Below are 48,741 nucleotides of genomic sequence, written 5' to 3' on the forward strand. Positions count from 1 at the left end.
ATCGCGTGCGGGCGTGCCAGACTGGGCCGGTGAGCGAACGCAGCAAAAGCGACAAACCGGACGCACTCACACCTCGTGATCGCGGTGATGTCATCGGTGTAGGACTGCTGTGGCTGGCCAAGTGGGCGTTGTGCATCGTCGCGATCGCGGCGGGCGCGTGGGTGCTCGGCTTCCTGGTCGCCCGGCTGTGGGTGGTGATCCTGCCGGTGGCGCTGGCGATCGTGATCGCCACGGTGCTGTGGCCGCCGGTGCGCTGGCTCACCGCCCGCGGTCTGCCGCCGGCCGCGGCGGCCTCGATCGCGGTGCTCGGTTTCCTCGGTGTGCTGGCCGGCGTCATCGCGCTGATCGTGCCCTCGGTGGTGGACCAGGTGCCGGAACTGGCCGACAAGGCGAGCGCGGGCGTCAACCAGGTGCGCGACTGGTTGCAGGGGCCGCCGTTGCGCATTCGCGAAGAGCAGTTGAATTCGGCGGTCGACGCGATCGTGTCCCGGTTGCAGTCGAGTTCCGCGCAGATCGCCACCGGTGTGTTCAGCGGCGTGACCACCGCGACGTCGGCGCTGATCACCCTGTTCCTCGTGCTCGTGCTGAGCTTCTTCTTCGTCAAGGACGGGCCGCGTTTCCTGCCCTGGCTGCACAGCGTCTCCGGCAGCCGCGGCGGCAGGCACCTGGAGGAGGTGCTCAGCCGGATCTGGGTCGTGCTCGGCGGGTTCATCCGGACCCAGGCGCTGGTCAGCCTGGTCGACGCGGTGCTCATCGGCGCCGGTCTGGTCATCCTGGGAGTGCCGCTGGCGCTGGTTCTCGCGGTGATCACCTTCCTCGGCGGATTCGTCCCCATGGTCGGCGCGTTCGTCGCGGGCGCCCTCGCGGTTCTGGTCGCGCTGGTGGGCAACGGCTTCGTCACCGCGCTGATCGTGCTCGGCATCGTGGTCGCCGTGCAGCAACTGGAGGGCAATGTGCTGCAACCGGTGTTGCAGAGCCGCAGCATGCAGCTGCACGCGGTCATCGTGCTGCTGGCGGTCACCGCGGGCGGCTCGCTGTACGGGATCGTCGGCGCGTTCCTGGCCGTGCCCGTTGTCGCGATGGTCGCGGTCGTCCTGCGTTACGTCGGCGAGCAGATCGACGCGGCCACCGCGCCGCCCCAGCAACCGGAGAACGAGCCCACGGACTGACGCGGCACCGGCACGGCCGCGCGCCATCGTTGCGCTCAGGCCGAATGTAACTATCGCCGTCACCCGCCGCGGTTCCTAGCGTCAGTGGACATGACAACTGATGTGGGCACCCCGCTCAACGACATCGCCGACGCGACGGCCACGGCGGTCGCCGACGTCCCGGCGAACGCGCTGGTGGTGTTCCGTGCCTCCGGGATTCCGGAGGGGACGGTGGGCAGCGCGATCAGCCTCGGCCGACACACCGTGCGCGTGGACGAACCGCCCGCACTCGGCGGCGCGGACACCGCGCCCAATCCGGTCGAGGTGTACCTCGCGTCGCTCATCGCCTGTCAGGTGGTGACCTATCGGTTCTGGGCCCAGCGCCTCGGCATCACGATCGACGACCTGGCGGTGAGCGCCGAAGGCGATCTCGACGTGCGCGGGTTCTTCGGCTTGGATGAAAACGTTCGCCCCGGCTTCCAGGCGGTGCGGGTGACCGTTCGCATCAGCGGCCCCGAGACCGAGCAGCGCTATGCCAAACTCCAGCGGGCCGTCGACGCCCACTGCCCCGTGCTGGATCTCACGACCGGGCGTACCCCGGTCGGCACCACGCTGATCACCGATTAGCCGCCGTCCCAACCAGATCGATCACTCACCAGAGGAGGACCTCCCCGATGACCGAACCCGACCTGTCCCAGAACTGGAGCTTCGAGACGAAGCAGATCCACGTCGGACAGATTCCGGACGGCACGACCAACGCCCGCGCCCTGCCGATCTACCAGACCACCTCCTACACCTTCCGCGACACCGCGCACGCGGCGGCGCTGTTCGGCCTGGCCGAGCCCGGCAACATCTACACCCGGATCATGAACCCGACCCAGGACGCGGTGGAGCAGCGCATCGCCGCCCTGGAAGGCGGCGTCGCCGCCCTGCTGCTGGCCTCCGGGCAGGCCGCGGAGACCTTCGCGATCCTCAACATCGCCGGAGCCGGCGACCACATCGTCTCCAGCCCGCGCCTGTACGGCGGCACCTACAACCTCTTCCACTACTCGCTGCCCAAGCTCGGCATCGAGGTCTCCTTCGTCGAGGACCCCGACGATCTCGAGCAGTGGAAGGCCGCCATCCGCCCGAACACCAAGGCGCTGTACGGCGAGACCATCTCCAACCCGCAGAACCACATCCTCGACATCCCGGGGATCGCGGGCGTCGCGCACGACAACGGTGTGCCGCTGATCGTGGACAACACCGTCGCCACGCCCTACCTGATCCAGCCGCTGGCCCACGGCGCCGACATCGTCGTGCACTCGGCCACCAAGTACCTCGGCGGACACGGCGCGGCCATCGCGGGCGTGATCGTGGACGGCGGCAAGTTCGACTGGACCGGCGGCCGGTTCCCCGGCTTCACCGAACCCGACCCGAGTTACCACGGTGTCGTGTACGCCGAACTGGGCGCGCCCGCCTATGCGCTCAAGGCGCGCGTGCAACTGCTGCGCGACCTCGGCTCCGCGGTCTCGCCGTTCAACGCGTTCCTGATCAGCCAGGGCCTGGAGACGCTGAGCCTGCGGATCGAGCGGCACGTGCAGAACGCGCAGGCCGTGGCCGAATTCCTCACCACCCGTTCGGAAGTCACCTCGGTGTCCTACGCGGGCCTGCCGTCGTCGCCGTGGTACGAGCGGGGCCGCGCCCTCGCCCCGAAGGGCGCGGGCGCCGTGATCGGCTTCGAGCTGGCCGGCGGCGTGGACGCGGGCAAGCGGTTCGTCGAGGCGCTGCGGCTGCACAGTCACGTCGCCAACATCGGTGACGTGCGCTCGCTCGTGATCCACCCGGCCTCCACCACCCACTCGCAGCTCACCCCGGAAGAGCAGCTGGCCGCGGGCGTCACGCCCGGCCTGGTCCGCCTCGCGGTCGGCATCGAGGGAATCGACGACATCCTCGCCGATCTGCGTACCGGATTCGACGCGGCATCCTGACGCGTCGCCCCTGACGGGTCGGGTGGTCGGGTGGCTCCTGGTCAGGCCGCGAGCGGCCCGGCCGTGACCACCCGCCCGTCGCGGGTGGTCACGGTGACCCGAGGTGTTTCGCCGCCGTATGCGCGGACGACGGCGAACGCGAGACCGTCCGCGCCGATCGGCACGACGCACTTTTCGAGCGTGGAGGTAACCGACAGGATGACCGCGTCACGGGCGGCCCGGCCGATCACCGCGAACCAGCCAGGGCCGGACGGGTCGGCGGTCTCCGACCGGAACCGGGTGCCGCGTCGTTGCAGCGCCTCCCAGGCGGGGGTGTGTTCGTGCCGAGGCCCGACCGGTCGCGGTGCACCGATCACTGTTCCCCTGGTGGTCCACTGATCGCCGTCGGGATGGGCGAACAAGACGTAGCGGCCCTGGTCGCCATCGATCACGACCGCGACCAGGTCGTCACGCACGACAGCGCTGACCGGCGTGAGCTCCCGGTCAGCTGCCGCGAGGGCATCGAGCGCCGTGTCGACCGCTGGATGGCCTGGTGTGCCCATCGGCTGTGCCCTTCCCTGTCGTGTCAGTGGATCATCGCAGGCCGGACGCAGTGCCGGATAGCGCCTAGTACCGCCAGCGCCGACGGCCGGTACGAATCGCTCGGCCCCTGCGCCCACACCCGGAACCGATCGCCCACACCATCGGCGGGCGACGGCAACGCGATCTGCGCACCGATCGGCGCGAGAGTTGCGTTCAGCCGGAACAACTCCGAGAACAGCGGCATATCGGCCGGGAAGTCCGGCCGCACCAAAAACGTCCACCGCTTCGAACGCGGATGGGAGATGATCGGCCCGGCAGGGTCGCCGAGCCTCGCCATGCGGATCTTCACCGTCGCGCCGAGCTGCGCAGGCACCGTGATCGCACCAACGCTCCCCGCTGGCAGGAAGATACGGCCCGACTCCGGATCGATGCGTGCGGGCAGCCCGCACACGTTCCGATAGAACCGGCACCGGGCCACCGGAGTCTCCAGAATTGTCGTAGGGGCTTCGGCGAAAACCGGTGTCGGCCTATTCATGGCGGCCCCTGTCACACCACCGCCGCCGGTCTATCCCGGTGACCGGAGCGATGTGAATCAGGCAGTCGCGCGGAATATCGTGGCGGTCATCCACGATCACGGTCCCCACCCACCCGCACGGGCCGGGAATGTTGCGGACGTGCGGCCCGAGCCGCCCGTTCTCGAGCGGCGCTAGCTGTAGGCAGTGCTGGGTTCCTGGGCATCGCACCCGCGACAACGGCCCGTATGGTGTGCCATCGGTGGTCTCCCACTGTCCGACCCTCGACAGCCGGACCTCGTCACCCTCTCCCATCCCGCAGCGATCCCCTTCTCGTCGATTGGAAAGCACCCGGCGCCAGGGGCTTTCGCCACCCTCCGACGACGTCACGGACGCCGATGGTGTGCCCTGATCAGGTAAGGGCTTCACCCAGCGCCGGGGCCGTCTTTCAGGGTTCTCGATGCAAGGATTGGGGAACAGCGCAAAACTATAGGCAAATAGAGCTCGACTCTGGAGGGAGAGTTGAACGCGCCGTTCAAATCGTGCAGGTTGGCCTGCGGTTGGACACACGCCGAGTTAGCCGAGCGGGTGTGCGCCGAGGTCGAACAGGCGACCGGGCACCGGCCCGCGGTCGACGCGCAGGCGATCAGCCGGATCGAGCGCGGCGAGATCCGATGGCCTCGAGCTGCAACCCGGCGGGCGCTCGTGGCACTGTTGGGGGCGGGTTCGGAGACCGAGATCGGGCTGTACCCGAAACGAACTCACCGCGACGCCGAAAAGGATGAGGCCACGAACCGCAGGGATTTTCTAGCGCTGGCCGGAACGACGGTCCCGTTCGTCACAACTGCGCCTCACGCGCGGCAAGTGGGCGCGGTCGAGCTGGACGAGATGCGGGCCAAGTTCATCCGCCTCCAGGACCTGGACAACCTTGTCGGAGGCGGCGACACCTTTCACCTGTACATCTCCGAACTCGCCAGAACCCAACAGCTGTTGCGGCACGCCAGCTACAGCGCTGCGACGCGGGTTGGGTTGACCGAGCTGGCAGGGGAACAGGCGCAGCAGGCCGGGTGGGCAGCGTTCGACGCCGGGTTTCCCAACCAGGCTTTCAGCCTGTACGCCTATAGCCACCGCGCAGCGAAAGAGGCCGGGAACCTCGAGCTGGCCGCGAACGCGTTGATCCAGATCGCCTACGCCACCGGTGACCGGAACGCGGTGGCGACGGCGGACGCCGCTTGCGCAGCCGTCGGTCCGGACGCTCCCGCGCAAGCTCGGGCACTGCTCGCAGCACGCCGGGCGTGGTCGCTAGCCACGATCGGTGACCGCGACAACGCCGCGCGCGCCCTCGACGCCGCAGCGTCCGCGCTCGACAGCGACATGTCCCGTCCGGCGGCGAAGTGGTTCGCGTGGATGACGCACGCAGAGCTGGACATCATGATCGGCCGCGTCTGGTCGGTGCTGCACGATCCCGGCAAAGCCCTAGCTCCTCTACAACGGGCGCTCGACTCCTACCCGGACCCGTGGACCAGGGACAAAGCCCTGTACATGACGTGGCTCGCTGACAGTTATCTCGACGCGGGGAATGTCGAGGAGGCGATAAGGATTACGGAGAACGCGCTCACGCTGGCCGAAAAAGTGGCGTCGGTGCGGCCGCTGGCCCGTGTGCGTCAGGTCGCTCGCCGCGCCGCAGGTACACCGGGCGGCGACCAGCTGCGGGAACGGGCCATCGCCGCTCGGGTTCCTACTCCGGCGCGTTTGTAGAGCGGTCTACCCAAGCCGCGTACTCCTCAGGGCACCATTCGATGGGCTGGCCGGTCAACTCCGGGTTGTCCCACGGATGCAGCTCTTTGATCTTGGCGGCGAGTTTGTCTCGGGCGTCGGCGGAGGTTCGCAGTTCGACGCGCCACTCCTGACCTTCGCCCGATTCGCCGAGGTGCCAGAACACCGATTTGATCGGCCCGGTGATGAACGCACCCGCGGCGAGTCTCTCCGTTACCGCAGCGCGGGCGATGGATTGAGCAGCGTCTTCAGTGGGGGTAGTTGTCGTTACGGACCACACACTTGGAGTTGCCATTCCGACAGCCTAGGGGACGGCACCGGCCGTGGACCGGCGATCAGTATCGACCCTCGACGCCGGGCGACCTGCGGTGTCGACGGCATCGACCACAGCACGCAGCAAAGCCTGTTGTTGCTGGTCATGAGATGTTCGTCGGCCATTGCGGGCTGCGTCGACGGCCTGTCGTACAACTGTCCGGCGTTGTGGATCTTGTTGATGAGGAGACTCATCCGCTCGCAGTTGAGGTATCCGCCGCGGCGCGCTGTGCCGACCGGTTCGGCCGACACCTCGAACACCACCACACAACGGGGCCGGGTGGGCTCTTGGTCAGACCGCGATGTGGCTGGGAATCCGCACAGCGGGGCAATGCCCCGTTTCGAGGGCGGTTTACCTGATTTCCGTTGGAGAAAACCAGCAGCAGCGCAGCCACGATCGGTTGACCACGCCGACAGGGCTATTCGGCGCTGTCACACGGATTCGATTGGCCGGGGCGGGTTTCACCGCAATCGAAAATAATTCGAACTTCCGCGCATCCGTAAGGCTTTCTGAATCGAACTAGAAGGGTAGGTATATGTCCTCTTCAGAATGAGGTGGGTAAGTTCATGGGCATAGCAGTACCCGAAATCGACACTCCGGCACATCCCTTCCTTCGCCGCGCCGCCACTCTGGTGGTCGCGGGCGCCATCCCGTTGTCTTTGGTCGGCGCCGCCGCGACCGCCACCGCGACCCCGCTGCCGGAGATCTCCGTCCAGGTCCCGTTCGCCCCGGAGCCCGGCCTCGGCGTCATCCCGGTGGCCGATCCCGCGGACCCCCAAGCGCTTCCGCCCGCGCCCCCGGTTTCCGCGGGCCGCAACGACCTGAGCGTCAACCGGCCGATGCCGGATCCGAACCTGCTCGCGCCGATCGATCCGCAGCGGCTGCACCTGCCCAACCCCGCAGCTCCGGCTCCCGCGGTCGCGCCGATCGAGGCGCCGCCCGGCACACTGCGCGTGGGTTCGGTGGTGATCGGCCGACCGGACTTCATGACCCCCGAGCAGGGCAAGATGTTCAACGACGCGATCGCGGGCCCGGAAGCGAGCATCGCGCAGACCCTGGACTCGGTGGGCTTGGACCCGACGCGTTCCGACCGCATCGCCGCCGACCTGATCGGCTCCACCGCCATCGGCGCCTCGGTGGGCAGCATGGTGGCCGCGCCGGTCGCCTCGATCGGAGCGGTCATCGGCGCCATCTGCGGCGCCATCGCGGGCCTGCCGATGTTCCCGACCGGGACGGTGGCCGTCATGGCCTTCGGCGCCGCCATCGGTTATGGATTCGTCGCCTCTCCCGCCATCGCCGTCGGCGCGGCCGTCGGCGCGGGTGTCGGTGTGCTGCAAGGGCTTTTGACACCGCCCACGATTCCGGCCGCGTAATTCCCCGCGCCGTGAACCGCCCGCAGCACGCGGTTTCGGCGTCGATTCCGAATATGCACGACTTCCGCGAAGACCCGGTTTTCCGCCGGGTCTTCTGCTTTTACGCGGAATGGCCGATGTTTGGCCGCGCGATAACGGGCTACTGCGAGGAAGACCGGCTGAAGATGGCCGGCCGGTCGCTTCAAAAGGAGGTTGTGACATGAGCACAGTCGACAAGGCGAAGAACAAGACCGACAAAGTCGCTGGTCAGGCCAAAGAAAAGTTGGGCGAGGCCAAAGGTGACCGGGGGAAGCGCGACGAAGGCCGCACCGACCAGATCAAGTCCGACCTGAAAGACGCGGGCGAGAAGGTCAAGGACGCCTTCAAGCACTGACCGCCGCTTGTCGTGCGCTGCCGGACGCAGTCCGTCCCGGCCGCGCGGCCGGAGCGAACGCGGCAGAACTACCGCGCCCGGCCGAAGAGAAAGCGCAGGTAGATAGATCAGGCGGATGGCCGCATCGAGCGGTCGTCCGCCTTTCTTTCGGAGAAACCGGTCCGACCGATCGAGCGCGTCATAGCTCCGACGACCGCTGATCCGCGGCGCCGCGCCCGTCGCCCTCCTCCTCGACCAGCCGCAGTTCGCTCGGCCACCAGATCTTGCGTCCGATCAGGCTGAACAGCGCGGGGATCACCACCGTGCGCACGACGAACGTGTCGAGCAGGATGCCGAGGCCGACCACGATGCCGACCTGGGTCAGGGTGATCAGCGGGAGCACGCCGAGCACGCAGAACACCGCCGCGAGCACGATGCCCGCGCTGGTGATCACCGCGCCGGTCACCGACACCGCGCGCACCATGCCGTGCGTGGTGCCGTGCCCGGGAGTCTCCTCCCGCGCCCGGGTCACCAGGAAGATCGTGTAGTCGACGCCGAGCGCGACCAGGAACAGGAACGCGAACAGCGGCACGCTGATGTCCAGCGCCGGGAATCCGAACACGTGCTCGCTCATCCAGCTGCCGAGCCCGAGCGCGGCCAGCGCGCTCAGCACCGTCACCGCCACCAGCAGCACCGCGGCGGGCACCGCGCGCAGCAACGCCAGCAGCACCACCAGCACGACGACCAGGATGAGGGGAATGATCAGCTTGCGGTCGCGGCTCGCGGCGTTCTGGACGTCCAGCGCCTGCGCATCGGAGCCGCCGACGATCGCGTCGGCTCCTGGCACCTGCGCCACCGACGCGCGCAGCGCGTCGATCGTGTCGAAGGCGCGGGCGGAAGTCGGCGGCGCGTCGATCACCACGGCCCAGCGGGTCAACCCGGTCGGCGAGGTGCCGGTCTGCCAGGTCATCACCACGCCGTCCGTGCGGTGGAACGCCGCGTCGATCGCCACCACCGAATCGCTGCGCGCGAGGACGATGGCGGGATCGGAAGCGCCGGAGGGGAAATGCTCAGCGAGGGCGTCGAATCCATCGACCGACTCCGCGCGAACCCGGAACTGCTCGGTCTGCGACAGACCCACCTCGGTCGACAGCAACCCGGTCGCGCAGATGGCCAGCGCCACGAGCGCGCTTCCGGCGACCACCGCGGGCCTGCGCACCACGCGCGCGGCGATCGCATGCCAGATGCCCTCGTCGGCCGTATCGCGGTCGTCGACCTCCGGCACGAACGGCCAGAACACGTTGCGCCCGCACAGCGCGAGCGCGGCGGGCAGCGCGATCAGGACGAACACCACCGCCACCAGCAATCCGAGCGCGGCCATCACGCCGAGACTGCGCGTGCTGGGCACCGAGGCGAACAGCAGCGCCAGCAGCGCGACGACCACCGTCACGTTGCTGGCCAGGATCGCGGGCCCGGCGCGCCGCACCGCTTGGCGCAAGGCCGTGCGGTGGTCGGTTTCCCGGTGCAGTTCGTCGCGATAGCGCGAGACCAGCAACAGCGCGTAGTTGGTACCCGCACCGAACACCAGCACGCTGGTGACACCGGAAGTCGAGCCGTCGAAGGTGAGATCGGTCACGCGCGCCAGCGCGGTTCCGGCGCCGGTGGCCACCCGATCGGCCGCGCCGACCACCGCGAGCGGCACCAGCCACAGCACCGGGGAGCGGTACGTGGCGATCAGCAGCACGGCGACGACCACCGCGGTCACCGCCAGCAGGGTGACATTGGCGCCGGAGAACGAGTCGGCGATGTCGGCGCCGAAGGCGGGACCGCCGGTGACCTGCAGGACGAGACCGGCGGGCAAGCCGTCGCGTGCGACGGTACGGATGTTCCCGATGCGATCGGTCAGCGGGAATCCGCTCAGGTCGGCGTCCACGGGCACCTGCCCGATCGCCGCTTTCCGGTCCGGTGCGGCGAGCAGGTCGGCCGGGCCCGGCGTTCGTCCCGACGCGCGGGCCACTGCCGCCACGGTGGCATTGCGGTCGTCGTCGGTCAGCTCGCCGCCATCGGCGCGCGTGACCACGATGATCGCCGCGGCCGACCCCGCGTCGGGGAACTCCTCCAGCGCCCGTTCGACCCGCGCCGATTCCGCGGAGGACGGCAGCGCGGTGGGGGCCTGGCCGGCGGACTCGTTCTCGCCCACCGCCGCGATCAGGCCGATCGAAGCGACGGCGAGCGCCATGAGCAGCACCCACGATGTCCGGGCGGTCACCACCGACGCATAGCGATCCCAAGCGCTCACCACGCAACTCTCTCAGATTTCCTCGTCGGCGGTGACCTACCTGGTCGAGCGCATGATCGACTCCGGCCACCTGCGCCGCGCCGCCGATCCGGCCGACCGCAGGCGGGTCATCCTGCACTACGACGAGCACGGCATGGACGTGGCCCGCGGCTTCTTCACACCGCTGGGCAGCAGACCCGCGCCGCGATGGCCGAACTGCCCGACGCGGACCTGCGCGCCGCGCACCGCGTGCTGGTCGCCTCGTCCGCGCGATGCGCGAGCATCACGCCGAGCTGACCGGCGAGTGAACGCCGCCGGGACGCGCGTCAGTCCCGCAGCGCCTGCTCGCGCAGCGATTTCAAGGTCTTCGACAGGATCCGCGAGACCTGCATCTGCGAACACCCGATCCGCTGGGCGATCTGCTCCTGGGACATCGAGTCGAAGAAGCGCATCACCAGCACCTGCTTCTCGCGTTCGGGCAAAGCCGCCAGCAGCGGCTTCACCGCCAGGTAGTTCTCCACGGTGCTGAAGTCCGGGTCCTCGGCGCCGAGCGAGTCCAGCAGCGAGGGACCGCCGGACTCCGTATCGTCGGTGTCCGAGGCGGCGTCGATCGAGGAGGTCTGGTAGGCGTTGCGAGCGATGAGCGCCTGGGTCACCTCGTTCAGGTCCGCACCCAATTCCTCGGCGATCTCCCGCGCCCGCGGCATCCGGCCCAAACGCTGCGACAGGATCTCCACCGTCGGGCCGATGGTGGACTGGATCTCCTTGAGCCGGCGCGGCACTCGCACCGACCAGGCGTAGTCGCGGAAATGCCTGCGCACTTCGCCCATGATCGTCGGCACCGCGAACGACAGGAAGGTGGCGCCGTGCCCCGGATCGAAGCGATCGACGGCGGCGAGCATGCCCACCCGCGCGATCTGCAACAGGTCCTCGAAACTCTCGCCGCGGCCGCTGAACTTGCGGGCGATGTGCTCGGCCAGCGGCAGGCAGCGTTCGATCAGCTCGGTGCGCACGGCTTCCCGGCGCGGATCATCCGGGGCCAGCGCGGCCAGTTCGGCGAAGAGCGGCTCGATATTGTCGTAGCTGTCACCCCGCGACTTCCGCTTGGCGGCGGCCTGATTCGACTCGCTACTCATTATTCGAGCCGCCGCGCACCCACCGGAAGTCGACGACAGTCGGGTAGCCGCCCGCCGCGGAGTCGTGTGCGCCTCGGGTCGCCGAGACGGAGGCCGTCAACGTCGCCACGATGTGCCAGCCGAAGCCGGACTCGTCCGGGCTGCTGTCCGACGTCGTGACGGTGGAGACGCGCACGTCCACCGCGTCGTCCTCGAAGCCGAACGCGCACTCCAGCTCCGCCCCGTCCACCGCGTCCAGCACCAGCGCGCTGGCCACCTCGTCCAGTGCCAGCCGGATGTCGGTCACCTCATCGATGCCGAAATCTGCCATGAGCACGACGGTCTCGGCCAAGGCACGCAGCATCGCCAGCTGTTCGGACACCGCGGGCACCCGCACGCTGATCGTGCCGGTCCGCGTCGTAGCGGGAGGAGTCCCCTCACCCTTGCTCATGCACCGCTCCCAGAAAGTCGCGCCGTCCGTTCGGAGCGCCAAGCCTACGCCCTCTCGTCCACCCGGTTCGATCGGCCACGGCACGCCGCGCGCGTCTTGGCCCGAGGCGGCAAGTCGCGAGGCGGGCGCACGCACGTCCATCAACCGCTCCCGACGCCGATGAACAGTGCGTTCGCCGAGCTCTCCGGGAGTTCACCGAGCCCCCTGAACCGTCGGGGCTCCGGTCCGCACGGCAGGTAGGCGGCGACGGCCGTCCCCGATCGCGGACACCAGATCGGCGTAGGCGATCTCCAATTCGGCCAGCCTGGTCCATGCCGCGTGCATGCGCTCGCCACCTGGATCGTCGTGCATCAGCAGATGGAACGCCTCCTCCGCGACGGCGGCCATCCGATCGATCATCTCGCCCAGGCTCGTGTCGTGCACCCGCACCCCGGGGTCGGCGCACGGCAGATGCAGCGCCGCCCAGGTGTCGATCCGGTCGACCAACTCGGCGCGGCGGCGCCGCGCCTCGTCCGGCTCGCGCGCGTCCTCCCGGCACTGCCGGTGCAATTCGGTCAGCTCGCGCGCCCACCGGCTCACCGGGCCCTGCACGTGCTGGCCGCCCAGCGCGCACAGCAGTGCACTCGGACTCGGCAACGCCGAACCCTCGGACGACTTCCGCGGTCGCGCACGCTGGACCAGCATGGCCTACCTCCCCGGCACGACCGCACCGCTCGCACGGCCGGTCGGCCAAGCCTTCATCAGGACAGCGTTCATTCCGGAACCGGCATGCCCGCTGCGGGCGGACGCAAACTCACAGTGGCGCAGTGAGTTCGAGATGGATGCCGTCGGGATCGGTGAACGACAGGATCGCGATGCCGAAATCCGCCATCTCGGTGATCTCCCCGTGTTCGATGCCCGCCTCGGCCAGCCGAGCGGCCGCGGCGACCAGATCGTCCCGCGCCGGGACGGTGAAGCTCAGATGGTCCAAACCCACACGTTCGGAATCGAATCGGTCCGCCGGGTCGGCGACCGGGCGCAGGCCGAGCAACATGCCGTTGGCCTGGAACACCACCCCGCCGAACAGCCGCATCGGATCGACGCGCACTTCGGGATCGTCGGGGCTGCCCGGCGATTCGGCGGCGATGGGAAAACCGAGCACGTCTCGGTAGAAGGCACGCGACCGGGCGATGTCGGTCACGGTCAACCGGATGTGGTGCGTTCCGGTCGTTTCGATCATGGTCACGCTCCGAACGAGGTAGGCGGGCTCGATCGACTCCCCGGCACTCTCGGCGGGCGAGCCGTCTCGCGATGACGGTAGGACAGAATCCCGACGGAGCCGAGTGTCGGAAACGACATCTTTGGTACCGTTTCCGACATGGACGTCGTCGTCTTCGTGGTGGACGGCGTGGCCGATTTCGGATACGCCGCCCTGCTGGAAACGTTCAACACCGCCAACTCCGTGCGCGCCGAGCTGCCCGACCCGCCGCAGCCGTGGCGGGTGCGCAGCGCCTCCTTCGGCGCCACGGTGCGGTCGGGCAACGGCCACACCGTGCCGACCATCCCGCTCGACGAACTCGGCGACGGATTCGACCTGATGATCGTGCCCGCCGTGCACGTACTCGAGGCCGCGGCGCTGATCGACCTCGTTTCCGCACCCGCCAGCCGCCCGGTGCTCGACCGGTTGGTCGCGGCCCGCGAGCGGGGCGCTCACCTCGCCGGCGCCTGCACCGGAACGTTCTTCCTGGCCGAGGCGGGCGTGCTGGACGGTTCACCAGCGACCACGAGCTGGTGGCTCGGCCCCAGCTTCCGGCGCCGCTACCCGCGCGTCGAACTCGACGAGGGGCGCACGCTGTGCCGCGGACAACGCGTCACCACCGCGGGCGCCGCGCTGTCGCACATGGACCTCGCGCTGTCGCTGATCGCGGGCAAGAGCCCGGCGCTGGCCGAACGCGCCATGCGCTACCTGGCGGTGGGCGCGGGACGCCCGCAGCGCGAGTTCATCGTTCCCGAGATCATCGCCCGCGGCGATTCCGTCACCGCCGCCTTCGAGCGCTGGGTCCGCGCCCACCTCGGCGAGAATTTCCGGATATCCCAGGCCGCGCGCGCAATCGGTGTCACCGAACGCAGCCTGCAGCGGGCCACCCACGCCGAACTGGGCATGTCCCCCACCGAGTTCGTGCACGACATCCGCCTGGAACGCGCCGTGCAGCTGCTGCGCACCACCTCGCTCACGGTTGACGCGGTGGCCGCCAAGGTGGGCTATCTCAACGCCGGAACGCTGCGCGGATTGTTCCGCCGCCGCCGGGGCATGTCGATATCCGAGATTCGCATGACGCGCGTGTCGTATTGAGCCGACCGCCGTCGGCACGACGCCGGATACCACGCGACGGCCGCGCTCCGGGAACGGTATCGTCCGCACGGGCGGCCCGCGACGGCCCGCTCGAGGAGGCCCCGGTGACCGATCGGCAGCACACGACCACATCCGACGAAGAGCGAACCCCCGCGCCCGCCAAGACGAGCGCGCACGACGCCGTGCGGCTGAGCGTGGTGATCGCCGCGCTGGGCGTGGTGTTCGGCGACATCGGCACCAGCCCGATCTACACCATCCAGACGGTGTTCAACCCCGCCGATCCGCATCCGGTGCCGATCAGCACCGACAACGTGTACGGCGTGGTCTCGATGGTGTTCTGGTCGGTCACCATCGTCGTCACCGTCACCTACATCCTGCTGGCCCTGCGCGCCGACAACGACGGCGAGGGCGGCATCATGGCGCTGATCACGCTGCTGCGGCGGTGGGGCTCGCAACACGGACGGCGGCAGACCGCGGTGCTGGCGGCGCTGGGCATCTTCGGCGCTTCCCTGTTCTTCGGCGACAGCATGATCACTCCGGCGATCTCCGTGCTGTCGGCGGTCGAGGGAATCGAGGTCGTGCAGCCGTCGCTGGCGGAGTTCGTCGTGCCGATCACCGCGGTGATCATCGTGACGCTGTTCCTGGTGCAGCGGCGGGGCACCGCGGCCGTGGGCCGGGTGTTCGGGCCGGTGATGATCGTCTGGTTCGTGACCATCGGCGCGTGCGGGGTGGCGGGCATCGCCGATCATCCGCAGATCCTGCGGGCCCTGTCACCGACCTACGCGCTGGGCTTCCTGTTCGGCAATTTCGGCACCGCCTTCTTCGCCTTGGCCGCGGTCGTGCTCGCGGTGACCGGAGCCGAGGCGCTGTATGCCGACATGGGTCACTTCGGCCGCCGAGCGATCACCCGCGCCTGGCTGCTGCTCGTATTCCCGGCGTGCATCCTCAGCTATTTCGGCCAAGGCGCGCTGATCCTCGGCGACCCCGCCAACGTCAGCAGCCCGTTCTTCCTGCTCATGCCCGCCTGGGGCCGCCTACCGCTGGTGCTGCTTGCCACCGCGGCGACCGTGATCGCCTCACAGGCGGTGATCACCGGCGCGTATTCGGTGGCGTCCCAGGCCGCCCGGCTCGGCTATCTGCCCCGGCTGCGCATCGCGCATACTTCGGAGGCCACGGTCGGCCAGATCTACGTCCCGTGGATCAACTGGCTGCTGATGGTCTCGGTACTCACCCTGGTGTTCGCCTTCCGCAGTTCGGCGGCGCTGGCCTACGCGTTCGGCATGGCGGTGACCGGCACGATCACCATCACCACGCTGCTGTTCTTCTATGTCGCCCGCGCCCGCTGGCACATCCCGCTGTGGCTGCTGGCCGTTGGCGCCGTCCCCCTGCTGTCGGTGGACCTGCTGTTCGTCGCGGCGAACCTCACCAAGCTCGCGCACGGCGCGTGGCTGCCGCTGCTGATCGGTCTCACCGCGTTCACCATCATGACCACCTGGCAACGCGGACGCGAGATCGTCACCGCCGAACGCGAACGGCGGGAAGGCTCGCTGCGCGAATTCATCGATCACCTGCACGCGGGCGACCCGTCGATACTCGAGGTTCCCGGCACGGCCGTGTTCCTCAACCGAGGCAAGCGGACCGCGCCACTGGCCTTGCGCGCCAACGCCGAACACAACCACGTGCGCCACGCCCACGTCGTGATCATGTCGATCGAGACCGAACCCGTGCCGCGCGTTCCGGCGGACCAACGGATCAGCGTCGATTCCCTCGGCTACACCGAAGACGGGATCATTCACGTCCGCGCCCGATTCGGCTACATGGAGGCGCAAGACGTGCCCGGCGCGCTGGCGCTGCTCGACCCCGCCGTTACCGAGGGGCCGTTGCAGCTGGATCGAGCGTCCTACTTCCTGTCGAAGATCGAGCTGCGCGCCGGGACCGAGCCGACGATGGCGCAGTGGCGTAAACGGCTGTTCATCGCCACCTCCTACATCACCGCCGACGCCGCCGAGCAGTTCGGCCTGCCCCGCGACCGTACGGTCATCATGGGCGCCCACATCGAGATCTAGGAGCTACCTCTACCTGCCCCGACGCACACCTCGGACCGAGGCGCGACATCTCCCCTGGATGGCAGCTGCCGAAGGATCGTGACCCGCGACGGCACCAGGACGGCCGGCACCCGCGAATGCCGCGCCTCGAACCAGCTCAGAATGCTCCGCCGCCGACGGGCACGCTCGCCCCGGTGATCCAGCGGGCCTCCTCCGATGCCAGGAAGGCGACCACGTCGGCGATGTCGTCGGGTTCACCCATCCGGCCGAGCGGAGTCGACTGGGCGATCTGCTGATTCGCCGCGGTCACCCCGGACGCGGCGAGGGCGTCGGTGCGCACCGCACCGGGCAGCACGCTGTTGGCCGTGATGCCGCGCGGGCCGAGTTCCCTGGCCAGCACCCGAACGAGCTGCTCGACAGCGGCCTTGCTGGCGCCGTAGACGCCCGATCCCGGCCGGTGGGTCAGTGTCGCACCGGAGGACACGACGACGATGCGGCCGTTGTCGCGCAACCGCTTCGCGGCCTCGCGCAGGGCGACGAACGTCGCCTTCGTGTTGACCTCGAACATCAGCTCGAAGTCCTCGTCGGTGGCCTCGGCTATCGCGCCGAAACGGGCGACCCCCGCGTTGTTCACGAAGACGTCCACGCCACCGAAACGCTCCTCGGCGGCATCGAACAGCCCGCGCGGGCCCGCCACGTCCGCGACGTCGGCCCGCACCGCCAGCGCCTGCCCACCGGAGTCCTCGATCCCGGCCACCACCTGTTCGGCGGCAGCCCGGTTCGACTGGTAGTTGACGACGACGGAGGTTCCCCGCGCGCCCAGACGTTCCGCGATAGCGCGACCGATGCCGCGAGATCCTCCGGTGACGATCGCGACCGGCATCACACCTCCCAATTGATGAGTATATGGATAGTCGAGATCATCGACTAAGTAGGGGAGGGTGTCAACTGTCCATCACCTAGACTTTTCCCATGCCGACCGATGACCAGGGACTCGCGCCCGCCTTCGCGCGGCTGCACCGGGAGATCAGCGCCCTCTACACCTCGATCGCGCGGCGCCTGGAGCTGACGAGTCAGCAAGCCGAATTGCTGTGCCTGCTCGGCGCCGACCGACCGCGGTCCTTCGGTGAACTGGCCGCGATGCTCGGTTGTGACAAGACCAATGTGACCGGCATGGTCGACCGGCTGGAGCGGCGCGGGTTGCTCGTCAGGGAGACCGACCCCGGAGACCGCCGCGTGACTCGCGCGGTACCCACCGAACAAGGCTCGGCGGTGCGGCACAAGTTCCGCGCGGATCTGGAGCAGGAGCTGGCCCGCAGGCTTACCGGCATCGACCGCACTCGATTGATCGACCTCGTGACCGCGACGGCAACAGCCCTGGCCGACCACCGGTGAAATCCAACGTCGCTGAAACCGACAGCAGATATAGGGTCACGCTTACTGTCTTGGTTATCCGAACTAACTTTTGCGCAGCATTACGTCACCCTTCGTTCGAGTAGTTCGCTACTCGTGTGCGGGCAAGGCCGTCACCAGAGAATGGCGATAGCTGGTGCGACGACGTCGTCGACACCGCGTTCACCTCGATCACGGAGTCACCCATGCCTGCGAAAAAGAATTCATCCCGCCGGTCGCACACCGGAAACGACGCCCTTCTCGCCGCCCTGCGCAAATACATCCGCAGCAAGGGCGAGAACTTCCTCGAAGACCCCAATATCTCCTCGATCGGCGTCGGCTACAAGCAAGTCGACGGGAAACCGACCGGCGAGATCGCGGTGCAATTCACCGTGCACGAGAAGGTGTCCGAACCGGAGGCGCTGGAAGCACTTGGCACCGCGGCGATTCCGAAGACCATCACCGTCGACGGGATCGAGGTACCGACCGACGTGCTGCAACGCACGTTCGAGCCCGCCTTCCGGCTGGTCACCGAAGCGGCCGCGCCCGAACGGAAGTCGCGCATGGATCCGATCGTTCCTGGCATCAGCGTCGCCCACCCCAGCACCACGGCGGGGACGATCGGTTGCGTCGTCTACGACCGCGACGACGCGACACCGTATGTGCTCAGCAACTGGCACGTCCTGCACACCGCGGCGGGCAGGCTCGGCGACGACGTCGTGCAGCCGGGCCCGCGCGACGACAACCGGGTCGACCGCAACCGGCTCGGCAGGCTCGTTCGATCCCATCTCGGCACGGCGGGCGACTGCGCCGTAGCCGACATCGAGAACCGGCAGTTCAGCGCCGCTATCACCGGGCTGGATGTCGTTCCGGACCGTCTCGGCGAACCAGAGCTCGGCGACAAGGTGATCAAGAGCGGCCGGACCACCCAGGTCACCCACGGCATCGTGCGTCGCGTCGATGTGGTCGCCGAGATCGACTACCGAGGCGTCGGCACGAGGAACATCGGCGGCTTCGAGATCGGGCCCGATCCGGCCCATCCCGCGGTCGACGGCGAGATCAGCAGCGGCGGCGATTCCGGATCGGCGTGGATGTTCAAGCTGCCCGGCGGGGAGACCAGCACCGTGCTGGCCGGATTGCATTTCGCCGGCGAGACGGGCGCGGACACCGACGAGCACGCGCTGGCCTGTCTGCCGCAATCGGTGTTCGAGAAGCTCGGCATCACTTTGACTCCGCCGGTCGCGGAGGAAGTCGCGGTCGTCGCCGGATACGATCCGCATTTCCTCGCGTCGCCGATCCCGGTACCCGAGGTGGAGGCCGAGGTCCGCCCGGACGTGGCGACCACCGTCGACGGCGCCGATGTCCTGCACTACACGCACTTCTCCCTCGCGATGCGCCGCTCGCGCCGCTTCGCCATCTGGGTGGCCTGGAACATCGACGGCAGCTCGATGAAGAAGCTGTCGCGCAAGAAGATCGACTTCGTCAAGGATTCGCGGCTCGACGCGGACGCCCAGGTCGGCAACGAGTTGTACCGCGACAACCGGCTCGATCGCGGCCACCTCGCGCGACGCGCCGACCTGCTGTGGGGCAGCCTGCCCGAAGCACGGAAGGCCAACGAGGATTCGTTCTTCTACACCAACATCACCCCGCAGATGGACGACTTCAACCAGAGCATGCGCGACGGGGTCTGGGGGCGGCTCGAGGACGCCGTCTTCGCCGATGTCACTGTCGACGACCTGAAGGTGAGCGCGTTCGGCGGCCCGGTCTTCACCGATGAGGACCAGGAATTCCGGCAGGTCAAGATTCCACGCGAGTTCTGGAAGGTCATCGCGTTCCGGGAGAATGGTGAACTGAAGGCCCGCGGCTTCCTGCTGACCCAGAACCTGGACCAGCTCGAAGTGCTCGATCTCGACGAGTTCCGCGTCTTCCAGGTGCCGCTGACCGAGATCGAGCAGCGCGCGCGCTTCCACTTCCCGCAAGCGCTGCGGGACGCGGATCTGCAACTGGCGCCGGAGGAAGTAGCCGCCCCGCTGGACTCGGTCGCGGACATCCAATGGTGAAGCAGGCCGGGACGGTCGCTACACGGCGCGGGATTTCGGAGGCGCGGTGAATCCTTCGGCGAATTCGATGAAGTTCTGCACGACCGTCTCGGCTTCCCGCCGGACACTTCGCTTGAGGAGTAGTCCGGGCAGTAAGAGTGAGGATTGCAGTTCGGTGTGATACCAGACCTGCGATCCCCCGCCGTCCTCGGTGACTTCGAACCAGCCACCGCCGCCGACGCCGACACAGCTGTCGACGACCTGCCACGACACGCGGTCCTCGGTCCAGTCGTATTCCAGCACCTGGAGATCGGACTTGCCGAGCGGAGTCTCGGCGGTGACGTAAACCCGCTGCGGGCGGCCGGATTCACCGCGGGTGGCCACGCGCGCGTCCGAATGCGTCGACCATTCGGGAAGCATTTCGATCGCGGCGACCGCGTCGAACACCTGAGCGGGATCGACTCCGACGGCGAAATGGATATCGGTTTTTACGCGCATAACTCCTCCACCCCCGGGATCAACGCGGCCGATTCTGCCCGTGCCACTTCCCATCCGTCAACACGCGCCCGACGCGCAACCAACAGGGATACGCAAAGTTCGATGTCAGAGGCTCTTCGTAGCCGAAAAAAGAAGTCAGCTATCTGCTAGCTATTCGGCGCGCAGGCGGTTACCGGCGAGTATAAAAGCGGTCGAATCCAGTGAAATCATCCCTGGAATTCGTGGTGCAACTCCGGCAGGAACTGGGCGAGGTGGTTTCATTTCCGGGTCGCAGTGCAGCACCAGCTCTCGTGCCAGGTCCACGCCGTCCGCGCGGCCTCTTCGTCTTCGGCCGACAGCTGAAGCGAGCCGGGGCGTGTCCGGTGGAACCATGCCCGGGTTATCGCCACCCACCGGAATGTCCACCGGACCGACCCTCGAGGCGCACGGCCGACGGTCTTACCGGGCCGTATCCGTCCAGGTGACGGGCAATTCGTGAACGCCGTAGATATTCATGTCGGTCCTGAGTTTCACCTCACCGGCGGGGATGGCGAGGTCGAGCGTCGGGAAGCGGCGCAGCAGTCCGGCGAAACCGGCGCGCATCTCGATGCGGGCCAGTTGCTGGCCGAGGCATTGATGGACGCCGTGGCCGAAGGACAGGTGACCGCGTGCCGTGCGGTGGAAGTCGAGGGTGTCGGGGTTGTCGAAGCGCTGGGGGTCGTGGTTGGCGGCGAGCAGGGACACGACGACGGTCGAGCCCTTGCCGATCGTTTCGCCGCCGAGTTCGATGTCGTCGGTGGCGTAGCGATAGAAGATGTCGGCAACGGACAGGTAGCGCATGAGCTCCTCGACGGCGTCGGGGAGCAGATCCGGATCGGCGCGCAGTTCGGCGAGCTGCTCGGGGTGCTCCAGCAACGCGAAGGTCCCCAGCGCGAGCATGTTGGCGGTGGTCTCGTGGCCCGCGAGCAGCAGCAGGAAAGCGATGCCGGTGAGCTCCTCGATGGTGAGGTCGTCGTGGCGGGCCAGGTCGGACAGGATGTCCTCGCCGGGTTCGGCGCGCTTGCGCGCGACCAGTTCGGCCAGATACGTGGTCATCGCACCGTAGGCGGCCATCTTCTCGTCCAGCGACTGGTCCTTGACCAGGAACTTGGCCGAGTTGACCTGGAAGGTCTCCCGGTCCGCGTACGGGACACCGAGCAACTCGCAGATCACCAGCGAGGGCACCGGCAGCGCGAACCCCGCGACCAGGTCGACCGGCGGGGTCAGGCGCGCCATCCGGTCCAGTTGCCGCTCTGCGATGTCGATGATGTGCTGTTCGAGCTGCTTCATCCGTTTGACGGTGAAGGCGCCGGTCAGCTTCCGCCGCAGCCGGGTGTGGTCCGGGGGGTCCATGGCGATGAACAAACCCGGCACCTGCGGGGACGGTTCGGTGGCGACGGGCATCCCGGGGGTCTCGTACGGCACGTGGACTATGCCGATGTCCTGACGGGAGCTGAACCGGGTGTCGGCCATGAGCCGGCGGACCGCGTCGTAGCCGGTGACGAGCCAGCCCTCGTGACCGTCGGGGAAGATCATGGGGCTGACCGGACGAACCTCCCGCAGCCGGGTGATCTCGCGGGGCGGATCGAAGGGCCCCGCGTTGCGCTCCAGGGGGAGGCCGTGCGGGATGGGGGCCGTTTGACTCATCGGGTTTCCTCTCGTGGCGATTGTCGAACGATGGTGATCGCGCCGGACGGGCACAACTGGGCGGCCTCGCGGACGGCCGACTCCCACTCGGGCGCGGGTGTGGGGGCCAGCGGCACCACCCGGCCGTCCTCGGGGTCCTGGTCGAATACTTCGGGGGCGGTCAGTACGCACATGCCCGCGCTGACGCAGCGATCCCGGTCCACGCTGAGCTCCACCGGTTACCTCTCTTCCCGGCCGGCGGGGCGGGCGAGCGCACCGATGCGCGGTAGTGTCCGGAAGTCGGGGGCGAGCGAGGGCTTGTCCCCGTATGGCTTCGGTGCCCCGGCAGCTGCGGTTGCTGAACTGTTCACACGAGAACTGTCGCCGTCCTGGCTGACACCGCCCTGACACCGACCTGACACGCCACCGACACGGTGTTCGACCTGGTCGCGTCGCGGCCGCTCAGCCGCCGAAAGTCACCTCGCCGTAGCGCTTTCGTCCGGCTGCGGTGTCGTGACGTGAATGCGCGGTTGCAAATGCGCGGTCCGACCGAATCGGTGCCGGTCGCCGCCGGCGAAGTGGTTGTCACCCCCGGGGACGGGCGGCCCGGCTGACCACCGCGAGTCCACGGCAGAATGGTCCGGTGCAGATCGGGATGCTTGGACCGCTCGAGATCCGACTAGACGACGGTGGATCGATCGAGGTACCGGGCGCTCGGTTGCGAGCGCTGTTGATCGCCCTCGCGCTCGAACCTGGTCGCGTAGTCCCGAAAACGACTCTGGTCGATTGGATCTGGGGTGAGCAGCCGCCCGCCGACGCGGCGAACGCCTTGCAGGCACTGGTCTCCCGGCTGCGCAGGGTGCTGCCGGACGGGTCGCTCGACGGGCAGGCGGGCGGATACCGGCTGACGGTGGAACCCCGCTCCGTCGACGCCCTGCGGTTCGAACAGCTTCTCGACCAGGCCCGCGGCGGTGACGACGCGCGACAGGCCCAGCTGCTGCGCGAAGCCGTCGACCTGTGGCGCGGTGCGCCGATGCAGGACGTCGGTATGCAGGACAGCGAGGCTTTCGACGCCGTGGTGACCCGGCTCGAGGGGCTGCGCCTGGCCGCCATGGAGGATCGCTATGAAGCGGAGATCCGCCTCGGCCGGGGTACGGAGCTGATCACCGAGCTGACCGAGCTGGTGGCCCGGCACCCGGTGCGGGAACGGCTCGTCGCCGCGCTCATGCGTGCGCTCGGCGCCGCGGGTCGTGGCGCCGAGGCGCTGCTCGTGTACCAGCGTGCACGGGAGGCGCTCGCCGACACGCTGGGTGTCGATCCCTCCCCCGAACTGTCCGCATTGCACGTGGCGCTCCTGCGCGGCGAAGTGCGAGCGGAGGACAACGACCGCAAGACGAACCTGCGGGCCGAGTTGACCAGATTCGTCGGCAAATACGCCGATATCGCCGCCGTGCGCGAACTCATCGCACACCATCGGCTCACCACGTTGACCGGTCCCGGCGGCTCGGGCAAGACCAGGCTGGCCCTGGAAACCGCGCGGACCATGCTCGACGACCTGCCCGACGGGGCCTGGCTGGTGGAACTGGCGTCCGTGGGCGCGAATGGCGACGTGGCGCAATCGGCGCTCGCCGCGCTCGGACTCCGGGACTCGTTGCTCGGCGGCGCACCGAACGCGGAACCGATGGACCGGCTCGTCGCGGCGATCCGGGAGCGCGAAACGCTGTTGATCCTGGACAACTGCGAGCACGTGATCGAGTCCGCCGCGGCGTTCGCCCACCGATTGCTCGGGGAGTGCCTGCGGCTGCGGATCCTGGCCACGAGCAGGGAACCGCTCGGCATCACGGGCGAGGCGCTGTGGCAGGTCGAGCCGTTGGCGTTGCCCGCGGAGGGTGCGGATGCCGGCGAGATCGAGTCCTCCCCGGCCGTTCAGCTGCTGCGGGACCGGGCCGGTGCCGTGCGCCAAGATCTCGCGGTCGATGCGGGCGCCCTGTCCACCATGGCGCGCGTCTGCCGGGCGCTCGACGGCATTCCGCTGGCGATCGAACTGGCCGCGGCCAGGCTGCGCACCATGTCCCTCGACCAGCTCGCCCGCCGCCTCGACGATCGGTTCCGTCTGCTGACCGGCGGCAGCCGTACCGCGATCCCGCAGCACCGGACGTTGCGCGCGGTGGTCGACTGGAGCTGGGAGCTGCTCACCGACGCGGAACGGCTGGTACTGCGCAGGCTCGCGGTGTTCTCCGGCGGTGCGAGCCTGGAGGCGGCCGAGCAGGTCTGCGCGGGGACAGTCAGCGGACCCGAAGGCCAGAAGAACGTGACGGTCGAGCGGTGGGAGGTGCTCGAGCTGCTGACCGCGTTGACCGAAAAATCCCTGCTGCGCACCGTGGAGGACGACGGGCCGCGCTTCCGGATGCTCGACACGATCAAGCAGTACGCCCGGGACCGGCTCGAGGAATCGGGGGAATCGGATTCGGCCCGCCGAGCGCATCTGGCGTACTTCACCGAACTCGCCGACACCGCGGAGCCGTACCTGCGCCGTGCCGAGCAATTGACGTGGCTCGCCACGCTCGAGCTCGAACACGACAACATCGCTGTCGCGATGCGTGGCGCGCTCGCGGCCGCGGACGCGACCGGGGCGATGCGACTCGCGGCGGCCGCGGGCTGGTACTGGTGGCTCAGCGGGCACAAGGCCGAGGGCATGGAGTTGATCGTCGCGGCCGCCGATATGTCCGGCGAGGTGGACGACGAGATCCGGGCCAGGGTGTACGGGCTGGTCGTGCATTTCCTGAGTTCGGGGCCGAGCGACGAGCACCAAGTCGAGGAATGGATCCGCAAGGCATCCCTGTTCAGCCGACGCAGCAAGGGCCGATACCCGCTGCTGGCGTTCGTCGGCGCGCTGGAACGCATGCTGGAGGGACCGGACGCGTTGCTGCCCGCCTTCGAACCGCTGCTCACCGACGACGACCCCTGGGTGCGGGCGCTGGCCCGGCTCCAGCTGGGCAAGGCGCGGATCGCGCTCGGCCAGGAAGGTCCGGAGGCGGACGAGTACCTGGAGACGGCGCTCGCCGAGTTCCGGACCATCGGTGAGCGCTGGGGAATTTCGTTCGCGCTGACCGAGCTGGCGAATCGGATCGCCATGCGCGGCGACTTCACCGCCGCGTGCGAGCACCTCGATCAGGCGATCGCGGTGGTCACCGAGATCGGCGCGATCGAGGACATCTTCCTGATGCGGGCGCGGCAGGCTCAGCTGTACTGGCTGCTGGGTGACGCGGAGGCGAGCGCGGCTGCCATGGCCGAGGCGCAGCGGCACGCGGATCGGTCCGCCTGGCCGAACGCGCTGGCCGTACTCGCACTGGAGAAGGCGGAGCTGGCTCGCTGGAGCGGCGACACCGAGCAGGCATACCGGCAGATCGACGTCGCGAAGACCATGTTGGGCAGCGATGCGGAGCAGCCCTACGTCAGGGCGCTGATACACAACCTGCTCGGCTACCTCGCAGACGGTCTCGACGAGGCCCGCGAGCGACACGCCGCGGCCTTCCAAGCGGTGACCGATGCGGGGTACGCGCCGCTGATCGCCCAGATACTCGTCGGGATAGCGGATTTGGCGTTGCGTGCCGACCACGATGAGCAGGCGGTGCGGCTGCTCGCGGCGAGCGCAGGAGTGCGCGGCCGGTCCGACCGTTCCCAACCGGATGTGGCCAGGATCGAGCAGACCGCACGAGATCGCCTCGGCGAAGTGCGGTTCACCGAGGCGACGAAGGAAGGTACGCAAGCGAACTGGCGTGAACTGGTCGCCGCTGCGCTCGCTCGCTGAAAACGCGGAAAAAGGCGCACGACACCGAGATGGTGTCGTGCGCCCGTTGAGCGATGTAGGCGGGGACGGGATGGCGCAGCCGGGTGCACTAGGCGGCGGTGGCGTGCCGGATGACGATGTTGCCGTACGAGTTACGCGCGTACACCCGCACGATTTCCTCATTGTCCGACCGGTCGACCGGCCGCATCTGGTTGCGTACCGTCCCGTGCTGGGCGTTGGTTTCCAACTGCACCGCGCTGCTCGGGCTGATTCCGACCTGCAACTCGCCCATGGACGTTTCCAGCCGGAGCACGCCGCGCGATGCTTCGCCGATGCGGATGTCACCCTTGGCGGTTTTCGCGGTCACCGAACCATGTGGGCGCTCGACGGTGATGTCGCCCGCGGATACCTCCAGGTCGCACTCGCCGAGTTCGCCCGCACCCAGCAATCGGCCCACGGCGGCGGTGCCCTTCAGCCGGGAGCCGGTGGGTACCTCGATGGTCAGCTCGATCGACGGGTTGCCGCCGAACGGGGTGTAGGTCCGCCAGTCTTTCGGCGTTCTGACGGTCAAAGTGCCTGCGCTGAAATCGATCCGGGTTTGCTCGGCGGCGCGCACGTCGCCTTTTCTGGTCGCATCGGCCGGGCGGACCTCGACGACGGTGTCGATACGGTCCGAGGCGATCACCGTGACGTGACCGGAGAGCACGTCGATGGTGACGGCGATCGGTTCCGGGGTTTCGAACGTGGGCATGACTGTCTCCTCGATGTGAATCGGTGGGTGCGAGAGGGCTGCGGGGTCAGCTGCCGCAGCCGATGACGGGTCCGCGCTCGCGAACCGGCCTCGATGAGCGCGGTATGGCGCCGGCCGGTCGCGACTAGACTCGCTTGTCGAATGTGGCGCGTGACCACAGGTATCCGACCAGAGCGAACCCGGCGCACCAGGCCAGGGCGGCGGCTGTGTACCCGCCGGAGGGATGGCCGAAGAGAAACCCGCGCAACGCTTCGATGATCGGCGTGAAGGGCTGGTACTGCGCGAACTGCCGGATCCCCTGTCCCATCTGGTCGGCGGGCACGATCGCGCTGCTCACGAACGGCAGCATGATCAGCGGCACCACGGTCATGCCCGCGGATTCCGGAGTCTTCGCGGCCATGCCGAGGGCGACCGTGAGCCAGGCGGCCGCGAACGATGTCGCCACCATGACGCCGATCGCGCCGAGCCAGTCCAGCGCGGTCGCGGGCGACCGGAATCCCAGCGCGAAGGCCACGCCGAGGACCGCAGCGATGGCCACCACATTGGTCAGTACGGTGGCCGCGACGTGGCCGGTCAGCACGGCGCCACGGGAGACGCTCATGACCTTGAACCGGTTGATGACGCCCTTCGCCATGTCGGAGCTCACCGATACCGCGGTGCCCGACAACCCGTAGCTGATGGCCAGCAGGATCATGCCCGGTGTCGCGTAATCGATGTAGTGTTCGCCGACGTCGAACGCGTTGCCGAACACGTACACGAAGATCAGCATCATCACGACCGGCATCAGAGCCGCGTTGAATATCGTGACCGGGGTCCGGGCGATGTGCTTGAAGTTGCGACGCAGCATGATCGACGAATCGGCCAGCGGTGCGGAAATGGTGCTCATGGTGCGACAGCCTCCGTGGTGGCGTGACCGGTCAGGGCGAAGAAGACATCATCGAGATCGGGCGTGTGGACGGAGACCTCTTCGGCGTCGACCGAGTGCTCGGCCAGCCGATTCAGCAACTCGCGCAGTGCTTTCGTGCCGCCGTCGCCCGGGACCCGCAAGGTCAGAGCCTCGTCGTCGCGAGTGGCGACGGGCAGGATCCGGGCCGCCGCGTCGAGCTCCGTGACATCGGTGAACCGGAGCCGGATGTGGCTGCCGGGTACCCGGCGCTTGAGGTCGTCGGGTGTGCCTTCGCCGACTATGCGGCCCTGGTCGAGCACCGCGATCCGGTCGGCCAGCTGGTCGGCTTCCTCGAGGTACTGGGTGGTGAGGAAGATCGTCACACCGTCGGCCGTCAATTCCCGGACGATCTCCCACATGGTGCGACGGCTGCGCGGATCGAGTCCGGTCGTCGGCTCGTCCAAGAAGACGATCTCCGGCTTGGTGACCAGCGTCATCGCCAGGTCCAGTTTCCGGCGCATACCCCCGGAATAGGTCGACGCCTGCTTTCGCGCCGACTCCGCCAGTTCGAACCGTTCCAGCAATTCGGCGATCACCCGCTTGCTCTCGTCGGCCCGCAGATGGTGCAGATCCGCCATCAGCCGCAGGTTCTCCTCCCCCGTCAGCAGATCGTCCACCGCCGCGAACTGGCCGGTGACGCCGATCGCCGCGCGCACCGCGTCGGGTTCGGTCGCGATATCGTGCCCGGCGACGCGCGCCGTGCCGCCATCGGCCTTCGCCAACGTGGTCAGCACGTTCACCGTCGTCGTCTTGCCCGCCCCGTTCGGGCCGAGCAGGGAGAAGATCGTGCCTGCGCCGATATCCAAATCGATGCCGTCGAGGATCGTCTTGTCCCCGTATGTCTTTCGCAGCCCGGAAGCCGCGATCGCTGAATTGTTCACACGGGTACTGTCGTCAGCCCGGCTGATACCGACCTGACACCGGCCTGACACGTCCACTGACACGCCGATGGCTGCCCGTATCGAAAATATGTTCGACTCGAGGTAAGGTGCCGGAGCATGCCGGACCAGGAGCCCCTCCCCTTCGCTCGCACGCAGATCAACGAGGTGCGCAGGCAACTGCTGGATGCGGCCGCGTTCGGCAAGCACCTTGGACCCGAACAACTGGAGAACATGGCAGGCAAGCTGGCCGAAGGTTTGCGCGCTTACACCGAGGCCATCACAGCCGCCACCGCACCGGCCGGCCCTCCCGCCGACGGCCGCGCCTGCCTCGACTACCGCGGCCGTACCCGCTGAGGGTCAGCGCGCCGGTACGGCGTCCGGTTAGATCGGGCGGAAGCCCGCTCCGGGACCTCCGCGAGCGTCGACGTCAGCGATGACGGCGGTCATCTCGGTCCCGAGCTGAGGTCCGAGGCACGGCACGGTCACGTAGGCGTTCACCATGCTGACGAGGGTTGTTCCGACCACGACCGGTCCGCCGGAGTCACCGGGAACGACGCATATCTGCGTCCACGTCCACGCGCCGGCAGTCAGCACGTTCCCGTAGGTCAATCCGCACGTCTGGCCGGTGCTATAGCCTTCCTTACACGCGATATCGGGGAATTTCGCCGGACCGCCCACCTGGGTGATCGTCGTGTTGCCGACGCGGCTGACCGGGACGACTCTGTCCGGTTCGAACACGATGACGGCGTAATCCATGTCGCTGTTGGTCTGGGCGATGGTGCCGACGGCGCCGGCGTCGCGATCGGCCGCCGCCGCGACGCTGGTACCCACACCACCGCAATGAGCCGCGGTGAACCCGACCAGCTGACCTGCGGCATCGTGCCCGATCGTGGTGAGCGTACAGATGCCCTCGCCGTTGACGACGATGCCGGAGCCGCCACCCAGCACGACCGGGGCGGCGGCGCGCACCACACCGGCATGCGCCCCCATCAGCGTTGCGCATGCCGCGAGCGCAGCAGCTGTTCCCGCGAGTTTCTCGAACATGCCGCATCCAATCGGTCGAAGGGGAAGATCGTCCCCCCAATGCCGCGCGAACAGGTACTGCTGTGTACTTTGCAGGCTCGTCGACCAGCCAGGCGTCGTCACCAATAGTGCGGGATCGAGCCTTGTCGGGTGTCCGTCATTGATGACGAAACGCCGACGGTCACGCCACGATCTGGTGCGTGTGCGTGACGCGCGGCGTTCGTCCTTTCGTCAGCGATGCAGTAGGGCAGATCATGCGATGCAGAGCGGGAAGACGAAGATCAACGGCGGGAAGAAGCAGACCGGCCAGAAGAACGGAGCCCAGAACAAAACGGCGTCATTGGTCTGCAACTGCCCATGCTGAGTGATGTCGACGGCCGCCGGAGGGGCGGGCACGGGTGCCTGATCCGGGGAAGCGACAGCTGCGCCCGAACCGAAAGCGATCATTGGCACACAGGCTGCCGCGGCTGCGGTAGCGATAATCTTGTTCTTGGTCATGGTGCTTCCTTCAAACTGGGCTGTTGGGATGCCTTCGCCCATTGAAGGCGTCCCGCGTATGACTCCTCTTACTCTTCTCTCAGGAAGCGCGGAAGATCATCGTCCTAGGGGACGGAAACGCTCACCCCCGGGTTGAAACCGGAGGTGAGCACGGGTTCGCGTACCACTCCCGTGCTAATGGTCCACATCCCGCACCTTCGGAAGACGGGCCTGCCGGTCAGCAGCGCCGAGCCGACCGCGCTCAGATTCCCGCAGCATTGAAACGAGGCATTTCCGTGTACCCCGCCGGATCACATGCACGGTCCAACCGTGTCTGGTCGCCGCTGCGCGATTCGCACAGAGCGACTTCCGCTTCCGCCGGAATCTCCGTAGTGATTCCAGCACAACGATTTCCGGCCCAGTTTTCCGCATCCACCACAAGAATCCGGTGCCTTCGAGATTCGCCTTTGAAGCGGAAGACGACTGGGAAGCCTCCTATTATCGTTCGCTGCGTGAAGCCGACGGGGTCGTACTCATCGGTGGCGGCCGCACCACATTGATCACCGCGATGGTGGCGATGGCGTTCGATATACCCCTCACGCCCGTCGCCGCCTGCGGCGGTGCGGCGCGTAAGACATGGGCATCCATGGGCCGCGCCGGCCTCGGCGATGCGGAACCCGGCGAGCAGTAACGGCGCCTCTGTCCCGCAACCCGACTCGGACACACCCACTCCGTCGAAGCGACGTGTTCACCGCCGTCTCGATACCTACCGAGCCAGTAGAAATAGGGGCTCTCCCGCCCGGCTACCATCAGCCCAACGTTCTGAGAGGAAACCATGATCAAGCCCTTCGCCGCTGCGCTCGCTACGGCCGCCGCCGCTCTGCTCTTCCTGCCCGCCGCCCCCGCGCAAGCCCAGTCGCCCTTCTGCGCCAAGGCCATCGAGCTGATCAACATCGCGATCGACACCAGCGGCGGCACGCTGGACGACGCGACGGCTACAGCGCTGTCCGACCGCCTGAACGGCCTGGCCAATTTCGCCCAGGGCGCGGAGAAGGATGTCATCGCCGCCTACGCCAACGCACTGGTGGACGAGAACGTCGCCAACCTCGACCCCTACACCGACGAACTCAATCGCGTCTGCGGCGCCTGACCGCAACGGACGAAAGCGGAAGACGGCGCGCTAGGCGACAAAGACTTGCCCATCCGCTGATGCGGCGGGCCAACAGCAGACGTGGTCGGCGACGAAAAACCCCCTCAGCACCGAATCTGAGGGGGTTTTCTGCTGTTGCTGGGTCACAGTGCTCGACAGCCCAACAACCAATCCGTCGCGGCCTCCACATCATCGGCTGGCACCTTGCGCGTGTAGTACGCGGGCGGAGTCACCCAGCGCAGCCGTCGCAAGCCCCGCACTGGCCGACCAGTCCACCCGCCGTACTCACGCCCGAGCGAGTACGCCTTTCCCGAGCCAGCGGGAGCAGGCAGTAGCAGGGCTAGTTGCTGGCGTAGCCGGAACCGGCGACCAGACCAAATGGTGCGATCCGTCGACATGTGCGGAACATCCATCACGGTCCTCATTGGTTGCAGTTGATGATGGTCGGCGGCGTTTCCACATCGTCGCTGGCCTGCTTGCCGCCGGACTCCACGTCGATTCTAAGCGTGGCCCTCCACGCCCCGTCCTCACATTGGGTGTTGTAGGCCAGGATGTTGTACCAAACGTTCGGGATATCACTATTGTTATCCGCAGCTCGATTCATCCACTTGCTGGCGCCACGAGCCCTGTATTCCAGCGCAAGAAACACATGGAAGCGCGTGGGCTTCTCCTCGCAGGACACGAACCCCGAGACGCCGACACCACCCTTGATCAGCATGGGATGGTGGTTGAAGTGGCCTTCGCACGAGAGCGCCTTTGCCGTACCGGCCGCCTGCGCCACGGGCGCTTGAGCCACCAGAGCGGCGGCAACAGTTGCCATCGTCGCTGCGACCGTGGCGCCGCGTCCAAGAGACATCAGATTCTGAATCTTCATGGTGTTACACCCTTTTCTCGATACAGAAAAAGGCGCGCAATCAGGATGGATGCACGCCATGAAATGAAGATCAATGCGAGAGGACGCAGGCCACAACCAGCCCATCATGCACGCCGCGTAGTGCAGGTGGTAGCCGCGCATCCGCACGACCAAGTGCACATCTGGTTCCGCTGGCATCGGGGAAGTCATCACATGCCCCGCTCCCGAAACCATCGGTAGTCCTCGCGGCTCACGATGGCCGCCGATACCCGCGTCGAACACGTCAACGGGTCACATCCCCCGTGCGTATCCAACGCCTTGTCGGCAGCTTCCCGGCTCAGCAACGGCAGCGATGGGTTGCTGTGCGACGACAACCTGTCATGCAGCTTCGCCAACGCCGCCTCGACGTCGAATCCGCCGGACTTGGCGCCCGGTATCAGCTCCAGCGCGGGTCGTTCGGGAGGTTCACTTTCAGGCATACGTGCTCGCCCAACCGCGCCGGCGCGCTTCCTTCTCCGCGCGAATGGCTTCGACGATCACCTGACCCGATGGGCGAACATGACTGCCGGGGCGCACGATCCACGCGCGAAACGTTGTCCCCCGATCGGCGGGACTGGGCAGTCCGATCGTTCCTCCGGTGCGCACAATCGACACGTCCAACCGGAACATCTCAGCGAACAGCGGAATCTCATCCGGCAGATCAGGGCGAATCAGAAACGTCCACCGTTTCGACCGTGGATGCGACAGAATCGGACCCAGCTTGTACCCGCGTTGCTGCATCCAGGTTTTCACGCTCTGCCCCAGCACGGCAGGCATGGTCATGGCCCACACCGAGCCGCAACTAGCAACGATCCGGCCCACGTGGGGTGGGTCAACTCGCGCGGGTATATCGCACACGTTCCGGTAATAGTGGCATCGGGACAAGGGCGTATCCCCGAAAGCTACATGGTTCATCGAACCCCCTCCTGTCCCGATGAATGAGTTATGCCCTGACGTGCCATCACCGAGTAGTAGTCTCGTAAAACACCGGGAAGGCGTCCCGTCGGAATTGCCTGCACTCCCATAGTTTTCGATAAACCAGCTACCACAAGCACCACATAGATGGACATGTGCAGACGTCTTCGGTACCGCCCAAGACGTCCCTAGACGTCCCCCCGATTGGAGCAGCATGGCGAACGAGCGACTGCGCAATGCGATGCAGCAGGCCGGACTCGATATCGCGGATGCCGCCGAGAAAGTAGGCGTCGAACCGAAAACTGTCGAACGGTGGATCACCAAAGGTCGCACGCCATACCCGAAGCACAGGCACGCACTGGCCTCACTCGTCGGGGAGATCGAGAATTACCTATGGCCCGATGCGCTCTCGCCGGAGCGAAAGATCGAGGTCGCCGAGTCAGAGGTTCTGAAGGTCTATCCGCATCGCAGCGCGATCCCCAGCGACTTATGGCGGCGACTACTGTCCAGCACCGGCGAACGGCTCGACGTCCTCGTGCTGGCGGGACTCTTCCTCGCCGAGGAACCCGAATTCACTCGTGTCGTTCGCAAGAAGACGCGCGACGGCCTGAAGGTGCGGCTCCTGTTCGGCCGGCCGTCAGCTCCCGAAGCTGACAAGCGCGGCGCCGAGGAGCGCCTTGCCGCTGGTACTGTCCCCTCTCGAATCAGCAATGCGCTCGCGCTGATCGAGCCGCTCGCTGACATCGAAGGAGTCGACCTGCGCTACCACGACACGACGTTGTACAACTCCGTGTTCCGATTCGATGACGAGATGATCGTCAACATGCACGCGTACGGCGTGCCCGGCGCGCACGCTCCCGCCATGCATCTGCGCCAACTCCCTGCGGGCAACCTCTTCGAGACGTACATGACGAGTTTTGAGCACGTCTGGTCGACCGCGACTCCCGAAAGGTGACTGCAATGAGTCGTACCGACTACTTCCACGATCCGAATGCACCAGCGCCGAACAGCATCAAGGTCGCTGTGAGCGCATTCGTCGAGGATGCCGACGGCCGCATACTGATGATCCACCGAACCGACAACGACCTGTATTCGATTCCCGGTGGCGGCCTCGAGGCAGGAGAGACGGTCACCGAGGCAGTCGTGCGCGAGGTGCACGAAGAGACCGGCATCGACGTCCATGTGACCGACCTGATCGGAATTTTCTCCAACCCGGATCACGTCATCGCCTACGACGATGGTGAAGTCAGGCAGGAATTCTCGATCTGCTTCCGCGCCGACCCGATCGGCGGGCAGCCCCGGGCAAGCTCGGAATCCAAGGAAGTCATCTGGGTCGCGCCAACAGACCTCGCCAAGCTGGACGTCCACCCCTCGATCACGCTACGGATCGAGCGCGGCCTCGAGAAAACGAGTACGCCCTACTTCACTTAGATCCGCGACGGGCCGCCTCGATCCGGTCAACAGCTTCCAACAGTTCGGGCGCCGCTTCCGTCAACGACCGCGAGACAACGTGATCTTCGCCGTACCGCTGCGTCACCTCCGCAAGGCGCGCGCGGACATCGGTACCAGCGCCCGTTGGCGTTGTGGACATGTCAGCCCACCAAAGCGCATCGCGAAGCGGACCACGCTCGTCCGGCCACGACAGGGGAACCTGACGGTTCCGCGCCTCGACTCTGGCGCACGAGTGATTCGCGACGAGCGCGCAAAGCCGGGGCGACGCCCCTCGACGCTGAAGAAACTCCGCACCATCGACGGGGTGGAACCCAGTCCGCACCAACTGCGGTGAGTAGCCGACATCGTGCAGCCAAGCCGCGGCAACGAGCAGGTCGCCGTCATCGACGAGGTCGGCGACGAGCTCGGCGTGACGCACGACGCCCGCTACATGCGCGAGCCGTGTCGGAAGTTCGCTCAGCACGTCGTGCGCGGTCCGCTCCGCCCACGCCAGAAGCTCTCCACCCATGTCGCCACCGTAGTTGGTCGGCGAGCAGACCCCCTTCGCGTCGATGATCTCTTCGGCCGTGAGGTACTTGAAGAACTGTTGCAGCGATCGGTACTGGCCACGTGCGTACTCGGACGACAGCGGCTCACCAGTGCGCTGATCGGACCGCGCGAGCAGGTCCTCGATGTATCCGCCGATGTGGGCGCGAGCGATGTCGGGCGCCGTGGTCGGCAGCTCGCGCTACTGAAGGTAGTCGGCGAAGTACTGGATCCGGGGGTGAGGTAGCCGTCGATGGTCTGCTTGCTCCGGTTCTTGCGGCGCGATCCGGTCGCGAAGTCCTCCGCAAGCTCTCGGATGTCATCCAGATCCACCCCCATGCCCGGATCTGCGCGGCAGAATTTATTGCTGTCGGAGCACCGTTATGGATCAACTCGGCTGTTCGATCTCGGAGTTTCCGCAGCTCAGAGGCACTTTGTGGGGCGGGCGGGGCTCGAACCCGCGACCAATGGATTATGAGTCCACGGCTCTAACCGACTGAGCTACCGCCCCGTGCCGCGGGGAACCGCGAGCGTTGGGGATGCTACCGCGTCGGGCCGGTTCCGGACCAGTCGGCTGGTGATGACCTAGGGTGGGTGGGGCGGAAACTTACTGGAGGGTCAGATATGACCGATCTGTTCACGAAGGTTCTGAAGGCGCATCAGTGGGTGTACGAGAACAGCGGTGGGCTGGTGGGGCATCGGCTGCTGCTGGGGAATCCGACGCTGCTGTTGCGGACGGTGGGGCGCAAGTCCGGCGAGGAGCGGACCTCGGCGCTGACGTACGCGCGCGACGGTGGGGATTATCTGGTGACGGCGTCCAACGGCGGGTCGCCGCGGCCGCCGGGGTGGCTGGCGAATCTGAAGGCTCGACCGGAGTGCGAGATTCAAGTGGGGCGGCGGAAACTGGCGGTGCGGGCACGGGCGACGCTGCCGGATGATCCCGAGTACGCCCGGCGGTGGGCTCTCGTCGACAAGGTGAACAAGGGTCGCTACAGCGCCTATCAGAAGCTGACCAAGCGGCCCATCGCGGTCGTGGTGCTGACCCCGGCGCAGGGTCAGCGTTCGCGATAGTCGTCGTCCCAGTCGTCCTCGTAGTCCTCATAGTCCTCGTCGCGGTCGTTCCATGGCTCGGCTTCCTTCGGCGGCCGGCTGGCGAACTGCACGACAGCGACCACGAAGACGAGGACCACGATGACGATGGCGACGATGAGCAGAGTTCCCACCCCGGCACCCTAGCGCCGTCGCCGGGGCAGCGCACTACGTCGATTGTCCAGTTCGACGCTTTGTTCACACTGTTAACAAAGTGCGCCCCACCGCCGCCCTGGACTCGATGGCGGCATGCGCCCGATCGGCTCGTTCGAGCGGGAAGGTCTGACCGATCACGACCTCCAAGCGGCCGGCGACGACCTCCTGTTGGGCGCGGCGGGCGATCTTCTGCCAATCGATGTCCGCGCCGGTGATGTCGAACAGCCCGTAGACGCTGATGCCGCGCGCCGCGGCGGATTCCTGGTCCAGTACGGCGAATTCGCCTGCGGCGGCACCGTATCCGAGGAAACGCCCGCCATCCGCGGCGACGGTGAGCGCGGCCTCGCCGAGCGCGCCGCCCGCGCCGTCGAACACCACGTGCGCGCCCGTTCCCCCGGTCGCGGCGCGCGCCTTCGCCGCCCAGTCCGGTTCGGAGTAGTCGACCACCGCGGTCGCGCCGAGTCGCTCGGCGAGCTCCAGCTTGGCGGCGCCACGCGCGGCGGCGACGACGTTCGCGCCCGCCGCACGGGCCAGCTGGATCAGCAGCACGCCCAGCCCGCCGGCCGCGGCGGTGATCAGGACCCACTCCCCCGGCTGGACGGCGGCATGGTCGAACACCGCGAGCGCGGTTCTGCCGTCGTGTGCCAGCGCGACAGCCTGCGTCGCGGTCAGCCCCTCCGGCAATGCGGTCAGCGTGTCCGCCTTGGCCAGCGCCTTCTCGGCATACCCGCCGATCGGCAGGCCCCCGCCGATGCCGCTGGCCGCGGTGGGCGTCGACACTCGCTTGCCGACCCAGGAAGGATCGACGCCGGGGCCGACCGACGCCACCACCCCGGCGACCGCGCCGCCGGGCACATAGGGCAGCTCGATCGCGAAGAAGTCGGTTCCCCACCCCGACCGCAGCCGAGTGTCCAGGAACATCACGTCCGCGGCGGCCACGTCGACGACCACCTCCCCCGGCCCGGCCACCGGATCCGGCAGCTCACGCACCACGAGCACTTCCGGTCCACCGAACTCACTGGCTTGCACAGCCCGCATGACACATCCTTCGTCGTTCCTACCGTCTTCGAACGAAGACCAGCATGAAACCTGAAGTCATGTTGAGGTCAAATCGTGGGTCAGGAACCGCCGCCGCCGCAGCTGGAACTGCTCCCACCGCCACAGCTGGAGCTACTGCCTCCGCCGCAGCTGGAACTGCTGCCGCCACCACAGCTGGAACTGCTCCCGCCGCCGCAGCCGCTTCCCCCACCGCAACTGCTGCCGTGGTGGTGATGGTCGTTGTGGTGGTGATGATGGCCGCCGCCACAGCCGCTCGGTTGGTCGGACCCGCCGATCAGACCGGCACCGCCGGCCGCCCAGAACGGATCCGTGGAACCCCCCTCGGAATATCCGCCGCTTCGCTGCCCGCCGCGCCACGCACCGTACGGTGGCGGCGGCAGGAATCGGTTGCGCTGCGAGCGGATGACGACGACTACGACGATGATCGGAACCGCCACGAGGAGCAGCACCATCAACAGGATGAACAGAAGGATGAGTGCGCTCATGTCAGAACGGTAGCGGCCCATCGGCGCGCACGTACAGTGAACTGTGGTGAACTTCAGGTTCCGTCGATCCCCGGCGCGCGAGATCGACCTGGCGACCGTACGCGCCGCCGTCGACGCGCTGGAGCTGCCCGACGCGGTCTACAAGACCTGCCCTTGGCAGCCAAGGGCATTGGTGGACAAAGGATTGCGGCAGTGGCTGCTCTGCTGCGGCGCGGCCATGCGTGACGATCAGGTGATCGGCATGCCGTCGCACGCGGTGGACGAGGCATGGCACGGATTCATCCTGTGCACCATGCGCTACGCCGATTTCTGCGCGAGGGCCTACGGCCGCTTCCTGCATCACTTCCCGGAAGGCGCCGGGCCGCCGAACCCCGCGCACGGATCCATGGCCGAACAGCTCGGCCGCACCGTGGTCGCGTGGTCGTTGGTGGCGGCTCCCGGCGAGGAATGCGTGCTGTGGGACCTGGACCGGCGGGTCGGTGTCGAACATCCGTGGGGCATCGACACCGATCGCGTCGTGGCCGTCGAGGCCGAGCTGGCACGCACCCTCGCTTCCTGACTCAGGTCAGTTCCACCCGCGCCGCGAGGAATCGGACGACGCCCGGCGCGAGCCGCCCGAAGTGATACTGCAAGTGGGCTTCCGGCCGGCCCGAACGCGCGACAGCCGTTCACCACCCCGCCGAGGTTGATCCGCAGCACCCGGTCGAACTCCTCCGCCGACGTCGCGGCACGACGGCGTCCCGGAGATGATGGGTGTCCGGCCAGCCGTGCACCAGCACGACGGTTTCCGCGGCCGGGTCACCGTATTCGTAGACGGCGAGGTCGAATCGGCCGCTGCGTACGGTGCGCTCGAGCGCGGGGAACTCGGTGGTTTCGGTGGTCCTCAGAATCTCCTCGGCCGACGCTCAGGTCGGTTCACAGATCGAGCACGAGGCGGCCACCGTCGGCGCGCGAGACGCAGACGAGTATCGCGCCCGCCTCGCGTTCGGCATCGGTGAGCACGCTGTCGCGGTGGTCGGGTTCGCCGGCCAGCACCCGGACCTTGCAGGTGCGGCAGAATCCCTGCCTGCACGAGTAGGGGCGGTCGGGCCGGGCAGCGAGGATGGCGTCGAGCGCGGTACGGTCCGCGCCCACCTGGACGACCTCCCCGGTGGAGGCGAATCGGATCTCGAACGGTTTGCCGTTCACGATCGGCGGTGGCGAGAACCGCTCGAAATGCAGCTCCACATGAGGCATTTCGCGCATCGCATCGGCGATGACGGCGATCATCGGCACCGGACCGCAGCAGTAGACGGCGGTGTCGGGCCCCACGCCGGGCAGCAGGGCGTCCGCATCGGGCAGCCCGTGCTCGTCGTCGGTGCGGACCACGACGCGGTCGCCGAATCGCGCCAATTCGTCGAGGAACGGCAAGGTGTCCCGGCTGCGGCCGGTGTAGACCATCGACCATTCGATCCCGAGCCGGTGCGCCAGCCTGACCATGGGCAGGATCGGCGTGACACCGACGCCACCCGCGACGAAATGCAAACGCGTGGCCGGAGATCCGTGGCCGGGTACGGCGAACGGGAAGGCGTTGCGCGGACCGCGCACCACGATCGGCGAACCTACCGGAAGGGCGTCGTGCACCTCGACGGATCCACCGCCGCCCTCCGGGATCCGGCGCACCGCCACCCGGTAGGCGCGCACGTCGGCAGGGTCGCCGCACAGCGAGTACTGCCGCAAGCGGCCGGAAGGAAGCTCGAGGTCGAGGTGCGCGCCGGGGCGCCAGGGCGGCAGCGCGCGCCCGTCGGGGGCGGCCAGCCGCAGGCTCACCACGTCTTGATCGTGCGCCTCGATCCGCCGTTCGGTGACCACCAGCGCCAGCCGCCGGTCGTCCACCTTCGGACGCGGATCGCGCCGGTTGACCAGAGCGGTCCAGCGCAGTCGCGCCGAGGCCACCGCGTCGAGCACCCGCACCGTGCGGTCGCGCTCGCGCCTGCCGAACAGGTCCGCGGGCAGTTGGCCTGGAACGGGCGACCTCACGAGGCGGTCGCCCGCGCCGCCGGGGATTTGGCCAGATAGGCCACCGCCTGTGCGGTGGAGCCGACCGTCTCCGGGTTGTAACCGGGTTCGAGCGTGCTCAACGCGCTCCACAGCAGGGAGGGCACACCGGGCAATGCGCCGCGCCACATTGCGCCGAAGACCCGCGCGAGCAACTGGGGGTAGCCGAGGTCGGGCAGGTCACGGTCTTGATGGACCAAGAACTTGGTGCCGCGCACCACCAGCGTCAGGAAGATCGGGAACACCAGCAGCATGAGAGCCGCCCGCCGCACGTATCCGGCGCCGAAGTACACGGCCACGTCGTGCGCGACGTGCCGGTGCTCGACCTCCTCCGCCCCGTGCCAGCGGAACAGGTCCGCCATACGCGGATCGGCGCCGAATCGCTCCAGGTCCGCGTTGAGCACCCAGTCGCCGAGGTAGGCGAAGAAGTGCTCCAGGCACGCGATGAAGGCCAGCCGCTCCACCATCACCTGCCGTTCGGCGACGCCGTCGACCTCCCTCGGTCCGAGCGTGCGGCGGAACAGGTACTCGGCGTGCCGCAGATAGGGCTCGGGATCGATGCCGTGCGCGGCGAGCACCTCGTGCAGCACCTTGTCGTGTGTCTCGGCGTGCATCGATTCCTGACCGATGAACCCGAGCATCGCCTCCCGCAACCGCTCGTCGCGCACGTACGGCAGCGCCTCGGCGTAGGCGGCGCAGAACATGCGTTCTCCTTCGGGCAGCAGGAGATTCAGCGAGTTGATCAGATGCGAGGCGATGGGCTCGGCGGGCATCCAGCGCAGCGGCGTGTCCGACCAGTCGAAGCGCACGTTGCGGGCGTGCAGCGCCACGGCGCCCGGGTCGGTGTCGGGCCGCCGCCGGGCCCTGCGAAGTAGCTTCATCGATACTCCTCGATCCTCCACGCGCCCGCGTCGTCGCGCGATTCCTACATTTCCGTAGCAAGGATCATACACATAAGTGGAACTTCCGGTAACACACAAAATTGTCAGACCCGCTGTACGGTGACACAACCCGCGACAGTCGTCACACCTGCCGTTTCCAGCCCAAAATTAGAACGTGTTCTAGTAGGATTTCGCTATGGAACGATTGACAGGATTGGATGCCAGCTTTCTCTACTTGGAAACCGGGACACAGCATCTGCACGTCTGTGCGCTGCTGATCCTCGACCCGTCGTCGGGCGACTACTCATTCGAGGAATTCAAAGCCGAACTGGCCCGGCGGCTTCCGCTGATTCCGCAGATGCGCCGCCGCGTGTACGAGGTGCCGTTGAACCTCGATCACCCCGTCTGGGTGGAGGACGAGAATTTCGACCTCGACTACCACCTCCGCCGGATCGCGATCGCCGCTCCGGCAGGACGGCGCGAATTGGCCGAACTCGTCGGAGACATCGCGAGCCGTCCCATGGATCGCGACCGCCCGCTGTGGGAGATGTCGGTGGTGGAGGGCCTCGACGACGGGAAGGTCGCGGTGATCTGCAAATACCACCACGCCGCCGTGGACGGCATCACCGGCGCCGACCTGATGATGCACCTGTGCGATGTGGAGCCGGGCGTCACCAAGGAGGTGCCCGACAAGGAGTGGCGCCCTGAGCCGAAACCGAACGACTGGCAATTGCTGGCCGAAGCGGTGGTGAAGCTTCCGACCCGGGCAGGCATCGTCGGAATGCTGCCCAAAACAGTCGGCGTGGTCGCTGGATTCGCGCAGCGCCGTCGTCAGAACAAGACGGGCATGGCCATACCGTTCTCCGCTCCGCGCACGCCGTTCAACCTCGCCATCACCCCGCACCGCGCTGTCGCGTTCACCGAGGCCGAACTCGACGCCGTCAAGGAGATCCGCTCCACGTTCGGCGTCAAGGTGAACGACGTGGTGCTGACCGTCGTCGCCGGTGCGCTGCGCGCCTATCTGGCCGGGCGCGACGAACTGCCGGACCGCTCCCTCATCGCTTCCGTGCCCGTGTCGGTGCACGAGTCGACTCGGCACAAGGCCGGGATCAACAAGGTGTCCACGCTGTTCGCGCGGCTCGGCACCGACGTCGCCGACCCGGTGGAACGCCTGCGTGAGGTGGCCGAGGTCAATCGCGGAGCCAAGGAAGAGCACGAAGTGATAGGTGCGGATTTCCTGCAGGACTGGGGAAAGTACGCGCCGCCGAACACCTTCCGGCTCGCCGCGCGGATGTACTCCTCGCTCAAGCTGGCGGAGAAGCACCCGGTGGTGCACAACTTGGTGGTCTCCAATGTGCCCGGGCCGCCGATGCCGCTGTACTTCCTCGGCATCCGGGTGGACGGGATGTATCCGTTCGGACCGGTGTTCCACGGCGCGGGCTTGACGGTGACCGTGCTGTCGAACAACGACAAGCTGAATTTCGGCTTCATCGCCTGTAAGGAACTGGTGCCCGACATCGCGGCGCTGGCAGACGCCGTTCCCGGCGTGGTCGCCGAATTGCTCGCCGCGGCACGCACGTCGGGCTGAGCGCCAGGCCGCTGTCCGCCACCGCCGTCGGACAGGACCGGCCGATTCAGATCTTCGCGGCGACGGCCGCACAGGCTTCGAGCAACACCGGCACGAAACGGTCGGCCTCCAGCACACAGGACGCATGCCCGGCCGCGACCAGATGCTTGCTCGCTCCCGGGATCATGGTCGCCAGCTCCAACTGCCGAGAGACCGGAATCGCCCGATCCCGCGTCGTGATCACCACGGCCGTCGGCATCGTAAGATCCGGCAGCCACGCGGTCGCGTCGAAGCGCCCGACCGCGGCGAGCACCTGAGTGAGCGCCCACCCGCTGGTGCTGCGGAACTCGCCGAGCGCCCAGCGATCCAACCGCCCCGGCGCCCAGGTGACCTCGGGGAGCTCGGGCAGACGGCCCGCGAGCTTCTCGGCACGACGGTAGGAGTACTGCTCCACAGCGGCGGCGAAAGCCCCGAACGTCCGGTGAAAGGCGTGCTCGCTCCATTTCTCGCGGAACCGATAGGGCGTCGCGCAGAGCACCAGTCCGCTCACTCGCTCCGGATGGCGCCGCCCCGCCAGCAGGCTCACGATTCCGCCCAGCGAGAATCCCGCGCAGATGGCTCGGTCGATGCCCAGCTCGTCGAGCACGGCCGCCACGTCGTCGGCGCAGTCCTCCAGGGTGAACCGCTCGGAGCGGATGCCGCGCCCGTGCCACCGCTGGTCGAACAGGATGACCCGGTACCGCCGGGCCAGCTCTGCCAGCGACGGGAACCAGGTGAGGTACGCGGTGCAGGCCGTGGCGTGCAGGAGCACCAGTGGGGGCGCGTGCTCGGGCCCCGGGATGTCGACCACGTAGGTCCGGCCCCGGGAGCCCAGATCGATCAGGCGGCCACCGGGCACCTCGGCGATGTCCGGCACCCGCAAACGTCCGCCGAACCGCGTCACGCTTCGGCCGGGATTGGTCACAGCGCACCTCCCGCGTGGTCACACCAGAGACAGTTTAGAACACGTTCTACATGGGCGGCGCGCAGCACGTTGCCGACACAGGGCGGCCCGAGCCCCGACGCCCCGGCGATCCGCCCACTTCCATCGCGCCCCGAGGCCACCGCGAGCTCGCACAGCGCCGCACACGCTCGACATTCGCGCATTACCTGCCGAGCGATTCGCGTGCCGCCGACATGCGGCCCAGAACAGTTGCCCTGACTCCCGCGATAGGTGTCCGAGCTGGACGGACCGCCACCAGCTCCTCGGCACGGCGCAATCGGATCTTCCGACAACCGCCTTCCCGAAAGACGGGCCCGATATCAGGCAGGACATCGAAGGCCCACTCACCGGGACGCGGAGACGATCACGCGACCGCCTGGGCTACTGTCGCGAGACGCGCCGAAACCGGGCGCATTTTCTGTAACGTGTTGCAGACAGGTCCAAGAGACGGAGGTACCCCGGATGGGGCGGTTGACCGGCAAGGTGGCGTTGATCAGCGGCGGTGCGCGTGGAATGGGCGCGGCGCACGCCAAGGCCCTGGTCGCCGCGGACGCGCGCGTGGTGCTGGGTGACGTGCTCGACGAGGAGGGCGCCGCCGTCGCCGCGGAACTCGGCGACAACGCCGCCTACGTCCACTTGGACGTGCGCGAACCGGAAGACTGGCGCAAAGCCGTCGGCACGGCGGTGGAGCGGTTCGGGTCGCTGAGCGTGCTGGTGAACAACGCGGGCATCGTCAACGGCAACCTGCTCGTCGCGTTCGAATTGGCCGAATGGCAGCGGATCATCGACATCAACCTCACCGGCACATTCCTCGGGATGCAGGCCGCGACGCCCGCGATGATCGAGGCGGGCGGCGGCTCGATCATCAATATCTCCTCCGTCGAGGGCATGCGCGGCAGCCCGGGCCTGCACGGCTACACGGCCACCAAGTTCGCCGTGCGCGGGCTCACCAAATCCACCGCGCTCGAGCTGGCGCAGCACAATATCCGGGTGAATTCCGTGCATCCCGGCATGATCCGGACACCGATGACGGAGAACATCCCGGAGGACTTCCTGCAGATCCCGCTCGGTCGCGCCGCCGACCCGGCCGAGGTCTCCGCTTTGGTGACCTTCCTGGCCAGCGACGAATCGTCGTACTCGACCGGAGCGGAGTTCATCATCGACGGCGGACTGACCGTGGGCGTTCCGCACAAGAGCTTCTGAGTCATCCGCGGGCAGCCAGCAGGGCGAGCGGCGGCAGCGACACCAGCGCCACGGCCACGATCGCGTTGCTCCACTTGTAGGCGACCAGCAGCGCGGCGAATTCGCGCAGGAAAGCGCTCGGCAAGTAGTAGAAGGCGGTTCTGGCGCCCGTCACCTCGGCGTCGAGTCCGAGGCGGCGGGCCAGGATCGCGGTGCGCAGCATGTGGAAGTTGCTCGTCACCAGCACCATGCGCGTGGTGGGCCCGCGCTCGCCGAGCAGCCGCTTGGTGAACAGCAGGTTCTCCTCGGTCGTACCCGACCGGTCCTCCAGAACCACGCGGTCTCCCGGCACACCCCGATCGATCAGGTAATCGCCCATGGCCGACGCCTCGGAGACCTCTTCATCGTCTCCCCTACCGCCACTGGCGATCAGCAGCGGGGCGCGCCCCGCACCGGCTTCGTCACGGTAGACCTCGATCGCCCGATCCAGGCGTGCGGCCAGCAACGGCGACACCGCGCCGTCGGCCAACCCGGCGCCGTGCACGACGATCGCGTCCATCCCTGGCCGGTAGGGCAACAGTCCGTAGTACAGCGAATACACCAGGAACGCGGCGAACAGAAACCCGACATAGCTGATCGCCATCGTCAGCGAGGCCAGAAGCACCATCAGCCAGGTGTTCTCGGTCAGGAGGGCAAGGACGAGCACCACATACGGTGCCAGCAGCGCGAACCCGACTACGAGCGGCAACAGATTCGGAATACGCCAGCCCTCACGGCGCACCAGCTGTGCGCCGTTGACGATCGACAGCCCGGCGAGCACCAGCACCAGCAGCGGCGACAGGAGCACCACCAGCGGTGCGAGCACCACCGTGCGATCGCCCTCGGTGATCCGGCCGACGACCCACGCACCGACGAAACCCAGCCCCAGGAGCAGGAACACCCCGTGGCTCAGCCGCCTGCGGTCCCTGCCGAATCGCACCGCGAACACACCGAGCAGGATCACGCCGACGACCAGCAGAAGCACCGGGTCACGGTAACCGACGGGTGCGCGGCGCGCCCCTGGCGTCGCCGAGCGGCGAGGCTACCTCGGCTTATTCCGATCGTCCCCTAGAGTGTGCGAGTCCGGGCATCGGTCGCAGGCGACCGGTGTCCGGCTGCATTCGGCTTCAGCACCAGCGTTACGGAACAGCACGTTGTGATGAAGGGGAGTCGACGAAAACAATGCTTCGATTATTCATCGCCGCCACAGCGGCCGCCCTCTGTGTGCTCGCACCGCAGGCCGCGGCGCAACCGATCTATCCAGTACCGGATCCCGATCCGTTCTACGCCGCTCCGGCCGGACTGGACCGCGCCGCACCGGGGGACGTCCTCGCCGTCCGGCCGATGCCCGCACTAGCGATGTTTCCCGGCTCGACGGTCACGATGATCAAGTTCCGCTCGACCAACTCCGCGGGCGAGCCGATCGCGGCCACCACCACCGTGCTGACCCCGCAGAACCCCACACGCGGCAGGCCGCTGCTGTCCTATCAGCACATCATCAACGCACTCGGCACCCAGTGCACGGTGTCGCGCGTGCTCTACACCAGCGACCCCGGTCTGGAGATCCGCGAAGCGCCCGCGCTCAATGCCTTGCTGCTGCGCGGCTGGTCGGTCGCTCTTCCCGACCACCTCGGACCCACCAGCGCCTACGGCGCCGCGAAACTCGGCGGCATGATCACGTTGGACGGCATCCGTGCCGCACGGCGGGTCGCGGAACTCGGACTGGCGGACAGCCCGGTCGGCCTGCTCGGCTATTCCGGCGGCGGCATGGCGAGCGCGTGGGCGGCCGCGCTGGCACCGACCTACGCGCCGGAACTGCCGCTGGTCGGAGTCGCCTCGGGCGGGGTGCCGATGAACCTGGTCAAGATGATCGAGGACCTCGGTTACGCGCCGCACGCGGTATTCGGCCTCGCTTTCGCGGCCGCCCTCGGGCTGGAGCGCGAGTACCCGGCACGGCTGCCGGTGAGCGATCAGCTGAACTCGCTCGGATTGTCGGTCCGTAACCGGATCGCCAACAGCTGCACCAACGAGATCCTGCTGGTCGGCGCCGGCCGCGGCATCGTGGACGTCGCGGCCTCCAATTCGCTGGCCGACGACAAGCGCGCACGCGAGGTGCTCGAGGAGAACAGCCTCGAACTCTACGACGACATCCCGGCCACGCCGATCTACGAATGGCGTGCGGAGCAGGACGCTCTCATCCCTGTGGAGTCGGTCGACGACACGGTGCGGCGATATTGCGCCGCGGGAGCTCGTGTGCAGTACGAGAAATTCCTCAGCCCGGACCATCTGTCCGCCGCGGTGCTCGGCATACCTTCCGCGCTCGGCTGGCTGGAAGCGCGCTTCAAGGGCGATCCCGCGCCGAGCAATTGCTGAGAACGGCCCGGCGGTAGCTCACCGCCGGGCCGGTAACCGGCCGTTATCCCGCACGGCCGCAACGGTTCTCGCGCGGCGGACTAGGCGTCCTTGCCGCTCTCGTACGCGCTCTGGCGAGCCTCGTCCAGATCCGCTTCGGCGCGGGCCTTTTCGGCCTCGGCTTCCTTCTGCGCCGCCTCCCGCTGGGATTCGGCCTTATCCTGCTGGGCGCGACCCTCTTTCTTCAGGTCCTCGTCACCGGTGACGACGCCAGCGGCTTCCTTCGCCTTCCCCTTGGCGTCCTCGACGACGCCTTCGACAGCTTCCAGGGGTCCGCTCCGATGCTCCGGCATGACATACCTCCCAATTCCTAGTCGGCTGACATCCGTCGCATACCCGTGTCCGGCAGGGACAATCACGCTGTGAGCGCCGCCACCGAGTTTCGCGGTGGGAGCGGCTCGTGCAGGTGGCGATTTCCCGGTGAGATATGGCATCAATGCCACTGGGAGACGGTCGGTCGCCCCGATAGGTTCGAAGCGCGAAAGAACCTGTCCACGAGGAGTTCGACCGATCATGAGTTATATCGCGCCGGCCCTGATCGGTGTGCTGTACGCGCTGGCGATGTCGGCGATCCGGGAACCGCGTCGGCGCCTTTTCAACGCCGTCATGGTGGCCGGAGCCGGAGCCGCTTACCTCAGCGGCGGCGGTTTGGGCGGCTGGGAATTCGTCTTCACGGCCGCCGTCACCTACTGCGCCTATCGCGGACTGGAGTCCTGGAGGTTCATCGGCATCGCCTGGCTGATGCACACCGGATGGGATCTGCTGCACCATTTCAAAGGCAACCCGATCATCCCGTTCGCCCACGACTCGTCTCTGGGCTGTGCGATCTGTGACCCGGTCATCGCCGTGTGGTGCCTGCTCGGCGGCCGATCCCTCCTGCGCATGAACGAATGACGTGGCCCGTCAGAGATCGTCGATGTCGATGAGCGAATCCTGCAAAGCGCGAGCCACCAAGGCGGCCTTCGTCGGCGCGGGGCGGCCGACCGCGGCGTACTTGTCCCTGATCCGCGACAGGTGGGTGTTGACCGTGCCCAGCGAGATATACAGCCGCTGACCGACTTCCACTTTCGAATCCGAGGCGATCCACGCCAGCAACACCTCGATCTCGCGGCTGCTCAGCGCCGGACGCTCACGCGGCCACAGCGGGGCGGGCAGCGGGTCATTCCCGCGCTCGAACGCGACACTCATGCACTATTCCTCTGCGCTTGGGATTTTCATGGCACTCACCTACCGCCGAAGCAGGTCACGCGACAAGTCACGATGATCGGCGCAAAGAAGATCAGCGCACACGATTGATCGCCGGAGTTCCCCGGCAATGGCCCATATATGCGGGCCTGCGCCCTCTGCTTCGATAACGCATCGGCGGCGTTGAATTCGAACCAACCAGTTCGTTACCCCCTCGGGTTACGCCTTCCGGATGTCTCGCGGGCCCGAAACTCGTCCTCGACCGAAACATCGCGGGTTTTCGGATAACAGTCTGCATCGGACCGGAGTGTGTGCGGCACGAATAGCGAACTTTCGGTCACACATCCGACCGGACGTATCCGAACACCACTCCACGCAGAATTCTGGTTGGTTTATTTCCCATGTGTTGTCGGTTTTTGCACCCGGACCGATGCACATGTGCTGAGGGTGCACGCCCGGCCCAGGTTCGTGGACGTCGAGGCGGCGGTGCGGGCAGTGCGCAGCGGAGAGGAGGCACGGCGAAGGCCCTGGCCGTCGATGCGGTCAGGGCCTTCGCCGTGCTGAATTCGTTCAGTGTTTGGTCAGTACGGGACTCGCCGACTCGGCCTCCGCGGTTTCCGCCGGGGCGGCGGCCCGGCCCGGCAACAGCACCGCCATGACGATCACGATCAGCGCCAGAGCCGCCGAAACGAGGAAGGCCAGGCGCATGCCGTCGAGGTGCGCGGCGACGAGGTCGGCGCCATCGGCGGCGAGCGAGGTGGCGCGCGCCGACATCACCGTCACCACCAGCGCGGTACCGAACGCCGCGGCGACCTGCTGCAAGGTGCCGAGCATGGAGCTGCCGTGCGAGTACAGATGCTGCGGCAGCGCACCGAGACCGAGGGTGAACACCGGGGTGAAGGCCGCCGCCAGCGACACCATCAGCAGGATGTGCAGGGCCAGCAGCTGCCAGTACGGCATGGTCATCGAGATCTGAGTGAAGCCGGCCAGCGCGGCGGCGATACCGATCGACCCCGGAATCACCAGCAGGCGACCGCCGAACCGATCGAACAGGCGACCAACGGTCGGTCCGAGCAGACCCATCGCCAAGCCGCCCGGCATCACC

The 48,741-nt window shown here is 67.5% G+C and carries 54 protein-coding genes, 1 tRNA gene and 1 pseudogene; 24 read left to right on the top strand and 32 right to left on the bottom strand.

Annotation, left to right across the window (positions count from 1 at the left end):
- The first annotated feature begins 29 nt into the window (after nucleotides 1-29).
- From ON21_RS33495 to ON21_RS33505, 3 genes are all read left to right on the top strand, one after another.
- A complete protein-coding gene (locus tag ON21_RS33495) occupies nucleotides 30-1,169 on the top strand; it encodes an AI-2E family transporter (protein WP_051021656.1) in 1,140 nt (379 codons plus the stop codon).
- Between the two features lie 90 nt (nucleotides 1,170-1,259).
- Nucleotides 1,260-1,775 carry an OsmC family protein gene (locus tag ON21_RS33500; protein ID WP_039804822.1) on the top strand — a complete coding sequence of 172 codons (516 nt, stop codon included), beginning with the start codon at nucleotides 1,260-1,262 and terminating at the stop codon, nucleotides 1,773-1,775.
- 47 nt (nucleotides 1,776-1,822) lie between these two features.
- Nucleotides 1,823-3,118, top strand: a complete 1,296-nt coding sequence (locus ON21_RS33505) for a bifunctional o-acetylhomoserine/o-acetylserine sulfhydrylase (protein WP_039804824.1) — start codon at nucleotides 1,823-1,825, stop codon at nucleotides 3,116-3,118.
- Between the two features lie 41 nt (nucleotides 3,119-3,159).
- Here the strand turns inward: ON21_RS33505 and ON21_RS33510 are convergent, their stop codons facing one another.
- Nucleotides 3,160-3,660 (bottom strand): hypothetical protein, encoded by a 501-nt coding sequence (locus ON21_RS33510; protein WP_039804827.1) that lies wholly within the window; start codon nucleotides 3,658-3,660, stop codon nucleotides 3,160-3,162.
- 23 nt (nucleotides 3,661-3,683) lie between these two features.
- The gene (locus ON21_RS33515; protein WP_051021669.1) at nucleotides 3,684-4,175 is read right to left on the bottom strand and encodes a hypothetical protein; all 492 of its coding nucleotides are present in this window, start codon (nucleotides 4,173-4,175) and stop codon (nucleotides 3,684-3,686) included.
- A 499-nt stretch (nucleotides 4,176-4,674) separates the two neighbouring features.
- Between ON21_RS33515 and ON21_RS36380 the strand changes: the two genes are divergently transcribed.
- Nucleotides 4,675-5,910 carry a helix-turn-helix domain-containing protein gene (locus ON21_RS36380; protein WP_051021657.1) on the top strand — a complete coding sequence of 412 codons (1,236 nt, stop codon included), beginning with the start codon at nucleotides 4,675-4,677 and terminating at the stop codon, nucleotides 5,908-5,910.
- Here the strand turns inward: ON21_RS36380 and cutA are convergent.
- On the bottom strand, nucleotides 5,891-6,223 hold the full coding sequence (gene cutA, locus ON21_RS33525; protein WP_039804829.1) for a divalent-cation tolerance protein CutA: 333 nt from the start codon (nucleotides 6,221-6,223) through the stop codon (nucleotides 5,891-5,893). The two genes, ON21_RS36380 and cutA, sit on opposite strands and share 20 nt — an antisense overlap.
- Before the next feature lie 584 nt (nucleotides 6,224-6,807).
- Here cutA and ON21_RS33535 point away from each other — a divergent pair.
- The 3 genes from ON21_RS33535 to ON21_RS33540 are packed head-to-tail and all read left to right on the top strand — an operon-like array spanning nucleotide 6,808 to nucleotide 7,987.
- The gene (locus ON21_RS33535; protein WP_157171152.1) at nucleotides 6,808-7,614 is read left to right on the top strand and encodes a hypothetical protein; all 807 of its coding nucleotides are present in this window, start codon (nucleotides 6,808-6,810) and stop codon (nucleotides 7,612-7,614) included.
- A gap of 11 nt (nucleotides 7,615-7,625) precedes the next feature.
- Nucleotides 7,626-7,817: a hypothetical protein gene (locus tag ON21_RS39115; protein ID WP_157171153.1), complete on the top strand. Its 192-nt coding sequence runs from the start codon at nucleotides 7,626-7,628 to the stop codon at nucleotides 7,815-7,817.
- Nucleotides 7,814-7,987, top strand: coding sequence for a CsbD family protein (locus ON21_RS33540; RefSeq protein WP_039804833.1), 174 nt, complete (start codon nucleotides 7,814-7,816; stop codon nucleotides 7,985-7,987). The genes ON21_RS39115 and ON21_RS33540 overlap by 4 nt, the downstream gene beginning before the upstream one ends.
- Nucleotides 7,988-8,165: 178 nt before the next feature.
- On the opposite strand, the gene ON21_RS33545 is transcribed toward ON21_RS33540, so the two are convergent.
- The 5 genes from ON21_RS33545 to ON21_RS33565 all read right to left on the bottom strand — a co-directional run bounded on the left by ON21_RS33545 (nucleotide 8,166) and on the right by ON21_RS33565 (nucleotide 13,029).
- On the bottom strand, nucleotides 8,166-10,205 hold the full coding sequence (locus ON21_RS33545) for an MMPL family transporter (protein WP_051021672.1): 2,040 nt from the start codon (nucleotides 10,203-10,205) through the stop codon (nucleotides 8,166-8,168).
- A 365-nt stretch (nucleotides 10,206-10,570) separates the two neighbouring features.
- Nucleotides 10,571-11,380, bottom strand: coding sequence for an RNA polymerase sigma factor SigF (locus tag ON21_RS33550; RefSeq protein WP_039804835.1), 810 nt, complete (start codon nucleotides 11,378-11,380; stop codon nucleotides 10,571-10,573).
- Nucleotides 11,373-11,810, bottom strand: coding sequence for an ATP-binding protein (locus ON21_RS39120; protein WP_039804907.1), 438 nt, complete (start codon nucleotides 11,808-11,810; stop codon nucleotides 11,373-11,375). The genes ON21_RS33550 and ON21_RS39120 overlap by 8 nt, the downstream gene beginning before the upstream one ends.
- Nucleotides 11,811-12,002: 192 nt before the next feature.
- Nucleotides 12,003-12,446 (bottom strand): DUF4254 domain-containing protein, encoded by a 444-nt coding sequence (locus ON21_RS33560; RefSeq protein WP_157171154.1) that lies wholly within the window; start codon nucleotides 12,444-12,446, stop codon nucleotides 12,003-12,005.
- Between the two features lie 157 nt (nucleotides 12,447-12,603).
- Nucleotides 12,604-13,029 (bottom strand): VOC family protein, encoded by a 426-nt coding sequence (locus ON21_RS33565; protein ID WP_039804837.1) that lies wholly within the window; start codon nucleotides 13,027-13,029, stop codon nucleotides 12,604-12,606.
- 138 nt (nucleotides 13,030-13,167) lie between these two features.
- On the opposite strand from ON21_RS33565, the gene ON21_RS33570 reads away from it, so the two are divergent.
- Together ON21_RS33570 and ON21_RS33575 are read left to right on the top strand one after the other, a co-directional pair.
- A complete protein-coding gene (locus ON21_RS33570) occupies nucleotides 13,168-14,142 on the top strand; it encodes a GlxA family transcriptional regulator (protein ID WP_039804838.1) in 975 nt (324 codons plus the stop codon).
- A gap of 182 nt (nucleotides 14,143-14,324) precedes the next feature.
- Nucleotides 14,325-16,208 carry a potassium transporter Kup gene (locus tag ON21_RS33575; protein ID WP_444543670.1) on the top strand — a complete coding sequence of 628 codons (1,884 nt, stop codon included), beginning with the start codon at nucleotides 14,325-14,327 and terminating at the stop codon, nucleotides 16,206-16,208.
- A gap of 136 nt (nucleotides 16,209-16,344) precedes the next feature.
- On the opposite strand, the gene ON21_RS33580 is transcribed toward ON21_RS33575, so the two are convergent.
- Nucleotides 16,345-17,073 (bottom strand): glucose 1-dehydrogenase, encoded by a 729-nt coding sequence (locus ON21_RS33580; RefSeq protein ID WP_245562845.1) that lies wholly within the window; start codon nucleotides 17,071-17,073, stop codon nucleotides 16,345-16,347.
- 86 nt (nucleotides 17,074-17,159) lie between these two features.
- On the opposite strand from ON21_RS33580, the gene ON21_RS33585 reads away from it, so the two are divergent.
- Nucleotides 17,160-17,582 carry a MarR family winged helix-turn-helix transcriptional regulator gene (locus ON21_RS33585; protein ID WP_039804842.1) on the top strand — a complete coding sequence of 141 codons (423 nt, stop codon included), beginning with the start codon at nucleotides 17,160-17,162 and terminating at the stop codon, nucleotides 17,580-17,582.
- 203 nt (nucleotides 17,583-17,785) lie between these two features.
- Nucleotides 17,786-19,639 (top strand): DNA/RNA non-specific endonuclease, encoded by a 1,854-nt coding sequence (locus tag ON21_RS33590; RefSeq protein WP_039804844.1) that lies wholly within the window; start codon nucleotides 17,786-17,788, stop codon nucleotides 19,637-19,639.
- A gap of 18 nt (nucleotides 19,640-19,657) precedes the next feature.
- Here ON21_RS33590 and ON21_RS33595 read toward each other — a convergent pair whose 3' ends face one another.
- The 3 genes from ON21_RS33595 to ON21_RS33605 all read right to left on the bottom strand — a co-directional run bounded on the left by ON21_RS33595 (nucleotide 19,658) and on the right by ON21_RS33605 (nucleotide 21,984).
- Nucleotides 19,658-20,116: an SRPBCC family protein gene (locus tag ON21_RS33595; RefSeq protein WP_039804845.1), complete on the bottom strand. Its 459-nt coding sequence runs from the start codon at nucleotides 20,114-20,116 to the stop codon at nucleotides 19,658-19,660.
- A gap of 438 nt (nucleotides 20,117-20,554) precedes the next feature.
- On the bottom strand, nucleotides 20,555-21,781 hold the full coding sequence (locus ON21_RS33600) for a cytochrome P450 (protein WP_039804846.1): 1,227 nt from the start codon (nucleotides 21,779-21,781) through the stop codon (nucleotides 20,555-20,557).
- Nucleotides 21,778-21,984, bottom strand: a complete 207-nt coding sequence (locus ON21_RS33605; RefSeq protein ID WP_306307731.1) for a ferredoxin — start codon at nucleotides 21,982-21,984, stop codon at nucleotides 21,778-21,780. The genes ON21_RS33600 and ON21_RS33605 overlap by 4 nt, the downstream gene beginning before the upstream one ends.
- A 419-nt stretch (nucleotides 21,985-22,403) precedes the next feature.
- Between ON21_RS33605 and ON21_RS33610 the strand changes: the two genes are divergently transcribed.
- Nucleotides 22,404-25,571, top strand: a complete 3,168-nt coding sequence (locus tag ON21_RS33610) for an AfsR/SARP family transcriptional regulator (protein ID WP_039804849.1) — start codon at nucleotides 22,404-22,406, stop codon at nucleotides 25,569-25,571.
- Nucleotides 25,572-25,659: 88 nt separating this feature from the next.
- Here ON21_RS33610 and ON21_RS33615 read toward each other — a convergent pair whose 3' ends face one another.
- The 3 genes from ON21_RS33615 to ON21_RS33625 form a co-directional block, all read right to left on the bottom strand.
- Nucleotides 25,660-26,301, bottom strand: a complete 642-nt coding sequence (locus ON21_RS33615; RefSeq protein WP_039804851.1) for a DUF4097 family beta strand repeat-containing protein — start codon at nucleotides 26,299-26,301, stop codon at nucleotides 25,660-25,662.
- 124 nt (nucleotides 26,302-26,425) lie between these two features.
- Nucleotides 26,426-27,187: an ABC transporter permease gene (locus ON21_RS33620; protein ID WP_039804853.1), complete on the bottom strand. Its 762-nt coding sequence runs from the start codon at nucleotides 27,185-27,187 to the stop codon at nucleotides 26,426-26,428.
- On the bottom strand, nucleotides 27,184-28,128 hold the full coding sequence (locus ON21_RS33625; protein ID WP_039804854.1) for a daunorubicin resistance protein DrrA family ABC transporter ATP-binding protein: 945 nt from the start codon (nucleotides 28,126-28,128) through the stop codon (nucleotides 27,184-27,186). Before ON21_RS33625 ends, ON21_RS33620 begins: the two co-directional genes overlap by 4 nt.
- 117 nt (nucleotides 28,129-28,245) lie before the next feature.
- Between ON21_RS33625 and ON21_RS33630 the strand changes: the two genes are divergently transcribed.
- Nucleotides 28,246-28,482, top strand: coding sequence for a DUF6374 family protein (locus ON21_RS33630; protein WP_039804856.1), 237 nt, complete (start codon nucleotides 28,246-28,248; stop codon nucleotides 28,480-28,482).
- Between the two features lie 27 nt (nucleotides 28,483-28,509).
- Here ON21_RS33630 and ON21_RS33635 read toward each other — a convergent pair whose 3' ends face one another.
- Both ON21_RS33635 and ON21_RS33640 read right to left on the bottom strand, forming a co-directional pair.
- Nucleotides 28,510-29,172, bottom strand: coding sequence for a chymotrypsin family serine protease (locus ON21_RS33635; RefSeq protein ID WP_039804858.1), 663 nt, complete (start codon nucleotides 29,170-29,172; stop codon nucleotides 28,510-28,512).
- A gap of 231 nt (nucleotides 29,173-29,403) precedes the next feature.
- On the bottom strand, nucleotides 29,404-29,649 hold the full coding sequence (locus ON21_RS33640) for a hypothetical protein (RefSeq protein WP_157171155.1): 246 nt from the start codon (nucleotides 29,647-29,649) through the stop codon (nucleotides 29,404-29,406).
- Between the two features lie 427 nt (nucleotides 29,650-30,076).
- Here ON21_RS33640 and ON21_RS33645 point away from each other — a divergent pair, with 427 nt between their 5' ends.
- Both ON21_RS33645 and ON21_RS33650 read left to right on the top strand, forming a co-directional pair.
- Complete coding sequence (locus tag ON21_RS33645; RefSeq protein ID WP_039804862.1) at nucleotides 30,077-30,319, top strand: hypothetical protein; 243 nt, start codon at nucleotides 30,077-30,079, stop codon at nucleotides 30,317-30,319.
- A 144-nt stretch (nucleotides 30,320-30,463) separates the two neighbouring features.
- Nucleotides 30,464-30,778, top strand: coding sequence for a hypothetical protein (locus ON21_RS33650; protein ID WP_039804863.1), 315 nt, complete (start codon nucleotides 30,464-30,466; stop codon nucleotides 30,776-30,778).
- 421 nt (nucleotides 30,779-31,199) lie between these two features.
- On the opposite strand, the gene ON21_RS33655 is transcribed toward ON21_RS33650, so the two are convergent.
- The 3 genes from ON21_RS33655 to ON21_RS33660 are packed head-to-tail and all read right to left on the bottom strand — an operon-like array spanning nucleotide 31,200 to nucleotide 32,492.
- Nucleotides 31,200-31,865: a hypothetical protein gene (locus tag ON21_RS33655; RefSeq protein WP_169332763.1), complete on the bottom strand. Its 666-nt coding sequence runs from the start codon at nucleotides 31,863-31,865 to the stop codon at nucleotides 31,200-31,202.
- A complete protein-coding gene (locus tag ON21_RS39125; protein ID WP_157171156.1) occupies nucleotides 31,841-32,110 on the bottom strand; it encodes a hypothetical protein in 270 nt (89 codons plus the stop codon). The genes ON21_RS33655 and ON21_RS39125 overlap by 25 nt, the downstream gene beginning before the upstream one ends.
- On the bottom strand, nucleotides 32,103-32,492 hold the full coding sequence (locus ON21_RS33660) for a DNA-directed RNA polymerase subunit beta (protein ID WP_245562844.1): 390 nt from the start codon (nucleotides 32,490-32,492) through the stop codon (nucleotides 32,103-32,105). Before ON21_RS33660 ends, ON21_RS39125 begins: the two co-directional genes overlap by 8 nt.
- A gap of 307 nt (nucleotides 32,493-32,799) precedes the next feature.
- Here ON21_RS33660 and ON21_RS33665 point away from each other — a divergent pair, with 307 nt between their 5' ends.
- Complete coding sequence (locus ON21_RS33665) at nucleotides 32,800-33,540, top strand: helix-turn-helix domain-containing protein (RefSeq protein WP_039804869.1); 741 nt, start codon at nucleotides 32,800-32,802, stop codon at nucleotides 33,538-33,540.
- Between the two features lie 5 nt (nucleotides 33,541-33,545).
- Entirely contained in the window at nucleotides 33,546-34,016 is a 471-nt protein-coding gene (locus ON21_RS33670; RefSeq protein WP_039804871.1) for an NUDIX hydrolase, read from the top strand.
- Here ON21_RS33670 and ON21_RS37735 read toward each other — a convergent pair.
- Both ON21_RS37735 and ON21_RS33680 read right to left on the bottom strand, forming a co-directional pair.
- Complete coding sequence (locus tag ON21_RS37735; protein ID WP_083881067.1) at nucleotides 34,009-34,545, bottom strand: HD domain-containing protein; 537 nt, start codon at nucleotides 34,543-34,545, stop codon at nucleotides 34,009-34,011. The genes ON21_RS33670 and ON21_RS37735 overlap by 8 nt on opposite strands.
- A 454-nt stretch (nucleotides 34,546-34,999) precedes the next feature.
- Nucleotides 35,000-35,073, bottom strand: a tRNA-Ile gene (locus ON21_RS33680).
- A 113-nt stretch (nucleotides 35,074-35,186) separates the two neighbouring features.
- Here ON21_RS33680 and ON21_RS33685 point away from each other — a divergent pair.
- Nucleotides 35,187-35,633 (top strand): nitroreductase/quinone reductase family protein, encoded by a 447-nt coding sequence (locus ON21_RS33685; RefSeq protein ID WP_039804874.1) that lies wholly within the window; start codon nucleotides 35,187-35,189, stop codon nucleotides 35,631-35,633.
- On the opposite strand, the gene ON21_RS39130 is transcribed toward ON21_RS33685, so the two are convergent.
- Both ON21_RS39130 and ON21_RS33690 read right to left on the bottom strand, forming a co-directional pair.
- Entirely contained in the window at nucleotides 35,618-35,785 is a 168-nt protein-coding gene (locus ON21_RS39130; protein ID WP_157171157.1) for a hypothetical protein, read from the bottom strand. The genes ON21_RS33685 and ON21_RS39130 overlap by 16 nt on opposite strands.
- 64 nt (nucleotides 35,786-35,849) lie before the next feature.
- Nucleotides 35,850-36,845: a zinc-binding dehydrogenase gene (locus ON21_RS33690; protein WP_039804876.1), complete on the bottom strand. Its 996-nt coding sequence runs from the start codon at nucleotides 36,843-36,845 to the stop codon at nucleotides 35,850-35,852.
- A 75-nt stretch (nucleotides 36,846-36,920) separates the two neighbouring features.
- On the opposite strand from ON21_RS33690, the gene ON21_RS39510 reads away from it, so the two are divergent.
- A complete protein-coding gene (locus ON21_RS39510; RefSeq protein WP_174372239.1) occupies nucleotides 36,921-37,079 on the top strand; it encodes a hypothetical protein in 159 nt (52 codons plus the stop codon).
- 315 nt (nucleotides 37,080-37,394) lie between these two features.
- On the top strand, nucleotides 37,395-37,910 hold the full coding sequence (locus tag ON21_RS33700) for a UCP032817 domain-containing protein (RefSeq protein WP_039804878.1): 516 nt from the start codon (nucleotides 37,395-37,397) through the stop codon (nucleotides 37,908-37,910).
- Nucleotides 37,911-37,921: 11 nt separating this feature from the next.
- Here the strand turns inward: ON21_RS33700 and ON21_RS40500 are convergent.
- The 3 genes and pseudogenes from ON21_RS40500 to ON21_RS33710 form a co-directional block, all read right to left on the bottom strand.
- A pseudogene (locus tag ON21_RS40500) lies at nucleotides 37,922-38,074 on the bottom strand (hypothetical protein); the annotation flags it as partial.
- Between the two features lie 192 nt (nucleotides 38,075-38,266).
- A complete protein-coding gene (locus ON21_RS33705) occupies nucleotides 38,267-39,370 on the bottom strand; it encodes a PDR/VanB family oxidoreductase (protein ID WP_039804880.1) in 1,104 nt (367 codons plus the stop codon).
- On the bottom strand, nucleotides 39,367-40,269 hold the full coding sequence (locus tag ON21_RS33710; RefSeq protein ID WP_039804882.1) for a metal-dependent hydrolase: 903 nt from the start codon (nucleotides 40,267-40,269) through the stop codon (nucleotides 39,367-39,369). Before ON21_RS33710 ends, ON21_RS33705 begins: the two co-directional genes overlap by 4 nt.
- Nucleotides 40,270-40,465: 196 nt before the next feature.
- Here ON21_RS33710 and ON21_RS33715 point away from each other — a divergent pair, with 196 nt between their 5' ends.
- Entirely contained in the window at nucleotides 40,466-41,857 is a 1,392-nt protein-coding gene (locus ON21_RS33715; RefSeq protein ID WP_039804883.1) for a WS/DGAT/MGAT family O-acyltransferase, read from the top strand.
- Nucleotides 41,858-41,903: 46 nt separating this feature from the next.
- Here ON21_RS33715 and ON21_RS33720 read toward each other — a convergent pair whose 3' ends face one another.
- Nucleotides 41,904-42,800: an alpha/beta fold hydrolase gene (locus ON21_RS33720; RefSeq protein WP_051021666.1), complete on the bottom strand. Its 897-nt coding sequence runs from the start codon at nucleotides 42,798-42,800 to the stop codon at nucleotides 41,904-41,906.
- A 480-nt stretch (nucleotides 42,801-43,280) separates the two neighbouring features.
- On the opposite strand from ON21_RS33720, the gene ON21_RS33725 reads away from it, so the two are divergent.
- Entirely contained in the window at nucleotides 43,281-44,021 is a 741-nt protein-coding gene (locus ON21_RS33725) for a glucose 1-dehydrogenase (RefSeq protein WP_039804886.1), read from the top strand.
- Between the two features lies 1 nt (nucleotide 44,022).
- On the opposite strand, the gene ON21_RS33730 is transcribed toward ON21_RS33725, so the two are convergent.
- A complete protein-coding gene (locus ON21_RS33730; RefSeq protein ID WP_039804888.1) occupies nucleotides 44,023-45,024 on the bottom strand; it encodes a YdcF family protein in 1,002 nt (333 codons plus the stop codon).
- A gap of 197 nt (nucleotides 45,025-45,221) precedes the next feature.
- On the opposite strand from ON21_RS33730, the gene ON21_RS33735 reads away from it, so the two are divergent.
- Nucleotides 45,222-46,412, top strand: a complete 1,191-nt coding sequence (locus tag ON21_RS33735; protein WP_039804890.1) for a lipase family protein — start codon at nucleotides 45,222-45,224, stop codon at nucleotides 46,410-46,412.
- 80 nt (nucleotides 46,413-46,492) lie between these two features.
- On the opposite strand, the gene mbp1 is transcribed toward ON21_RS33735, so the two are convergent.
- Nucleotides 46,493-46,744, bottom strand: a complete 252-nt coding sequence (mbp1, locus tag ON21_RS33740) for a microaggregate-binding protein 1 (RefSeq protein ID WP_039804891.1) — start codon at nucleotides 46,742-46,744, stop codon at nucleotides 46,493-46,495.
- Nucleotides 46,745-46,964: 220 nt separating this feature from the next.
- On the opposite strand from mbp1, the gene ON21_RS33745 reads away from it, so the two are divergent.
- A complete protein-coding gene (locus ON21_RS33745; RefSeq protein ID WP_039804893.1) occupies nucleotides 46,965-47,345 on the top strand; it encodes a DUF6010 family protein in 381 nt (126 codons plus the stop codon).
- 9 nt (nucleotides 47,346-47,354) lie between these two features.
- Here ON21_RS33745 and ON21_RS33750 read toward each other — a convergent pair whose 3' ends face one another.
- Nucleotides 47,355-47,639: a LuxR C-terminal-related transcriptional regulator gene (locus tag ON21_RS33750; RefSeq protein WP_039804894.1), complete on the bottom strand. Its 285-nt coding sequence runs from the start codon at nucleotides 47,637-47,639 to the stop codon at nucleotides 47,355-47,357.
- Nucleotides 47,640-48,206: 567 nt separating this feature from the next.
- Nucleotides 48,207-48,741 (bottom strand): MFS transporter (locus ON21_RS33755; RefSeq protein WP_039804896.1); only part of this gene is annotated, 535 nt, incomplete at its 5' end.

The sequence above is a fragment of the Nocardia araoensis NBRC 100135 genome (genome assembly GCF_000308435.1).
Classification (GTDB): domain Bacteria; phylum Actinomycetota; class Actinomycetes; order Mycobacteriales; family Mycobacteriaceae; genus Nocardia; species Nocardia araoensis.

Coding starts and splice junctions, on each gene's coding strand:
- ON21_RS33735 (WP_039804890.1), top strand. CDS start 45,222: ATGCTTCGATTATTCATCGCCGCCACAGCGGCCGCCCTCTGTGTGCTC.
- ON21_RS33725 (WP_039804886.1), top strand. CDS start 43,281: ATGGGGCGGTTGACCGGCAAGGTGGCGTTGATCAGCGGCGGTGCGCGT.
- ON21_RS33745 (WP_039804893.1), top strand. CDS start 46,965: ATGAGTTATATCGCGCCGGCCCTGATCGGTGTGCTGTACGCGCTGGCG.
- ON21_RS33615 (WP_039804851.1), bottom strand. CDS start 26,301: ATGCCCACGTTCGAAACCCCGGAACCGATCGCCGTCACCATCGACGTG.
- ON21_RS33535 (WP_157171152.1), top strand. CDS start 6,808: ATGGGCATAGCAGTACCCGAAATCGACACTCCGGCACATCCCTTCCTT.
- ON21_RS33540 (WP_039804833.1), top strand. CDS start 7,814: ATGAGCACAGTCGACAAGGCGAAGAACAAGACCGACAAAGTCGCTGGT.
- ON21_RS33590 (WP_039804844.1), top strand. CDS start 17,786: ATGCCTGCGAAAAAGAATTCATCCCGCCGGTCGCACACCGGAAACGAC.
- ON21_RS33630 (WP_039804856.1), top strand. CDS start 28,246: ATGCCGGACCAGGAGCCCCTCCCCTTCGCTCGCACGCAGATCAACGAG.
- ON21_RS33505 (WP_039804824.1), top strand. CDS start 1,823: ATGACCGAACCCGACCTGTCCCAGAACTGGAGCTTCGAGACGAAGCAG.
- ON21_RS33545 (WP_051021672.1), bottom strand. CDS start 10,205: ATGGCGCTCGCCGTCGCTTCGATCGGCCTGATCGCGGCGGTGGGCGAG.
- ON21_RS33715 (WP_039804883.1), top strand. CDS start 40,466: ATGGAACGATTGACAGGATTGGATGCCAGCTTTCTCTACTTGGAAACC.
- cutA (WP_039804829.1), bottom strand. CDS start 6,223: ATGGCAACTCCAAGTGTGTGGTCCGTAACGACAACTACCCCCACTGAA.
- ON21_RS33515 (WP_051021669.1), bottom strand. CDS start 4,175: ATGAATAGGCCGACACCGGTTTTCGCCGAAGCCCCTACGACAATTCTG.
- ON21_RS33650 (WP_039804863.1), top strand. CDS start 30,464: ATGATCAAGCCCTTCGCCGCTGCGCTCGCTACGGCCGCCGCCGCTCTG.
- ON21_RS33685 (WP_039804874.1), top strand. CDS start 35,187: ATGACCGATCTGTTCACGAAGGTTCTGAAGGCGCATCAGTGGGTGTAC.
- ON21_RS33600 (WP_039804846.1), bottom strand. CDS start 21,781: ATGAGTCAAACGGCCCCCATCCCGCACGGCCTCCCCCTGGAGCGCAAC.
- ON21_RS33620 (WP_039804853.1), bottom strand. CDS start 27,187: ATGAGCACCATTTCCGCACCGCTGGCCGATTCGTCGATCATGCTGCGT.
- ON21_RS33585 (WP_039804842.1), top strand. CDS start 17,160: ATGCCGACCGATGACCAGGGACTCGCGCCCGCCTTCGCGCGGCTGCAC.
- ON21_RS33640 (WP_157171155.1), bottom strand. CDS start 29,649: ATGACCAAGAACAAGATTATCGCTACCGCAGCCGCGGCAGCCTGTGTG.
- ON21_RS33595 (WP_039804845.1), bottom strand. CDS start 20,116: ATGCGCGTAAAAACCGATATCCATTTCGCCGTCGGAGTCGATCCCGCT.
- ON21_RS33635 (WP_039804858.1), bottom strand. CDS start 29,172: ATGTTCGAGAAACTCGCGGGAACAGCTGCTGCGCTCGCGGCATGCGCA.
- ON21_RS33710 (WP_039804882.1), bottom strand. CDS start 40,269: ATGAAGCTACTTCGCAGGGCCCGGCGGCGGCCCGACACCGACCCGGGC.
- ON21_RS33565 (WP_039804837.1), bottom strand. CDS start 13,029: ATGATCGAAACGACCGGAACGCACCACATCCGGTTGACCGTGACCGAC.
- mbp1 (WP_039804891.1), bottom strand. CDS start 46,744: ATGCCGGAGCATCGGAGCGGACCCCTGGAAGCTGTCGAAGGCGTCGTC.
- ON21_RS33665 (WP_039804869.1), top strand. CDS start 32,800: ATGGCGAACGAGCGACTGCGCAATGCGATGCAGCAGGCCGGACTCGAT.
- ON21_RS33500 (WP_039804822.1), top strand. CDS start 1,260: ATGACAACTGATGTGGGCACCCCGCTCAACGACATCGCCGACGCGACG.
- ON21_RS33550 (WP_039804835.1), bottom strand. CDS start 11,380: ATGAGTAGCGAGTCGAATCAGGCCGCCGCCAAGCGGAAGTCGCGGGGT.
- ON21_RS39125 (WP_157171156.1), bottom strand. CDS start 32,110: ATGCCTGAAAGTGAACCTCCCGAACGACCCGCGCTGGAGCTGATACCG.
- ON21_RS33570 (WP_039804838.1), top strand. CDS start 13,168: ATGGACGTCGTCGTCTTCGTGGTGGACGGCGTGGCCGATTTCGGATAC.
- ON21_RS39120 (WP_039804907.1), bottom strand. CDS start 11,810: ATGAGCAAGGGTGAGGGGACTCCTCCCGCTACGACGCGGACCGGCACG.
- ON21_RS33510 (WP_039804827.1), bottom strand. CDS start 3,660: ATGGGCACACCAGGCCATCCAGCGGTCGACACGGCGCTCGATGCCCTC.
- ON21_RS37735 (WP_083881067.1), bottom strand. CDS start 34,545: ATGGGTGGAGAGCTTCTGGCGTGGGCGGAGCGGACCGCGCACGACGTG.
- ON21_RS33655 (WP_169332763.1), bottom strand. CDS start 31,865: ATGGTTTCGGGAGCGGGGCATGTGATGACTTCCCCGATGCCAGCGGAA.
- ON21_RS33670 (WP_039804871.1), top strand. CDS start 33,546: ATGAGTCGTACCGACTACTTCCACGATCCGAATGCACCAGCGCCGAAC.
- ON21_RS33750 (WP_039804894.1), bottom strand. CDS start 47,639: ATGAGTGTCGCGTTCGAGCGCGGGAATGACCCGCTGCCCGCCCCGCTG.
- ON21_RS33690 (WP_039804876.1), bottom strand. CDS start 36,845: ATGCGGGCTGTGCAAGCCAGTGAGTTCGGTGGACCGGAAGTGCTCGTG.